General features: G+C 62.8%; 60 protein-coding genes, 1 tRNA gene and 1 pseudogene (1 of these 62 cut by a window edge). 28 read left to right on the forward strand and 34 right to left on the reverse strand.

Annotation, left to right across the window (positions count from 1 at the left end; translation table 11 throughout):
* The first annotated feature begins 294 nt into the window (after positions 1–294).
* Positions 295–1,293, forward strand: a complete 999-nt coding sequence (locus ACFE8X_RS06240) for a Gfo/Idh/MocA family protein (protein ID WP_375450589.1) — start codon at positions 295–297, stop codon at positions 1,291–1,293.
* Between the two features lie 34 nt (positions 1,294–1,327).
* Here the strand turns inward: ACFE8X_RS06240 and ACFE8X_RS06245 are convergent, their stop codons facing one another.
* The gene (locus tag ACFE8X_RS06245; RefSeq protein ID WP_375450590.1) at positions 1,328–1,891 is read right to left on the reverse strand and encodes a TetR/AcrR family transcriptional regulator; all 564 of its coding nucleotides are present in this window, start codon (positions 1,889–1,891) and stop codon (positions 1,328–1,330) included.
* 67 nt (positions 1,892–1,958) lie between these two features.
* Here ACFE8X_RS06245 and ACFE8X_RS06250 point away from each other — a divergent pair, with 67 nt between their 5' ends.
* The 6 genes from ACFE8X_RS06250 to ACFE8X_RS06275 all read left to right on the forward strand — a co-directional run bounded on the left by ACFE8X_RS06250 (position 1,959) and on the right by ACFE8X_RS06275 (position 6,135).
* Positions 1,959–2,972, forward strand: coding sequence for an SDR family oxidoreductase (locus ACFE8X_RS06250; protein ID WP_375450591.1), 1,014 nt, complete (start codon positions 1,959–1,961; stop codon positions 2,970–2,972).
* A gap of 76 nt (positions 2,973–3,048) precedes the next feature.
* Positions 3,049–3,124: transfer RNA gene (locus ACFE8X_RS06255), tRNA-Ala, on the forward strand.
* Between the two features lie 94 nt (positions 3,125–3,218).
* The gene (locus tag ACFE8X_RS06260; RefSeq protein WP_375450592.1) at positions 3,219–3,560 is read left to right on the forward strand and encodes a hypothetical protein; all 342 of its coding nucleotides are present in this window, start codon (positions 3,219–3,221) and stop codon (positions 3,558–3,560) included.
* Positions 3,561–3,713: 153 nt separating this feature from the next.
* Complete coding sequence (locus ACFE8X_RS06265; protein ID WP_375450593.1) at positions 3,714–4,286, forward strand: DUF6932 family protein; 573 nt, start codon at positions 3,714–3,716, stop codon at positions 4,284–4,286.
* Entirely contained in the window at positions 4,283–5,251 is a 969-nt protein-coding gene (locus tag ACFE8X_RS06270) for a hypothetical protein (RefSeq protein WP_375450594.1), read from the forward strand. The genes ACFE8X_RS06265 and ACFE8X_RS06270 overlap by 4 nt, the downstream gene beginning before the upstream one ends.
* A gap of 158 nt (positions 5,252–5,409) precedes the next feature.
* A complete protein-coding gene (locus ACFE8X_RS06275) occupies positions 5,410–6,135 on the forward strand; it encodes a hypothetical protein (protein ID WP_375450595.1) in 726 nt (241 codons plus the stop codon).
* 103 nt (positions 6,136–6,238) lie between these two features.
* Here ACFE8X_RS06275 and ACFE8X_RS06280 read toward each other — a convergent pair whose 3' ends face one another.
* The 6 genes from ACFE8X_RS06280 to ACFE8X_RS06305 are packed head-to-tail and all read right to left on the reverse strand — an operon-like array spanning position 6,239 to position 8,519.
* Positions 6,239–6,484: a GcrA family cell cycle regulator gene (locus ACFE8X_RS06280; protein ID WP_375450596.1), complete on the reverse strand. Its 246-nt coding sequence runs from the start codon at positions 6,482–6,484 to the stop codon at positions 6,239–6,241.
* 44 nt (positions 6,485–6,528) lie between these two features.
* The gene (locus tag ACFE8X_RS06285) at positions 6,529–6,867 is read right to left on the reverse strand and encodes a hypothetical protein (protein WP_375450597.1); all 339 of its coding nucleotides are present in this window, start codon (positions 6,865–6,867) and stop codon (positions 6,529–6,531) included.
* On the reverse strand, positions 6,864–7,310 hold the full coding sequence (locus ACFE8X_RS06290; protein ID WP_375450598.1) for a hypothetical protein: 447 nt from the start codon (positions 7,308–7,310) through the stop codon (positions 6,864–6,866). The genes ACFE8X_RS06285 and ACFE8X_RS06290 overlap by 4 nt, the downstream gene beginning before the upstream one ends.
* 41 nt (positions 7,311–7,351) lie before the next feature.
* Positions 7,352–7,993: a hypothetical protein gene (locus tag ACFE8X_RS06295; protein WP_375450599.1), complete on the reverse strand. Its 642-nt coding sequence runs from the start codon at positions 7,991–7,993 to the stop codon at positions 7,352–7,354.
* Between the two features lie 11 nt (positions 7,994–8,004).
* Positions 8,005–8,316, reverse strand: a complete 312-nt coding sequence (locus ACFE8X_RS06300) for a hypothetical protein (RefSeq protein WP_375450600.1) — start codon at positions 8,314–8,316, stop codon at positions 8,005–8,007.
* 11 nt (positions 8,317–8,327) lie between these two features.
* A complete protein-coding gene (locus ACFE8X_RS06305) occupies positions 8,328–8,519 on the reverse strand; it encodes a hypothetical protein (protein WP_375450601.1) in 192 nt (63 codons plus the stop codon).
* A gap of 276 nt (positions 8,520–8,795) precedes the next feature.
* On the opposite strand from ACFE8X_RS06305, the gene ACFE8X_RS06310 reads away from it, so the two are divergent.
* Together ACFE8X_RS06310 and ACFE8X_RS06315 are read left to right on the forward strand one after the other, a co-directional pair.
* Positions 8,796–9,041 carry a transcriptional regulator gene (locus tag ACFE8X_RS06310; RefSeq protein ID WP_375450602.1) on the forward strand — a complete coding sequence of 82 codons (246 nt, stop codon included), beginning with the start codon at positions 8,796–8,798 and terminating at the stop codon, positions 9,039–9,041.
* A gap of 314 nt (positions 9,042–9,355) precedes the next feature.
* Complete coding sequence (locus tag ACFE8X_RS06315; RefSeq protein ID WP_375450603.1) at positions 9,356–9,682, forward strand: hypothetical protein; 327 nt, start codon at positions 9,356–9,358, stop codon at positions 9,680–9,682.
* 20 nt (positions 9,683–9,702) lie between these two features.
* Here the strand turns inward: ACFE8X_RS06315 and ACFE8X_RS06320 are convergent, their stop codons facing one another.
* Both ACFE8X_RS06320 and ACFE8X_RS06325 read right to left on the reverse strand, forming a co-directional pair.
* Positions 9,703–10,077 (reverse strand): hypothetical protein, encoded by a 375-nt coding sequence (locus ACFE8X_RS06320; RefSeq protein ID WP_375450604.1) that lies wholly within the window; start codon positions 10,075–10,077, stop codon positions 9,703–9,705.
* Entirely contained in the window at positions 10,077–10,268 is a 192-nt protein-coding gene (locus ACFE8X_RS06325) for a helix-turn-helix domain-containing protein (RefSeq protein ID WP_375450605.1), read from the reverse strand. The genes ACFE8X_RS06320 and ACFE8X_RS06325 overlap by 1 nt, the downstream gene beginning before the upstream one ends.
* A gap of 233 nt (positions 10,269–10,501) precedes the next feature.
* Here ACFE8X_RS06325 and ACFE8X_RS06330 point away from each other — a divergent pair, with 233 nt between their 5' ends.
* From ACFE8X_RS06330 to ACFE8X_RS06345, 4 genes are all read left to right on the forward strand, one after another.
* Positions 10,502–10,852 carry a hypothetical protein gene (locus tag ACFE8X_RS06330; protein WP_375450606.1) on the forward strand — a complete coding sequence of 117 codons (351 nt, stop codon included), beginning with the start codon at positions 10,502–10,504 and terminating at the stop codon, positions 10,850–10,852.
* Positions 10,853–10,971: 119 nt separating this feature from the next.
* Positions 10,972–11,565 (forward strand): Panacea domain-containing protein, encoded by a 594-nt coding sequence (locus ACFE8X_RS06335; RefSeq protein ID WP_375450607.1) that lies wholly within the window; start codon positions 10,972–10,974, stop codon positions 11,563–11,565.
* A 6-nt stretch (positions 11,566–11,571) separates the two neighbouring features.
* Positions 11,572–11,940 carry a hypothetical protein gene (locus tag ACFE8X_RS06340; protein WP_375450608.1) on the forward strand — a complete coding sequence of 123 codons (369 nt, stop codon included), beginning with the start codon at positions 11,572–11,574 and terminating at the stop codon, positions 11,938–11,940.
* Positions 11,941–11,944: 4 nt separating this feature from the next.
* On the forward strand, positions 11,945–12,469 hold the full coding sequence (locus ACFE8X_RS06345; protein ID WP_375450609.1) for a hypothetical protein: 525 nt from the start codon (positions 11,945–11,947) through the stop codon (positions 12,467–12,469).
* Positions 12,470–12,499: 30 nt separating this feature from the next.
* Here ACFE8X_RS06345 and ACFE8X_RS06350 read toward each other — a convergent pair whose 3' ends face one another.
* The 21 genes from ACFE8X_RS06350 to ACFE8X_RS06450 form a co-directional block, all read right to left on the reverse strand.
* Entirely contained in the window at positions 12,500–12,997 is a 498-nt protein-coding gene (locus tag ACFE8X_RS06350) for a hypothetical protein (RefSeq protein ID WP_375450610.1), read from the reverse strand.
* 209 nt (positions 12,998–13,206) lie between these two features.
* Complete coding sequence (locus ACFE8X_RS06355) at positions 13,207–13,602, reverse strand: HGGxSTG domain-containing protein (RefSeq protein WP_375450847.1); 396 nt, start codon at positions 13,600–13,602, stop codon at positions 13,207–13,209.
* 104 nt (positions 13,603–13,706) lie between these two features.
* On the reverse strand, positions 13,707–14,036 hold the full coding sequence (locus tag ACFE8X_RS06360) for a hypothetical protein (protein ID WP_375450611.1): 330 nt from the start codon (positions 14,034–14,036) through the stop codon (positions 13,707–13,709).
* Between the two features lie 241 nt (positions 14,037–14,277).
* On the reverse strand, positions 14,278–17,805 hold the full coding sequence (locus ACFE8X_RS06365) for a hypothetical protein (protein ID WP_375450612.1): 3,528 nt from the start codon (positions 17,803–17,805) through the stop codon (positions 14,278–14,280).
* Positions 17,805–18,923 carry a hypothetical protein gene (locus ACFE8X_RS06370; protein WP_375450613.1) on the reverse strand — a complete coding sequence of 373 codons (1,119 nt, stop codon included), beginning with the start codon at positions 18,921–18,923 and terminating at the stop codon, positions 17,805–17,807. Before ACFE8X_RS06370 ends, ACFE8X_RS06365 begins: the two co-directional genes overlap by 1 nt.
* Before the next feature lie 9 nt (positions 18,924–18,932).
* Complete coding sequence (locus ACFE8X_RS06375) at positions 18,933–19,604, reverse strand: hypothetical protein (RefSeq protein ID WP_375450614.1); 672 nt, start codon at positions 19,602–19,604, stop codon at positions 18,933–18,935.
* Between the two features lie 56 nt (positions 19,605–19,660).
* On the reverse strand, positions 19,661–20,434 hold the full coding sequence (locus ACFE8X_RS06380) for a hypothetical protein (protein WP_375450615.1): 774 nt from the start codon (positions 20,432–20,434) through the stop codon (positions 19,661–19,663).
* On the reverse strand, positions 20,431–20,643 hold the full coding sequence (locus tag ACFE8X_RS06385; RefSeq protein WP_375450616.1) for a hypothetical protein: 213 nt from the start codon (positions 20,641–20,643) through the stop codon (positions 20,431–20,433). The genes ACFE8X_RS06380 and ACFE8X_RS06385 overlap by 4 nt, the downstream gene beginning before the upstream one ends.
* 2 nt (positions 20,644–20,645) lie before the next feature.
* Positions 20,646–20,819 (reverse strand): hypothetical protein, encoded by a 174-nt coding sequence (locus ACFE8X_RS06390; protein ID WP_375450617.1) that lies wholly within the window; start codon positions 20,817–20,819, stop codon positions 20,646–20,648.
* A 102-nt stretch (positions 20,820–20,921) separates the two neighbouring features.
* Positions 20,922–21,842, reverse strand: coding sequence for a DUF1376 domain-containing protein (locus tag ACFE8X_RS06395; protein WP_375450618.1), 921 nt, complete (start codon positions 21,840–21,842; stop codon positions 20,922–20,924).
* A 2-nt stretch (positions 21,843–21,844) separates the two neighbouring features.
* The gene (locus ACFE8X_RS06400; RefSeq protein WP_375450619.1) at positions 21,845–23,263 is read right to left on the reverse strand and encodes a replicative DNA helicase; all 1,419 of its coding nucleotides are present in this window, start codon (positions 23,261–23,263) and stop codon (positions 21,845–21,847) included.
* Complete coding sequence (locus ACFE8X_RS06405; RefSeq protein WP_375450620.1) at positions 23,260–23,568, reverse strand: hypothetical protein; 309 nt, start codon at positions 23,566–23,568, stop codon at positions 23,260–23,262. The genes ACFE8X_RS06400 and ACFE8X_RS06405 overlap by 4 nt, the downstream gene beginning before the upstream one ends.
* A complete protein-coding gene (locus ACFE8X_RS06410; protein WP_375450621.1) occupies positions 23,565–23,927 on the reverse strand; it encodes a hypothetical protein in 363 nt (120 codons plus the stop codon). The genes ACFE8X_RS06405 and ACFE8X_RS06410 overlap by 4 nt, the downstream gene beginning before the upstream one ends.
* A gap of 242 nt (positions 23,928–24,169) precedes the next feature.
* The gene (locus tag ACFE8X_RS06415) at positions 24,170–24,364 is read right to left on the reverse strand and encodes a helix-turn-helix domain-containing protein (protein ID WP_375450622.1); all 195 of its coding nucleotides are present in this window, start codon (positions 24,362–24,364) and stop codon (positions 24,170–24,172) included.
* 123 nt (positions 24,365–24,487) lie between these two features.
* Complete coding sequence (locus ACFE8X_RS06420; RefSeq protein ID WP_375450623.1) at positions 24,488–25,141, reverse strand: hypothetical protein; 654 nt, start codon at positions 25,139–25,141, stop codon at positions 24,488–24,490.
* Positions 25,142–25,143: 2 nt separating this feature from the next.
* Positions 25,144–26,406, reverse strand: a complete 1,263-nt coding sequence (locus ACFE8X_RS06425) for a tyrosine-type recombinase/integrase (RefSeq protein WP_375450624.1) — start codon at positions 26,404–26,406, stop codon at positions 25,144–25,146.
* A gap of 205 nt (positions 26,407–26,611) precedes the next feature.
* Entirely contained in the window at positions 26,612–28,732 is a 2,121-nt protein-coding gene (scpA, locus tag ACFE8X_RS06430) for a methylmalonyl-CoA mutase (protein ID WP_375450625.1), read from the reverse strand.
* A complete protein-coding gene (locus tag ACFE8X_RS06435) occupies positions 28,732–30,807 on the reverse strand; it encodes a biotin carboxylase N-terminal domain-containing protein (protein WP_375450626.1) in 2,076 nt (691 codons plus the stop codon). Before ACFE8X_RS06435 ends, scpA begins: the two co-directional genes overlap by 1 nt.
* Complete coding sequence (locus ACFE8X_RS06440; RefSeq protein ID WP_375450627.1) at positions 30,808–31,086, reverse strand: DUF2442 domain-containing protein; 279 nt, start codon at positions 31,084–31,086, stop codon at positions 30,808–30,810.
* 102 nt (positions 31,087–31,188) lie between these two features.
* The gene (locus ACFE8X_RS06445) at positions 31,189–31,302 is read right to left on the reverse strand and encodes a DUF4160 domain-containing protein (protein WP_375450628.1); all 114 of its coding nucleotides are present in this window, start codon (positions 31,300–31,302) and stop codon (positions 31,189–31,191) included.
* A gap of 9 nt (positions 31,303–31,311) precedes the next feature.
* On the reverse strand, positions 31,312–32,844 hold the full coding sequence (locus tag ACFE8X_RS06450; RefSeq protein WP_375450629.1) for an acyl-CoA carboxylase subunit beta: 1,533 nt from the start codon (positions 32,842–32,844) through the stop codon (positions 31,312–31,314).
* Positions 32,845–33,065: 221 nt separating this feature from the next.
* Between ACFE8X_RS06450 and ACFE8X_RS06455 the strand changes: the two genes are divergently transcribed.
* The 11 genes from ACFE8X_RS06455 to ACFE8X_RS06505 all read left to right on the forward strand — a co-directional run bounded on the left by ACFE8X_RS06455 (position 33,066) and on the right by ACFE8X_RS06505 (position 45,764).
* The gene (locus ACFE8X_RS06455) at positions 33,066–34,115 is read left to right on the forward strand and encodes an HD domain-containing phosphohydrolase (protein ID WP_375450630.1); all 1,050 of its coding nucleotides are present in this window, start codon (positions 33,066–33,068) and stop codon (positions 34,113–34,115) included.
* Positions 34,116–34,630: 515 nt separating this feature from the next.
* Positions 34,631–34,972, forward strand: coding sequence for an STAS domain-containing protein (locus tag ACFE8X_RS06460; protein WP_375450631.1), 342 nt, complete (start codon positions 34,631–34,633; stop codon positions 34,970–34,972).
* Positions 34,969–35,337 carry a response regulator gene (locus ACFE8X_RS06465; protein ID WP_375450632.1) on the forward strand — a complete coding sequence of 123 codons (369 nt, stop codon included), beginning with the start codon at positions 34,969–34,971 and terminating at the stop codon, positions 35,335–35,337. Before ACFE8X_RS06460 ends, ACFE8X_RS06465 begins: the two co-directional genes overlap by 4 nt.
* Entirely contained in the window at positions 35,334–37,382 is a 2,049-nt protein-coding gene (locus ACFE8X_RS06470; RefSeq protein ID WP_375450633.1) for a chemotaxis protein CheA, read from the forward strand. Before ACFE8X_RS06465 ends, ACFE8X_RS06470 begins: the two co-directional genes overlap by 4 nt.
* Positions 37,379–37,876, forward strand: a complete 498-nt coding sequence (locus ACFE8X_RS06475; protein WP_375450634.1) for a chemotaxis protein CheW — start codon at positions 37,379–37,381, stop codon at positions 37,874–37,876. Before ACFE8X_RS06470 ends, ACFE8X_RS06475 begins: the two co-directional genes overlap by 4 nt.
* A complete protein-coding gene (locus ACFE8X_RS06480) occupies positions 37,873–39,960 on the forward strand; it encodes a methyl-accepting chemotaxis protein (protein WP_375450635.1) in 2,088 nt (695 codons plus the stop codon). The genes ACFE8X_RS06475 and ACFE8X_RS06480 overlap by 4 nt, the downstream gene beginning before the upstream one ends.
* Before the next feature lie 12 nt (positions 39,961–39,972).
* Complete coding sequence (locus ACFE8X_RS06485; protein WP_375450636.1) at positions 39,973–40,437, forward strand: chemotaxis protein CheW; 465 nt, start codon at positions 39,973–39,975, stop codon at positions 40,435–40,437.
* 61 nt (positions 40,438–40,498) lie between these two features.
* On the forward strand, positions 40,499–41,380 hold the full coding sequence (locus tag ACFE8X_RS06490) for a CheR family methyltransferase (protein ID WP_375450637.1): 882 nt from the start codon (positions 40,499–40,501) through the stop codon (positions 41,378–41,380).
* Positions 41,381–41,388: 8 nt separating this feature from the next.
* Positions 41,389–42,516 carry a chemotaxis response regulator protein-glutamate methylesterase gene (locus tag ACFE8X_RS06495; RefSeq protein WP_375450638.1) on the forward strand — a complete coding sequence of 376 codons (1,128 nt, stop codon included), beginning with the start codon at positions 41,389–41,391 and terminating at the stop codon, positions 42,514–42,516.
* The gene (locus tag ACFE8X_RS06500; protein WP_375450639.1) at positions 42,513–44,270 is read left to right on the forward strand and encodes a hypothetical protein; all 1,758 of its coding nucleotides are present in this window, start codon (positions 42,513–42,515) and stop codon (positions 44,268–44,270) included. Before ACFE8X_RS06495 ends, ACFE8X_RS06500 begins: the two co-directional genes overlap by 4 nt.
* 99 nt (positions 44,271–44,369) lie before the next feature.
* The gene (locus tag ACFE8X_RS06505) at positions 44,370–45,764 is read left to right on the forward strand and encodes a M20/M25/M40 family metallo-hydrolase (protein ID WP_375450640.1); all 1,395 of its coding nucleotides are present in this window, start codon (positions 44,370–44,372) and stop codon (positions 45,762–45,764) included.
* 10 nt (positions 45,765–45,774) lie between these two features.
* Here the strand turns inward: ACFE8X_RS06505 and ACFE8X_RS06510 are convergent, their stop codons facing one another.
* Positions 45,775–46,659, reverse strand: a complete 885-nt coding sequence (locus tag ACFE8X_RS06510) for a carbohydrate kinase family protein (RefSeq protein WP_375450641.1) — start codon at positions 46,657–46,659, stop codon at positions 45,775–45,777.
* On the reverse strand, positions 46,656–47,603 hold the full coding sequence (locus ACFE8X_RS06515) for a pseudouridine-5'-phosphate glycosidase (protein WP_375450642.1): 948 nt from the start codon (positions 47,601–47,603) through the stop codon (positions 46,656–46,658). Before ACFE8X_RS06515 ends, ACFE8X_RS06510 begins: the two co-directional genes overlap by 4 nt.
* 396 nt (positions 47,604–47,999) lie before the next feature.
* Here ACFE8X_RS06515 and ACFE8X_RS06520 point away from each other — a divergent pair, with 396 nt between their 5' ends.
* The 4 genes from ACFE8X_RS06520 to ACFE8X_RS06535 all read left to right on the forward strand — a co-directional run bounded on the left by ACFE8X_RS06520 (position 48,000) and on the right by ACFE8X_RS06535 (position 52,193).
* Positions 48,000–49,091 (forward strand): polyamine ABC transporter substrate-binding protein, encoded by a 1,092-nt coding sequence (locus ACFE8X_RS06520; RefSeq protein ID WP_375450643.1) that lies wholly within the window; start codon positions 48,000–48,002, stop codon positions 49,089–49,091.
* Positions 49,092–49,195: 104 nt separating this feature from the next.
* Positions 49,196–50,338, forward strand: coding sequence for an ABC transporter ATP-binding protein (locus ACFE8X_RS06525; RefSeq protein WP_375450644.1), 1,143 nt, complete (start codon positions 49,196–49,198; stop codon positions 50,336–50,338).
* A gap of 82 nt (positions 50,339–50,420) precedes the next feature.
* Positions 50,421–51,383 (forward strand): ABC transporter permease subunit, encoded by a 963-nt coding sequence (locus ACFE8X_RS06530; protein ID WP_375450645.1) that lies wholly within the window; start codon positions 50,421–50,423, stop codon positions 51,381–51,383.
* The gene (locus ACFE8X_RS06535; RefSeq protein WP_375450646.1) at positions 51,384–52,193 is read left to right on the forward strand and encodes an ABC transporter permease subunit; all 810 of its coding nucleotides are present in this window, start codon (positions 51,384–51,386) and stop codon (positions 52,191–52,193) included. It abuts the gene before it with no gap.
* Between the two features lie 318 nt (positions 52,194–52,511).
* Here the strand turns inward: ACFE8X_RS06535 and ACFE8X_RS06540 are convergent, their stop codons facing one another.
* Positions 52,512–52,940 carry an RrF2 family transcriptional regulator gene (locus ACFE8X_RS06540; protein WP_375450647.1) on the reverse strand — a complete coding sequence of 143 codons (429 nt, stop codon included), beginning with the start codon at positions 52,938–52,940 and terminating at the stop codon, positions 52,512–52,514.
* Positions 52,941–53,550: 610 nt separating this feature from the next.
* Positions 53,551–54,820, reverse strand: a pseudogene (locus ACFE8X_RS06545) (cation:proton antiporter) (its annotated part continues 488 nt past the right edge of the window); the annotation flags it as partial.

Raw genomic sequence — 54,820 nt, forward strand, 5'->3', positions numbered from 1 at the left:
ACAACCAGCCGGATGACGGCTCGACCTGCATCGGACGCACTGTCCCAGGCAGGCGAGACGGAGCAATCCAACCCGAAAGGGCGGCTGCTCGATGCGCACGTGTAAAATCCCGTCGCATGCGGCGAGACGCTGTCTCGCACTCTAAACCAAACCCATGAGGCACGTCTCGCCGCATGCCGTTTGACTGCCATCCAACCGCCCGGCACAACCGCGCGGCGCGTCGGCACGTCCACGCTCCCGTCTAGCCAATCACCGCCCCACCCGCTAAATCTGCTCGCCAACAACGAGGCACCGATGACCAAGATCCGCTGGGGCATTCTATCCACCGCCAATATCGGCATGGCCAAGGTCACGCCCGCAATCATGAAATCGCCCCATTCCGAGGTCGTCGCCATCGCCTCGCGCGATCTGGACCGGGCGCGCGCCGCCGCCACCCAGCTCGGCATCCCCAAGGCCTATGGCTCCTATGAGGACCTGTTCGCCGATCCCGAGATCGATGCCATCTACAATCCCCTGCCCAACCACCTGCATGTGCCGATGACGCTGGCCGCCGCCCGCGCCGGCAAGCACGTCCTGTGCGAAAAGCCGATCGCGCTCACTGCCGCCGATGCCGAAGCGCTGCGCCAGGTTCCCGCGGGCATCATCGTGCTCGAAGCCTTCATGGTGCGCTTCCATCCCCAATGGCTGCGCGCCCGCGACATCATCGTTTCGGGCGAACTGGGCGACGTGCGCGCCATCAATGCGGTCTTCTGCTACTTCAACAATGACCCCGCCAATGTGCGCAACCAGGCCGATATCGGGGGCGGCGGCATCATGGATATCGGCTGCTACCCCATCACTGCCGCCCGCTTCCTCTTCGGTGCCGAACCCCGCCGCGTCGTGTCCCTCGTCGAGCGTGATCCCGATTTTGGCACCGATCGCCTCGCCAGCGTCCTCGCCGATTTCGGCGCCGGCCGCCAGCTCAGCTTCATCTGCTCCACCCAGGCCGCGCCGCACCAGCGCGTCCAGGTGCTCGGCACCAGGGCCAAGCTCGAGATCATCATTCCCTTCAACGCTCCCGCCGACGAGCCCACGGCCATCACCATCGATGCCGGCGGCTCCATGGACGGCTCGTTGTCGCGCCGCGAAATCCTGCCTGCCTGCGATCAATATACCGAACAGGCCGAAGCCTTCGCCCTGGCCATCCTGGGCGAACGCCCATTGCCCTGGGGTATCGATGACGCCATCGCCAGCATGCGCGTGCTCGACGCCGTGGTGGCCAGCGAACGCTCGGGCGGCTGGGCGACTGTCTGAATGCCGGCACAGTCATGGGAGGCCAGCCTGAAACTCAGGGCAACTCCGGACCGATCAGCCGTCTGCACACCAGCTTGATCGCCGCGCCGATCTCGGCCTCGCTGCCCAGCTTGGACGCAACCCCATAGCTCGCCGCCAGCACCAGCCGCGCCAGGCCGGGCCCGTCCGCCGCCCCCGCCGCGCTCAGCGCTGCCGCCACCTCGGTTTGCACCTTGTGGTCGATCGCCCGGAACCGCCCCGCCGCCCGGTTGTGTTCGGCATAAAGCTCGGCGGCATGGGGCGAACCATCCAGCAAGCGCGCGATCGTCCCGTATTTGCCAACCAGCGCCACGCCGACCCGCTCCACGATATCCCCCGGCCCGGCCATGCCGCTATCGTAGGCCGCCAGCATGTCGCCGATCATCTCGTCGACAATGCCGGTATAGATCGCGTCCTTGTCGGCGAATTGCGCATAAAGCGTCGCCTTGGCGATCCGCGCCTCGCGCGCCACCGCCTCCATGGTGGTGCCGCGAAAGCCCTGGCGCAACACCAGGAACAGCGCCGCATCCAGGATACGCCGCCGCCTCTCCGCCACCTTGTCCAGCCCAGTCTCGGTCACTATCAATCCTGTTATTGAACTTTTTGAACGAATATCATATCTATCGTTCAGTTAACGGAGAAGCACCATGTCCGATCTCGTCCTGCTCACCGGCATTTCCGGCTTTCTCGGCGGCCATGTCGCCCTGCAACTGCTTAACGCTGGCTACACCGTTCGCGGCAGTGTGCGCAATCTCGACAAGGCCGACAAGGTGCGCGCCACGCTGGCCCGCGCCGGCGCCGACACCGATCGCCTGCACTTCGTCGCCCTCGACCTGCTGGATGATGCCGGCTGGGCGCAGGCCATGGACGGCATCCGGTTCCTCCAGCATACCGCCTCGCCCTTCTTCATCCGCACCCCCAAAAATCCCGACGACCTCATCCGCCCCGCCGTCGAGGGCACGCGCCGCGCCGTGACCGCCGCCCTGTCCGCCGGCGTCGAGCGCATCGTCCTGACCTCCTCCATCGCCGCTATCCAATATGGCCATACCAGCTATCCCCGTCCGCTGACCGAGACCGACTGGACCGATATCGACAGTCCCCACACCGCCGCCTATCCCCGCTCCAAGACCCTGGCCGAACGCGAGGCCTGGCGCCTGGTCGATGCCGCCGGCCGCCACGATGCCCTGGCCGTCGTCAATCCCGCCGCCATCCTCGGGCCGCTGCTCGACGATGACGAGGGCACCTCCTCGATCCTGGTCAAGCGCCTGCTCGATGGCAAGTTGCCCGCCGCGCCGCGCCTGTCCTTCGCCATTGTCGATGTGCGCGATGTCGCCGCGCTTCACCTCGATGCCATGACCAATCCCGCCGCCGCCGGCGAGCGCTGCATTGCCGCAGTGGAAACCCTTTACATGAGCGAACTCGGCCGGCGCCTCCGGCCCGCCTTTCCCGACCGGCGCATTCCCAAACGGGATATTCCCGATTGGGTCGTGCGTCTCGTTTCGCTGTTCGATCGCGATATCCGCGACAATCTGATCGAGCTGGGCAAGCCCAAATACGTGGACGGCAGCCGCGGCCCCCAGCGTCTCGGCCGCCCCCTGATCGGCGTCACCGAAGCCGCCATCGCCACCGGCAAGAGCCTGATCGCGCACAAGCTGGTGTGACGCCCTCGGGTGCGCCGGGGCCGTTATCCCCCTTGCCCTTGCAGCTTTTATTGTTCATACCACGCCCTGTCGGAACGGGGCTGTAGCTCAGTTGGGAGAGCGCGTCGTTCGCAATGACGAGGTCAGCGGTTCGATCCCGCTCAGCTCCACCATTCCGATCCACTAAGCTCTTGGTATGCTTTGATAAAAATCTTGGGTTTTTGACCGTCCCCACTTCCATCCCCACTTTGATCGAGGGCTAGGGGCTTGGACAGCGCCAATTCGGCCGATGGCCTCCCCCTTCCAGAACACTTTTCGCCCGCTCAGGTGGCGCAGCATTTCGGCGTGTCGGAGCGTCGGGTTCGATCAGATGCGCGGCGCCACGGATGTTGCCGCATTGTCGGCAATCGCATCTTTCTGACGCGCGAGGATCTGGATGCCCTGCTCGAAATCTGGCGGGCGACCCCAGCGCCGTCAGTCAAGCCAAATACGCCCAGGCTGCCGGTGGGATCGTACGACGACCTCGTGAAGCTGCGCGGTGTCACCTCTGAAGATGCGTTGAGGCATCTTGAGAAAGCGATGGACCGTGGCCGCAAAGCCAAACGGTAATCGCCTTCGGCCTGGGCGCCTGCATCTTGCGCAGGAGCGGTTTCGCTCGGTAGAGGGTGGGCGGCAATAGAGCCGAGACCACGTTGCCGGGCGGCCCTAATGGAAATTTTACATCTCTGACGCGATGCTGTGGGCGCATCTTGTGGGGGATCGATGCCTTTACCTAGTTTTAGCGGGAACGGCTTGCTGCCGCCGGTCGCTGGCGCCAGCCCCACGGATCAAGACCGGTCCCCGTACGTTATATCCATGCAGGAACTGGTTCAGGGCTTCGGCACAACACCACGAAGGAAGTCACTGCTTCGGAATCTCATTGCCTATCGCACCATTCTTGCCGGCGGCGGCTACCAATCGGGCCTACAGTTCATAGACGGCAGCTTCGTTGAAGATGTTGAGGCCAGAGGCAAAGAACCGGGGGACATCGACGTTTTCTCCCTGCTTAATGTGCCGTCGCAATACGTCCAAAATCCCCCCTTATGGCAACAGGGTGGCTTTCAATTCTGGGCGGAGGAAGTGCAGAATCAGCCCAAAAACAAGGCCCGCTTCGAACTCGACACATACGCTATACTTGTGGAGGATTTTCCGCTTCTGGGCCTGCTTAAAAACGTGATGTACTGGCACAGCCTATTTTCCCACCAGCGAGACACGTTCGCGTGGAAGGGGTTCGTAGCGTTGGTGCTCGACCCGGTGCAGGATGCCGCAGCTCTCACTATGTTGGGAGAGGGATGATGCCGAACTTGTTGTCCATCGAGGCCCTCGAAGCTGACAAGGCTTTCGCTCAGCGCCAGCTAGAGAGCCTGCCGGATAGCCCATGGGGCACGGCACGCCTCATGTGGGAGCAGCGATTGAACGAGATCAGTCAGCAGATTACCGACCTTCGGGTCAGCAGCGCCACCAGCGCCAGCGTTGCGGTAATCTTCGACGGTCTGCCTGTGATTGGCCAAGGCGATATCAGGCTCGATTTCTCCACTGATGCACTGGGCACGTACCAGAAGATTGTTGCGGCTTCACTTGCCACGCTGGCTGACGAGGCCGTGGCCGCGAAAGGCAAAATCAAGGGCGCCAAGCGCTCGAAGCTGTACATCCGCGACATCGTGCGCGGCTCGATGGGCTTTATCTTGGAAGAGATATCGCCTCCCCAGTCCGACCTGTTCAACACGCCTCTCAAGATAGCCGTGGAGAACGCCACCGCGTTCCTGGCATCGCTCAACACGCCTTCCCTCGATGAGTTCAATTCGGCCATCGACGCCGCGCCGCCTCGCCTGGTGAGTGCAGTTCAGAAGTTTGCCAAGGTTCTCAAAGATGCCGGCGCCACGGCCAAGATAGTTGGTGACGACCAGAAGCTGGCTTTGGGTTTGGAGGACGTGGCTCGACTATCGGAGAGGTTCACCACAGTGGATGTGCAGGAGGAAAGCGTAACGCTGAACGGCACTCTCCTTGGAGTACTTCCCGATTCCCACGAGTTCGAGCTGGAGGTGGAGGGCCAGGACGAAATCGTCAAGGGTGCGGCAACGGACGACTTGGTTTCGAAGTATGTGGCTGACAACGCCTTCAAGGAGCAGCTTCTGCTCAAGCCAGTGAAGGCGTTCCTCCGCTATACTCGGACCTACCGAGGTGGAAGGCTGCTGCGCGAGCAAGTGATGCTAGAAAATCTCGAGCCTCAAGCGCGGACCGACTACCCGGCAAGGTTTTAGGCTTTAGGCTTTAGCTGGATTGGTCGCGAGCGACTTTGAACAGGCGCCGGTGGGTGGGACTGGGCTGTGCCGGCATCAGCAAGAGCCACCAACAATGCCCGCGGCCCAAACTGGCAATGCACCCTGACATCGTAGGCGCCCGGAGAAGGACGTGACCCATGCGGCATGATGACGATCAGTGGGAGAAGTTCTTGGTGCGCCGCGACGTGGTGGAGTCGATGCTTTCACCTTCAGATCAGCCGTCAAGCAGACGGCCGGCGCGCATTGTGCACATAGCCGGGTACGATTTTCATAGTTATCGCGAGCGGTACTTTGACGCGTCCGAAGGCGAGGAGATGAAACTCCGCCATCTTACCATTTCGATCACATATGAAGGCGCCTTGATCGGAACAGCAAAGCTGCGGGAGTGGTCGCTGCCGGGATTTTGTTCCCCCGAGGCATTCTGGGAAACCGCGGACGGCCTGAGCCAAGAAGACACCGATGCAGCGGAGCTGCTGGGAGCATTTTGGGAGTGGCACCAATGGCCCCCGCAGTACGGCAATGTCGTCATTTTCAGCAGGCTGGCCATAGACAGCCGCCGCGATACCGGACGAAAGGGCCTTCGTCGCTTGGGGGACTATCTGGAAGTCGAGTTCGGGCGCCGGGCTTCTGTCTTGTTACTAAAGGCATTCCCTCTTGAATTCGAACACGCGGTGGGGTCGGACCTGGTAGACCGACAAGTTCTATTTGATCGCCGATCGCACGCCATGTTGCGGCTATATCGTGAAACCCTGAGGGTGGAGCCCCTATCCGATCACGGTAGGCTGACAAATTGGATGTGGCGCCCATTGCGCTACTGTCCGGCGCCGGCTCGCGCACCGAACGTCAACTGGCACGAGGAATAGGTGTCAGCCAGCCCCGGCGGCCATTGGCGTGATGTCATCTGATGAGGTAACGGGAGTGTTCGAGGGGGTGGTGGGGTGATGACATCACGGTGGGCTGGGCGGTTTAAGTGGCGGCTTTAGGCGTCGCGGACGAAGCGCCGAGGCCGGACTCGCGATACGCCAACGCCCCATGCTTCCGGCAATAGACTCCGTGCGTCACATCGTGGCCGCAGTACAGCCATGGACCGGCATCACTCCATGGGTTTTCGCGAACAGGCCATCTGCAGGTTTTCTGATTCAGCGCCATGATGTCGATAGGGGCGGCGCCGGTCAGCGGCATGTCGGGGTGACTTTCAAGGGAAACGGTCATCGGTTTACTCGATACTGGTTGATGAGGATTTCGGATGGAGCGGGCTAACCCACTCGCTGGTCCAGCAGCCCGGCGACAATCTGGGCGCCCAAGCTGGTCCAGAAATCGTCGGGCTTTTCGATGGTCCGGTTATGCCAATCCATCGCCATGGCCTTCACCCGAAGGTCGGTAAGGCTCACGGCCGGGATAGCGGCAATCTGGTCGGTGAGGTCGGAGATGGCGTCATAGGCCGCTTGGCAGGCGTCATCTTCGGGAGAGTTCGCCATTGCCTTGCCGGCTTCGTAGAGCGGGAGCCAGCGAGCATGGGCGGCATTCTCGACGGCGATGGCCTTGCCTAGCTCGATACCGAGCTCGGCCAGGGTAGGCACCAGAATGGGGCTCATGAGTATCGGCCTCCGGGAAAGCTGAGAATTGTTGGTGGCGGGAGCATGGCGCGGGCCTGGGCGATAAGGCGTTCGCTTTCCTCCAAAGCGGCATCCTTTTGATCGTCGGACATGCCGCCACGGTCGGGCATTTCGTCGGCTAAACAATAGTCCCCGTTGCCTTCGTCCATGTAATCGTGCGGCTCGTCTTGCACGTCGCCGCCGTGTTCGTTCTCTTCCTCGACATCGGCGTCGGAGCCCTCTGCCCAATACAGTTGGCTACCTTCTTCGGTGCGTTCGGCGCCCCAGAAGCCACGACCGGTTTGCGCCTCGGGAGCCCCAAGGCATGGCTCAAGGTCAGCATCGCCCTCCATAACGTCGAGGGCTTCGATCAGGGCGGAGAGGACAGCGGCTTGACGCTCAATGCGCTCGGAAAGGGCCTGGCGCCATTCGCGGGGATCCACGCCTAGAGGGCATCCCGCAGGGCGAAGAAACGGAGCGTTCATCACGCCACCGCCAGCGACTGGATAAGCTCATCGATCCAGCCTTCAACAACGCCCGAATCGCGGGCATTCATGTCAGCCAGATAGCCGGCCTTGATCCTGACATCGGCCAACGTCGTGGGGATTGCGGTCATGAAGGCTTTCAGAGCGTCGAATTCCGCGTCCTCCGCCGCCGACAGGCGTTCATAGAGGGCGTCCAGCCCGCAAGCCTGGGCTATGCGGTCCCGCTCGTCTCGGATGACAGCGAGTTCGGCCTTCTTCTTTGCAGACCACGCATTGAGGCGCTCGGCTACCTTGTCGTTGGGGAACGCCCAGCCGCGCCGAAGCTCAGCCTCCTGATCGACCTGAGCTTCGGTGTGCACCCACCGACAGGGCTCCTTTGTGTAATGGTCAACCCCAGTCACGACCTCAACCTTGGGCCTCGGGTTAAGCTCGCTGAGCGCCTCATACTCGGCGGCGAGCAGGCTCATCGCGTCATAGGCAGAGCGGTGCGCCGTCACGAGGTCGGTCATCACGGTAGCCTGAGCTTCCAGCGCCATCGTTGGAAGCACAGAGACTGCCGCTGCCGACAGGGCTGCGCTCGACACCGTGGCGCCCGCGCCGGCCAGCAACGCGCGGCGGGTAATGTTGTGCTTGTTGGTCATGGTCATTCCTTTCAGGCGTGTGCCCGCTCGGGGTGAAATCGTGCAATGGACTGGAGAAGGGCCGGCGCGTATTCCGGGTCGAAATACAGATCGCCCAGGGCTATGCGGGAGAGCAGGTAGCGAGCTTTGAAGTTGAGTTCGTAGGTCGTGGCCGGCACATGATCGAGCAGCGCCTGCAGCGCGGCCCGCATCGCCTCTGCGGCATGGTCGTAGGCGCTCTGCTCGGTGGCCGTCGCGTCCCGCTCCGCGATGACGCTGGCGATGAGGGAGAAGCGGAGCGCGGCTTGGGCATGAGCTGCGGCGAGGTCTTCGGCAAACGTCATGGTGAAGCTCCTTATGCGGCCAGGGAGGCGAGTTCGGCATGCAGAGCGCCGTGGCGTCGCCAGTCGATGAAATCGCCCATTTCAAGGTCGAGAATGGCGCCGCGGATTTCTTCGACGCGGACGGCAGCGGTGGGGGCTAGCGCCTTGATGGGGGCCACGGCTGGCTTGGGCATCGCGGACTTGGCGGCTAGCTCCTTGGCCACGGCCCACGCCATGCGGAGGCAGAAGGCGAAGTGTTTAGGATTGAAAGGTTCGCCGCGCCGGACGCCCCACCCCCTGAATTCATCGCGCCGATAGTCGGTCCAAGCCGTGCGGAGTATTTTGGAGCGATTGTACATTTGGGCTATTCCCGGCTCGTTTTGTTTCGTCTATAACCCTTTATGGCTTACACAACCCACCACGTCAACCTTTTTGTGTCATCCAAAGCCCATAAAGTTTCACAGCGCTGCCGCTTGGGTTCATAGCCGGAGAAAAGTCGAATGATTGACGCCGCACAAATTCGTGCTGCCAGGGCGCTCGTTGAATGGTCGCAGGGAGACTTGGTGGCTCGCTCTGGCCTATCGCTGACCACCGTGAAGCGGATGGAAAATGCTGCCATCGGTCCCGGCAAAAGCTCGGCAGAAAATGTTGCGGCCGTTCAGCGGTCCCTTGAGGCAGCCGGCATCCAGTTCATTCCAGAAAATGGCGGCGGTGCTGGCGTCAGACTGGCGAAGCCAAAGCCATGAGCCGAGATGACTTTAGCCGGCCAACAGCTGACAGGCTCGCCAAACGGGTCGGCATGCGATGCTCATGCCCTGACTGCCGACGCCCGACCTCTGGCCCTGATGCGGAAGATGGGGTGACCAACGTGGGGGTCGCGGCTCACATTTCAGCGGCTTCGCCCGGCGGCGCCAGATACGATGCTAGCCTAACCTCTGAGGTCCGTAGCGATATCCAGAACGGGATATGGCTTTGCCAGACCCACGCAAAACTAATCGATGACGACGAACTTCGCTTTCCCGTTTCGGTGCTTCGGGAATGGAAGGAGACAGCGGAGCATATGGCCGCGCTCGAAGCTCGCGGTTACGCGGTACGTCGGGCAGCACCCTTCCCGGACCTGGAATTCAAGGCGCCGAAATTAATCGCCGAGATGCGCAACGACCTGACCCGAGAACCGCTGGTGCGTCAGTTCATCCTCCTGTCCAGGCGAGTGACATACAATCCTGGCGCCACACCGTTCTTCAAGTACTTCCACGAGGACCACGACTACCTTCTCTCGGTAATGACCATCATGGAGCACGCCGGAGCCATCCATGACATCGCCTTCAACGATGTGCCCCGGTACAACTTCACGGCAGATTTCGTGTCCTTCCTGATCGAAGGGTGATCCATGGCACCTTCGACTGCTTACTCATCGTCCTCAATGTCGGAAGTGCGCCAGGTCGGGCGAATGCGAAACTTCGATACGCCCTTACGGACAATGCGAGCGCGGATCTGCCTAGCGACGGCCTCGGGATTGTACCGATCGGTAGCGTTGGTTTTTCGGGTAAGCACTTCCCCAGCGTAACCGAGCACCTTTTCCACCGAGACAGTGGCCAAGCCGATTTTCACGCCTTTTGCCCGCTCGGCGTCCAGATAGTAGAACAGGCCCTCGGCAATAGCGCGGTTGAGCACATGCGTGGTGGGGGTGCCGTTTTCCTTAAGGCGGTCGCGGCGCTTCTGCTGGCGGCCGGTGTCCTTCTTCATCGCCCGGGCGCGGCGGCTGGAGTGATGCTCGGACATTACTTGCCGTCCCGGCCGCCGATGGTCGGCAGGCTTTCGAGAAAGGTGCTCAGATCGCGCGCCAGGATAATGGTGCGGTTGCCGATCTTACGGACCTTGATTTCGCCGGTCCCGACCAGCTCGTAGAACTTGGTACGGCTGATGCCGATCAGTTTGAGAACGTCAGACACGGAATATGCCACGGGGTCCATGATTGGGCTCCGCCGGCTTCGCGGCCGGTGCGCGCGCCCTGGTTCATCGAGCGCACACCCCATTATTCACACATCGTAGCAAGGGACACGCGGGAACTTTTGATTTCCGTTCGGCGTGCAGAAGGTCGGTCTGGGGTGGCCCGGCAGTCAATGCCGCCCCTGGCCATCGAAATGGTTCTCTTGTGAAGCGGCCCGTCTGACGCTAGCTTGAATTTATGCGTCTAGTGATTGTCGTGAGCCTCGCCTTTGCTCTGCTTGGATGCACGGCATCCCAGGCAACGAGGCCATATGTCGGCAAGACCGCCACAGATTTGATGATCGACTGGGGCCGGCCTGTAAACCAGTTCGACGCACCTGATGGCCGGCGCATTTCCCAGTACTATTGGGGCGGGGGAACCATCGTGCTACCCGCAACAGGTTCAGCGACCAGCACGGTTATTGGTAATTCGGTCTTCACGAATGCCACAATGTCCCCTGGCGCAGTTGTCGAAAATGAAGGCTGCCTCGTCAGCTTCATCCAAGAAAAGCGCGGAAGTGAATGGTTCGTAATAGAGGCGCGCTACCCCGACCGGGCCTTCTGCTAGGTTCTTGCTGCATGGTATACCTAGATGTGGATCGGCATGGACGAGCCGCCAACGGGGAGTGCGCCGCCCGCAACAGGTCGTGAAATCCCAGGCTATTGCTTTCGAGACTCGACGGGGCCATGTTGCAGGCGTTTAGCCTGTTTACTATTCCACAGGCCCGATACGGTAAAATCAACGACGTGACCCCCGTACGCTTCCGCTTTTCAGCTTCAAAAGCCCTTGTCGCACTGCACTATATGGTGCGGGAGTGCGATGGCATTGACCTGCATGCAGGCTTGAAAGCTTGCTACTTTGCGGACAAGGAGCACCTCAATCGCTACGGCCGTCCAATATTCGGCGCCACGTATAAGGCAATGAAATTCGGTCCGGTGCCTCTTGAAATCTATGAGATGGCAAAGGGCGAAGCGCTATGGCTTGCCGAATTGCAGATGGATCGTTTCCCCTGGCGGTTGGAGGGCTATCGCCTTCGCTTGGCCGACAACGGCCATCTGGACGAGGATGAACTTTCACCATCAGATTGGGTTTGTTTTCATGAAGGGTTGGCAAAGTCACGCGGGCTCGATTTCAACTCGCGTACGGCCGCTACGCACGGTGCCGACTGGCAGGCGGCGAACCTCGGCATAATGAAGTACGAAGACATGCTTGAGGACACCGAGGACAAGGCCGACAGGATAGTGGAACTGCAAGAAACAGCGCCATTCGTTCGAATGTGACTCGCTGTGCCCATCCGCCCGCTCGACGTCACTGTCATATTCGACGCCACGCTGCGGAAGCCTGCACCAAAAATGGTGGTGTGCATCCACCCAGCGAACGGATGGTTCTACCGGATCAATTCCAAGGGCCATTGGCGCCCTCGCGTCGCGGTCGCATTGGCCGAACACGGCTTTCTGGACCACGATAGCTTCGTTGAGTGCGGCGACCCCCTGGAGCTCGATGACTATGTCGTGCATGAGGCCCTAGAGCGGCACGGCATTGTTGGGACCATATCGGCCAGCGCCTGCCCAGGCATCATTGCGGCCTTGGACGAATGCATCACGATCCGGCGGCGAGACCGAGAAGAAATCATCGCACTGCTAACGGGGATATGAAGATATGACCATGTCCGACTGGCCCAACGTTGACTTCCAAAATCCCAAGTCCGTGGCGGCCTTTGAGAAATTTGCCGAGCAGCGCCAGAGCATGATGCTGGAGATCAACGCAGCCAGCTATGAGCGACGCGCAGCTTACACAAACCTGATCGTTCTCGCCGGCTATGCAGGTGCGTTCTCACTGTGGGCGTTCGTTCGGGAAGACATAACCACACAAGGCAACGCCGCCATTGCCATCTGCCTTTCAGTCTCCCTGATGTTGTTCGTCGGCTTCGAGATTTTCAAGATGAGCCGAATGGCGCTTTGGTCGGTGAAGGTGGGGAAGGCCTTTCGGTCTGATATGACCGCGCTAGAGGTAATGGGGGCCGTAAAAGAGCTCCGACTTTCTCAGCAGCGCGAGAGCCTTTCGCGCCTTACCAAGATTTGGCTCGTCATGCTCGTCCTGACGCTATTATCGGCCAGCGGCGCGGTGGCGCTGTTATTTTACAACATGTTTGCCCAGCTGCTCGGCTGGACGCCATGGCCCTGACAACACTTAGGGAGGCTGCCCAAGGGCTATCTAAGTGGCCTCGAAACTGAACAGGGGCGTGGCCCCAATGGCCATGCGGTCTTCCTCCGACTTCCAAAGCCGCCATTTCTTAATTACGAGCGCTTCGCCAGGCCGACCGAAACTCCAGTCGACAAAACTGAGTGCTCCGGCGCCATTGTACGCTGGACCCTGATCAGGCATCAGATACAGCGACAACCCGGAATTGGCGTAGGGCAAGATCAGCGCGCCATTGACCATTTCCATGTAGCGGTCAGGCGTCGCATCCTCGCCAATTGTCGGGTCTACCACCCAGTCTGACCCAAAGCTTAGGCACTTGGTTTTCTCATGCCAGAAGCTCCAAGCGGGTCTGCCAATACGGGACTCAAGGATTGCGATGACGAGATTGTCGCCGTCGCGCTTTCCCGAGACAATGCAAAGGGCCGCTTTATCGGCATAGCTCAGGTGCACGAGTTCGCCGGGGGCACACTCGGAAAGGAGCTTGAATGTCGGTACCGCTGTGATTTTCATTCATCGCTCCGTGCCCTGTCGCGGCAGTCGGATCCAATGCCGCAACCGATGTCAATACTCCCTCGCGTCAGAGAAAATCCTTCGTGCGTGGCGCTTCTAAAAACTACGGCCTCGCGCGCGTGCGCGTATTGGTCCGATTTTGCCCCCAAATGCAGAACCCCATGAGGCACAGACCAATCGTGTGCACGATGTCAGGTTTTGTCAGGTTCTCACCCGCGCGTGGTGACACCGGTTAAATCATCCGCAGATAGTACCCCATGCCACCGGGCCCGCATGGCTGCCCGGATGCGTTCCAGGCCCGCGGCGGTTTTGGGTCCGGTGGACATGCCCCCATGGTACTTACAGCGCCGCTTGCCCGCCATGGGTTTGCACTGACAGGCGCTGCCGTGACGGTTCCTGGCGCCGCACGTAGACGGCATGCGTGGTGGGGCCGGCAGTGTGACGGCAGGTTCACCCGGCCGGGGAACGACAATGCCTGTGGTCTCCAAGGCTGTGCGCATCTTCACCGGGCCCACACCATCCAGCCGTCTGCCGCTCTGGCCTTCCCAGTATTTCACCGTATCGAGGTGAAGCCCTGTCATGCCGGATAGGTCGCGCTGGGACATGCCGGCCAACTTACGCAACCGGCGCAGGTCATCAGGGCTGTTGAAACCATGGTGCCAGGGGGAGAACTCGGCGCCGCCTCTCGGCACGTCAGCCGTGCTGCTGGTCAATTCACCGCCTCCCCGGTCGGATGGAACGATATGCCCAACGCCTCCAACTCCTTGGTGAGCATCCGAAGGGCTGCCAGCAGGTCGTCGTCGGTCATGTCGCCGTATGGATCGACGTTGAGATTGATATCCTTCGGTACGATCAAAGCGATGACCTTGAGATACTGGTCCGGCTTTTCCTGACGCACTCGGGCTATCACGGCCTTGCCGTGCTCCATGAAGTCAGCGAGCAGAGCGGCGATGAAATCTTCGCCCAGCTTGTGTTTTGAGCTTATTGGCCGGCCATGCGGATTGCCGGAAACACCTTTCGGAAATGGGCGGCTAACCATCACTGTTTCCCTGCTGTTGTTACAGCGCGCTCGGACATGGGAATGAGCTCGCATTTTACGCGATACGTGCCGTCCGGAGCGGGTGGAACAATAGGTTCAGCCGCCACCACTACGGCGAACGGACCTTGCGTCGCCAAAGGGTCGTGCTGAGGCCGAGCCGGACCATCCGCGCCATGACACAGCCGCGTGCCAGCCTCAACCTTCACACCCGCGGCGATCAGAACGGTGCAACGGACCGGCATCAGAGGGCCCCCTGTACCACTTGCCCTGTCGGCTGCATCGGGATCCGGCCAATCCACGCCGGCACGGGTTTACCGAGGGCGTTTCCGGCGGGGCGACCATGCAGCGAACCCAACGCACGGGGCTGTTGCCCCTCAAAAGACAGGCTGTTTCCCTGCGGCAGACGCTGGCTACCAAGCGCAGCGCCGCTGATGGGGTTGCGGGCACCGAGAGCGTTCAGCCGCGGTGGTGGCGCTGGCTTTTCCTGAGCCTGGGGCCGTTCACCCATCACCGCGCCATAGGTCACTGTGGCGGCCTGGCGGTACATCTGGGCAAGGTCGATTGCCCGTTCCTTGGCCTCCTTCGGTGCGGCCTTGATCATCAGTGCCCGTGCTCGGGCCGGGTTGAGCAGGGCGTCGCGAACAAGACCGTCAATATTCTCGATACCGTTGCGGCGCAGGGCCGTAGTCAGCTGAGTGCCGACCCAGACCGGAACACCGACCCAAGGCCCGAACAGGATGCCAGCCGCCACACCCGTGCCGTGGGTCTTGGACTGGCCGACAACCGCGCGCACCAGCATGGATAGCTTGCCGCTCGTGTCCTGCGCCGTGTTGGACCCGCCTGGCAATTTGACTGCCGACACGGACCGGTTGGACCGCTGCAAATCGGCCGCGATATCGTCCATGAGCCCGAGCTCGGCTTCGGTGAAGCCGGCAACCTCCAGAGCCTTGCGCTGCTGCTTGACGAAGTCCTGGAACTGGGCGCCCTTGATGGTGCCAACGCCGCTGGTTGCCGATTCCGTGACGCCGACGAACTTCTTGACGATGTGGTCGGCGATGGCTTTGCGCAGCCCTTCCTTGGCGCTGGCATTGTCGCCGATGGTATTCACCAGCAGCCGCATTCCTTTGACGGCATCCTGGCGCCCGAAGATCGAGCCGATGGTGCGCGTTATGTCTTCGGGGTCGCTCAAGCCCATCAGCCGGCCAAGGACACCGGCCTGGGCCTCGTCTACTTGCTGCTTGGCGGCTTTGACGGTGCTGGCGATACGGCGCTCTGCTTCGGTTTCGGCGGCTTTTATGGCTTCCCGCTGGGCCATGGCAACGGCTCCGGTTTCTTCGGAATCGCGCACGGCCTGACGAACGGCAGTCTCAAGCTCGGGGAAAGCTCGCATTGCCTCCTGATGCTGGCGCAGCCAGGTCATGGCCTTGTTCGGATCCAGCATGCCATCGTCGGTCAGGGCAGCCTTACGCAAGCGATCAACCGCATAGTCCCGCAACACCGGCAGGGCCTGCTCGTCGCCAACGGCGGCGCGGAAGCGCTGAATGGCTTCGGGGGCCTTCGGGCCGGGGACGAAGATGCGGCTCGGCACGGTGGCGGCAGGGTCGGAATATGGTGCGTTGGTCGCCGGCCGCTTCCGGATCGGCGCCAAGGTCGGATTGTCGAAGGTATCGACGCGCCGCCTAGTTGCCGATCGTGCTGCGTTCAGGCGCTCGACGGCGGCTCGGTCAACTGGCGCTCCTGCACCATCTTGCGGTAGTCGCGGACTGCCCTGAGCATTTCCAGGTCGCCCGCCGCTCGGTACTGCTGTTCCAGGAGAGCCAGAAATGCCGGTCGGTCGGCCTCCGGCAATTTGGCCAGCCCCAGTTCCACCGATTTGCCCGACCTGGGCTTCTCGTTTTGCAAGGAACGCCTCTACCTGTCGCGCCACATTGGCCGCGATCGAATCCATCTCATCCATCGTGCCGGCGGCAACTGCCTGAGCATCTTGCTGGACCTTGGCGATGACTGCCGCCTCGATGTCCTGCTGGATGGCGCCGTTCAGCATCGAGAGGCGACGATAGGCAGGGCTTTCGCCGTTGGCAATGCGTTCGGCGCGAAGTTCGGCCTTGAGCCGAGACTGCAGCGCTGTCAGCTCGGAGAACGGCACGTTGTCACCGTACTGACCGAGCACGTCGAAAATCGCCTGCTCTTCCCCGGACATGGGTTTGGCCGAAGTCGGCATTTCGTTGCGGATCTGGGTGGCGCCGGCCTTGGTGTTCTGTGCCGACAATGACAGGTTGCCATCGGGATCGACGGCTTGCCACAAGGCCCGCTCCTGGGCTTTTGCCTGTGCCCTGGCCGTCTCCAGCATTTCGCGCATGCGGCCGCCGGCAACTTCTGGTGCAGCGCCCATACCGAGGGCGTTCGCCGACCCTCGGGCATTGCCGAGCGCGAACGCATTGGCTGCATTCCCTTCGGCACCGAGAGCGGCGAGGGAGCCTTCGTTCTGCTTGGCGACGTCCGCGACAGCCTGTTCGGCCTGGCGCTCGATATCGTCCATGAATGTGCGGATCGACGTCACCACCTCTTCCGGTGCGCCAGTGGGCTGGACGCCCTCGACGGCGGCAACGCGGGCAGCATTCTGATCGGCGGCACGCTGGGTGAACACTTCCGGGCTCTTGGTCGCTACGCTGCGCTCAAGGGCACCGAGACCCATATCGCCGGTCTGTTGGAAAGTTGTTGGCTGCGAATCCGTGACGAATTGGCCCGGTGCCGTCTCGATCGCGTCGATGACGTTGCCGGGACTGGTCGCACTATCGCGAAGGATCGTGCCAGCGGCCCGCTCCTGACCTTTCGCCGAAAGGGGCGCCAGATATTCACCGAGCGCCTGAACGGCCTTGGCGATGCCTTCTGGCAACCTGGTGAGCCCGTACGCTGCTGTTGCGGCGGTAAGGCCGCCAGCCAAGCCTGTGAAGGGCTTCAACTCGTCTGGCGAGACCTCCATGGCCGCCTGGGCACCACCACCAGCGGCGGCGTTAATCGACATGTTGCGGGCGAAGGCGCCGGCATTGTTCGACCGACCGAACAATGCCTCGATCGTATCGATGCCAACCTGCACTGCACGGGGCGCCTGCTGGATAACCTGACCCGCCTTGATGGCCAAAGTTTCGGGAATGGCGGCCATGGTTGTTGCCTCGGCCGCGGCACGGGCGACGGCCTGGCCACTGTCACCGGGGATGACTTTGCTGGGTGGCGTGAACCCTAGGCTTTCCTGCGTCCGTTCCCAGCCCTGCGAGCTGCCGGGCAGATCGTTCGGAATGTTCGGGATCGGGCGCCCGTTGCCGGTCATCTCGATGCCTGAGTTCGCAGCGTTGACCAAGCTGTTGCCGACCCAAACTGGCAGATCGACGGGAGCGCCGAGAACCTTGTTCGCGCCGCTATCGATGCCAGCGCCGATATTCTCAAGCATGCCGGTCTGCACGACATTCTGGCTGGGGCCGTTCACACCAGGACGAGGGACCGGCAGGCCATCGGTCGGCTGCGCATATACCTGGGGCTGGTAATCATCGAACACTTGGCTACGGGCCGATCCGGCCGCCAAGGCGTCGTTGAATTCGGGCGTCATGGTGGAGACGTTGCCGGGAGCGACAAGGCCTATGCGGGCATTGAATTCCTCCCGAGGAACCGTCGAATAAAACTTGCGATGCAGGGCCCCGGCCAGCTCTTCGTCGGACTTGCCTTGGTACTGCGGATACTTCTGCCGAAATTCGGTGAGGGACAGTTGGGCCATCAGAACATCCCCAACGGGTCATCGCCCATGGGCTGTTGCCCGGCGGGGGAGACCGTACCGCTAGAGAATCCCGTGTTACCGGACTGGTCGGCCAGCTTGGCGATACCGGCATCAAGCGCCGCCTGGAAATCGTTTAGACCGGCAATGAATTCGTCCTTGCTCTGGGCCGTCGAAAGGCGGGCGAAGGCGGCTTCGGCCTTATTGCTTTCCATTTCGGTGATGGCGCCGCCGCCCTTGAGCAGCTGGCGTCCGTTGAGGAACGCGTTGCCGGTCATCTGATCAATACGAGCCATGGCGTTGGCCTTGTTGGATCCCGGCATCGTCGGCCCCCACTGATTGGGGATGACACCTAGGGTCTTTCCGAAAATCTCTTCCAGACCGGGATGCGACTTAAGGTCGGAAATCTGGATGGCGATGCGCTGCGCTTCTGCCTGGGCCGAGGGCAGGTCGATTGCCGCCTGACCGGCACCCTTGCCGATGACGTTACCGGCGGCGCGCTCGGCATTCAATGCGCCGGGGTCGAATGACACGCCGGGGGGAAGCTGGGATTGAACCATGCCGCCGGAACTGCCCGCCTGCAGTGGCACCACGTTGCCCTCAGCATCGCGACCCGTAAGAACCGTTGTGCCATAGGTCGGAGCGCTGGAGCTGCCTTCGCTCATCCAGTCGGCCAGCGTGCCGTCGTAGCCCTGCTCCTGTGCCGCGCCGTACTCGATCATGTTCGAGGTCGGCTTCGGCCCGGCCGCTGCCTGTGTCATGTCGAAGGCCAGACGCTGGCGGGACATGTCGAGCTGCTGCTGGTTGAAATTGTTCGATAGCTCCTGCTCGGCCGTCAGGGCAGATCGGGCGAGGATCGGAGCGAGGTCCGCACGGCCTCGGAAACGGGCCAGCTGGTCGGGCGACCAACCTGAGGCTTCCATGGCGTCCAGCCCCGCATCCCAAGCTGCCGGGTCACCTTGGGCGTCATGCGCCATCTGAGCCAGATAGCCGAAGTTCTGCTTGGCGTGTTCGAGCTGCTGGGTCTTCTGATCCATGGCGTGCTGCTGACCCTGCGCGAAGGCGCCGAGGGCGTTGCCTTTGAAGTCGTTCAGGCCCAAGGCCATCAGCTGCTGCGCCATGGTGGTCTCCTAGAGATTGTAGCCGAGGGTGAGCGGCCTGTTCCCTGCCGCATTGGGATTCCTGTACCCCAGGGCGTTCGGGCTCTGCCAAGGGAAGCCAGCGCCGAAGTTATTGGACATCATGCCGAGTGCGAATCCGCCGGTGTTGCTGATATTGCCGAGGGCTCCAGTCCAAGCGTTCGCGCCGCCGACATAGCCCGAGGCCGTGGCCGCCGCCTTGTCCGTCCCCAGCGACCCCGCGTTGTTGGCGTAGGTTTGGCCCATGTCATTGACGTTCTGCGTGACGGCCTGGCCTTGGCCCGCGACGCCGGCCACGCGGTTCATGTAGTCGCCATAGGTCTGGTCGGCCAAACCCTGGCGGAACCGCGTCAGGGCCTTCAGACTGGCGCCGCTGTTTTTCATGCCGAGCGCGGCCATGTTGTGCGTGACGCCTTTTTCGCCCTCGGCTACCTGAAAGGCATAACCTGGCGTTTCACGGAAGCCGGACTGGAACGTGCCGTTTCGTGCGGCATCGCTCAGCCCCAGTTCGCCCATGAAGGCGTCGTTCGCCCGCATGCCAGATTCGAGCCAAGGCTGCTGCCTCGCAACGCCCTCATCGTACTGGCGAGTTTGAAGAGCCAGCGCATTGTCTGCCGCCGCTGCCTGGGTGCTGGCGGCCTTCTCCGCGGCGCTCGCTTGCATGGCCCCGCCGGCCAGGGCAGCGCCACCACCAATGACGGCGGCTCCAATGGTTGCACCTATCGGCATAGCAGCACCTCGAAGTCATTGGGCAGGACCGCCAGCACGGCGTCCTGGATATCGATTGTGAGAGGATTGGCGGCGATCTGCTGGATCAGGGCATAGCCAGCGAAACGGGCCCAGCGGTTGTAGAACCACAAGGCCTTGTCGCTCTGGCCGTTCAGCATCATCTCGACCGTGGCGCCGACATAGCGGTCATGGGCATCGTCATCGTCATGGACGGGGCTTTCGGCGCCGGCAGCGACCTTGGCCGCCTCTAGCTTCTCGTGGAACCAGTGACCGGCCTCCATCGTCTCGTCGCAAGTGCCGGCCCAATCGCTGATGGTCAGGCAATAGAAGCCGACGCCAACCATGCCTGTCGGCGCGGGCCAGACATTCGCCCGATGAAATTGCTTGGTACCGTGAATGGCGCGCACCAGACCCAGAGCACCCTTGTTGCCGTCCGGAACCTTGGTCTGGAGCTCCACGCAATCGGTGCGAGTGAACATCCAGTGCAGGGCGCTCTTGACCGCCTCGATGGCAGCTTCGCCCCGACCATCGGGCTCGAACAGGGTATGGACCTCGTACACACCAGGGCCGACGCGTTCGAAGAGACAACCGCCATGAGTGTTGAGCAGCACGACATTGGCGGTATTGGCCACGACCGGCGCCAGATCCAGCGGTTGAGTACCGCCTGCCACCCACGGCCTGACGTCCGGATGATTGGCGATCCGGTTAAGCCGGTCGGCATCGAAATGCCGGGCGATCGGCCATGGAAAAGTTGGAGCGGTCAAGGCTGGTCCTTCCCCGAACGTTCGGACCGGCGCCGCTGGAAAGTGGAATACGGAACCACCTTGGCCTCGGCCATATAGCGATGAAGGGCCGCCCGGCCCACGGTGAGGATTTCCCGCTGGGTCGGCGTCATGTTCGCTTCATTCCATTCGGCCAGAGCCCAGGTAAGGCGTGGGTCCGTCAGCATGGCGACGGTGATGCACATCGTCACGCTCACACCATCGGCTGCACGAATTGGGAGAGCGCCTGCCTCACCAGCACCGAAGCAGACAGACCGCGCTCGACGGCGGTTTCAAACAGCTTGGCTTTCACGTGGGCAGGCACGGCGACGACGATGCGCTCGTCCATATTGGGGGCGGAAGCGAAGCGATTGGATTTCATGGCCATGGACCTCTCCATCAGTGTCGCCAAGTTACCGAATAACGTCTGATTTGCCAATGATTTCATATACTTACCGCCGCCGTTCGGCCGTGGCCGCTGCTGTTCGTTCTATGCTGCGCGCGTAACTTGCCAGCCCTCGCCATCCCCAGGTTTCAGCAGGTCACCCGGTACTCGGCAGCCATCGGCGCCGGGCGCCGGGCCCCATTTCGCCGGAAACCACTCGCGCCGGGCCCGGGCGTGACCGAGGCGCTTCTGCCATTGCATCGGCGTTTCAAGCTCGGTGATGGCGGCACTGCCCAGGGTCTCGAACATGCGACCACTGAGGAAGCCTTGGACGTGCTTGACCTTCCGGCCTTCCTCGCGCTTCAGCAGCGCGGCATATGCTGGAAGCGAGGTCATGGCCTGGGCCTGATGGTCAGCGGAAAGCTGCTGCCATGCCTTGAAGCCGTTCAGCTTGGATTGGCCTTCGGTCGAGGGATAGGCCCGCCAGAACACTTCGTATTCAGGGGTATAGCCGTTCCCCTTCCGCTTGCCCGCCTTCGTTCGCCCGAGGTCCGCAACCGCAGGTTCGGACAAAGTAGATACGTTAGTATCTTCTCTTACTGTGGGTGTGGGTGTGGGGGCATCGTCCGGGCATGCTTCCGGCATAGGTTCCGGCATACCTTCCGGCATTGCCGCGGCATCATCTTTTTTGTCGCGTTTCCAACGGCTTGCAGCTTTGTCCCTCTGCGAACGGCTTTTCTGGGCCACATAAGAGCGCTCGTCAGTGAGCCTTGATTGCGTCCATTCTTTTTTGCGGCCATCGAGTTTCCAGAATGCCATCACGATGTCCCGATTGAACGCCCAGCGCTCGGTATTCATGCAGGCTAGCCGTGCCAGCATCTCATCGTCGTCAGGCAGGGAACAGGACGGACGGCGCCATGCTTCCATCAGCAATAGGAGGTAAGCGCCATGCTGTTCAGCGGAAAGGTGGCGGGTGTCCGCCAAGTACGCGTCGGTCCAGAGCGGAAGAGCGGGAAATTGAGCCATGGCTAGAAACTCCTGGCCGCGTTGCGGACGGCGGAACAGGCGATGTCGATGTGGAGATCAATGGTGACGCAGGGGCCGTTTCGCTGCTTGCCGATGGCCAGCTCACCACGGTTCCGGCAGGCGTCCAGTTTGGACTGCCATTCGATCCGTTCGTCTGGATCTGCAGGTTCAGCGCGCTCCAGATAGTAGGCCTGCCGATGCAGGAACAGCACCGCGTCGGCGTCCTGCTCGATGTTGCCGGAGTCGCGCAGGTCCGACAGGACCGGGCGTTTATCGTCCCGGCTCTCAACCTGGCGCGAGAGCTGCGAGAGCAACAGCACCGACAGGTCAAATTCACGGGCCAGGGCCTTTAGCCCGTCAGTGACTTCGCCCACTTCATTGTTGCGGTTGCCGGCATAGCGGGCGGATGGCTTCACCTTGCCTAGATGGTCGAGAATGAGCAAACCCAACGGCACACCACGGTCATGCGCATCTTCCAGCATGGTCTCGGTCTTGGCTCGGATTTCGGCAATGGTGAGATTGCTGGCATCGTCCAACAGGATCGGCAGGCTGGCATACTTTTCCAGCGCTGCCGCGGCGGCATCCTCCTGGTCGTCGGTGAGGCGGCCGGCGATGAAATCTTGGTATGGAATGCGCTTGCCATCCGAATGGGCAAGATCCGATACCATTCGCGCCGCGAGCTTGGCGCTATCCATTTCGAGCGAGAACACACCGACGCCGACGCCACTGGCGGCAGCGAACCGAGCAATGGACGTGCCGAGCGTGGTCTTGCCCATCGACGGCCTGGCGCCGAGCAGGATCAGGTCACGGCGTTGCAGTCCGCCGGTTGCCCGGTCGAGGTCGAGCAGGCCGGTAGTGATGCCGGTGAGGCCCTGCCGCACCTTGGCCTCAAGCGAGGCGGTAAGGGCGTCCTGGGCGGCCTCGGCAAAGGTCTGGCGCGTATTGGTGCGCCCGCTGGTCCGCAGATGGCTGGCAATCTCATCGGCACGGGAGACGATGACACGCGCCAGCTCGGCCGGATTGGTCGATGGGTCTGACGCGGCCAGCGCCAGGGCCTCGGCTTCGGTCTTGAGCCCGATCCGAGCCCACTGGCTGAGGACGGCGCGGGCGCCGCCTTTGATGTTTCGCACGTCGAACGGCGTGGTCGTGACCATGCCGGCAAGGTACGGCCCAAGCGGAGTGCCGCTGCGATCCGCAAAACCCTGCACGAACTCTTGCGACGCCATCTTGATCACGGTCGGCAAGGTCGTGGTCCCGTACTGATCCTGGGCGGCGCAGCAGAGCCGATAGATTTCGGCGTGGGCAGGCTCGAGGAAGTGCTCAGGCGTGAGCCGAGCTAGCGTCGGACGATGGTCGCCACCACTCAGGATGGCGCCCAACAGGTTCTGCTCGATTTCGGCGACGAAGGCTGTGCTGGTCAATTTGCCTTCCTCCCGTTGCGTTCGATGATGGCCTCATTGACCGTGTCGAAGCGGTGCTGGAACGCGTCGAGCGCACACTCCAGGACGAGATCGGCGGTCAAGGGGTCGAAGCCCAACCGGCGACACATTTCCGGGATGTGCTGATTTATGGTTCCCCAGGCGGCCTCCCAATGGGCCGCCCACACCTCTTCAGGCGCCTCCTCGGGGAGGTTCGCCACGGCCTGGAAGTAGTCATCGGCGCAGCCAGCGGCAGTTTTCCCAACGTCCATGAGGAATTGCATTTCGGGCGTAATGGGCTCGCTCATGCCGCGGCCCTCCCGAAAAACTCATGGCGGGGGAATTCACGGCGACCTTCGTCGCTGGCCAACCATTCGGCCAGGTTGCCGCCGGATACGACGACATTAGAGTGCAGGCGATACCGAGCGTGGTGCCCGGAGAAGCTGCCGGCGTGGTCCTCGTTGATCGTCTCGATCACAAAGCCATTGCCGCGGAGGCGGTGAACATATCCAGACCACCGTGGGCCGGGATTGTCGATCGGCGTACAGCCCTTGGCGCCGGCATTGATGAGGTGGAGCAGGGCCCAGGCGCGGCGGCCCTTTTCGGTGACGATGATGTCGCCGGTGGGCTGGCTGATGACAGCGGATAGCGTGAGCTTAGCCGGCATGGCGCACCTCCTGTCCGATACCGGCAAGAACGGCGACGGCATTGCAAAGGCTTGCGGACCAGTTTGGGCGCCGACGCTTGATGATCGAGCCGCCCTTGGTCAGTTCGGGCTCGCGGCAGGAAGAGTTAGACGGAATGCGGATGTTGCGGGAAGCGCCCGCTCGGTGGTAAACAGACATTCTCAAATCTTTCCGGGGGCGGCCTGCCAGGGCTTAGCCCCCAATCTTTTGGGGGGTTGCTGGATCAGGCGGCCTTGGGCGAAAGCTCGGGAAGGCTGTTCAGCCAGGCTTCGGCGTCCTCGGCGAGGATGATGGTGCGGACGCCGGATTTGCGGGCCTTGAGACGGCCGGCGTTGATCTCCTCGTAAGCCTTCGTGCGGCCAATGCCGGCGATCTGGCAGAACTGAGGAAGTGGGTAGGCCTTGATACTCGGGGTCATGGGTCGCATCCCGCTGGCGATCTGGCCAGGCAGGCACCGCCGGTAAATGGCGGGGCGACTTCCTCATTAAGCACACGAACGCGGGCGGTCAGCCGACAACTCTGGACCTGTCCGCAACTGTCGCTAGTTGTCGCCTCGCGACTTGCTGCGTTGACGGAAATATCGCCGGAACGTGACCGGATCAATTTCGGTCTTGGTCGTGGTGCCCTGGCGTTTCATTTCTTCGAAGAGGGCGTCGTCCCGCTCTTTCACGGGAAGGGCATCCGGCAGGCCTTCCGGCCACAACGCCGACATGGCCGCCTCAATCCCGGCGGCATAGCCCCGTTTGGGGACGCTCGGCTTCTCGATCTGCTCGTCCAGGGCGTTGAAGGCGGAAACGAGGTCCGCCGGCGCGCCCTCAAAAACCGCGACCATTTCGCCCGTTGAAACCTCCAGGTGCGTCCAGAGAGGGCTCCTGGCGCCGGCAGGCGTGACATAGCTGCCGAGGGGGGCGCTTGGATCTGCTTCAAGAAAGACAAGGTTGGGTTTCGCAATGCGCAGGTCGCCACACGTCGCGGTGCGCCAGCAGCCGGTCACATTCTCAACGATCGAACTACCGGCACGAATTCCTGTGACAGCGACGACGCCATCATCGAACAGGCGGAACAGCGGGTCGATCGTCGCGGTGTCAAAATCCTCCATCAGCGGCCCGCTATGGCCGCGGCGCACAAAGAACAGAGCAGCCTCAAACAAGCTCATTCGTGGGCGCGAGAGGTCGAACGTAACGGTCGGGAGCATGATCAAGCCGCCGACCCGCCCTTGATCGAGACCACGTTCGAGCCTTGCGGTGGATAGCAGTAGTCCGACCATGCTTGCATGAGCACGCGACGCTTCATCAGCGCAGTCATGCGCCGGTAAGAAGCCTCGACACTGTCGCCGACCTGGTGGGCCAGTGCGTGTTCCACAATCTCGCGAGGAAACGGCGTTTCATCACCAGCCCAGTCACGCGCCGAAGATCTGAAGCCGTGCATGGTGATGCCGTACCCCATTCGGCGAATAAGCATCAGCATGGCCATGTTCGAAAGCGGGCGCTCTTCGCCATCGGACTTGCGAGGCTGGCCAGGGAAGACGAAACGGTGGTTTGTGCCGGCGGCCTTGAGCTCTTCCATGATTTCGACAGCCCGTTCAGAAAGCGGCACGGTATGTTCCTTGCCCATTTTCATCCGTTCTTTCGGAATCGTCCAAAACTTGCCGACCAGGTCGAACTCTGGCCATTCGGCGCCCAGCACCTCGTTGGACCGCAGCATGTTCAAGATGGTGAATTCCGCAGCCCGCGCCGGCAGACCATTCTGGGCGCGCAGCCTCTTCATGAAGGTGGGGACCTCTTGATAGGGCATCGCTGGCTGGTGCCCGCGGATCAACGTAGCGGGCTTGGGCAGCAGGTGGGCCAGATGACCTCTCCAGCGCGCAGGGTTTTCGCCAGTGCGCCACCCCTTAGTCCGGCAGTAGTCGAGAATGCGCTCGATGCGGTTGCGCACCCGGGTTGCGGTTTCCGGCATCAGCAACCAGAATTCACCGCTCTTCTCGACCCCCCGGTACTTCGTCTTCACCGGCTGCCGCAGGACTTTCAGCACATGGTCGGCGCCGATGGCGGAAACCCGCAAGCCCCGGATCGAGGCGCAGCGCACCTTGACGGTGTGCTTCCACTGCTCGCCATGCTTGTCGTTCGTCCACTCGGACTTGATTGACTCCATGAACTGGTCGGCGGCCTCGCCGAAGGTGGGCTCGGGCGTCTGGTCACGCTCGGCGATCGGGTCGCGGCCTTCGGCGATGTCTACGCGGTGGTTGATGGCGAGCGCCCTGGCCTTGGCCAATGTGACGGTGGGATAGGCGCCAAGACCCATCTCGCGGCGCTTGCCGCCTGCTGGCGTCCACATGAACACCCACGATTTTCCGCCGCTGGTAGAGACGTTGAGATAGAGGCCGCCGCCATCGCTATGACGGCCAGGCTTCTTTGCCGCGCGGACGCCAACTTCGGACAGCTTGTTCAGCGAGCGCGCCATGCCTTCCCCACTTTCATCCCCACTTTACAACGCGGATGATAGCGAACATCGGCGAACGCTACAAGAACACCTGTTCACGGTGTCCAGGCTAAACCCCTAGGAAACATGGACGTCTGCAAACACCCACGAACATCCGTTCGGTGGAGCTCAGCTCCACCATTCCGGCCTGCACGGTTTCCTGTGGCCTGCAGGCGGCGTCGCGCCGTTACCGGTTGCTCAGTTTTCCTTCGATTTGGCGCAGCACCGCATAGGCCGCCGACAGCACATTGGTGCCTGGGCCAAAGATTGCCGCCACGCCGGCGTCGAACAGAAAATCGTAGTCCCGCTCCGGTATGACCCCGCCGACGATGACCGTGATCTCGCCCAGCCCCCGGTCGCCGAGCGCCCCGATCAATTCGGGCACCAGCGTCTTGTGTCCCGCCGCCAGCGACGACACCCCAACCGCATCGACTCCCAATTGCTCGACCCGCGCCGCCACTTCCGGCGCCGTCTCGAACAATTGCCCCAGCTGCACGGCGAATCCCAGGTCGGCAAACGCCGATGCGATCACCTTGGCGCCCCGGTCATGGCCATCCTGCCCCATCTTGGCGATCAGGATCGATGGCGCCCGCCCCCGCGCCGCCTTGAAGCCGGCGATATGGGCCGCAATGGCATCATATTCGGCGTCCCCGGCATAACCCTCGGCGTAGACCCCGGTTACCATCTGCATTTCCGCGACATGGCGCCCGAACACGTCTTCCAGCGCCGCGCTGATCTCGCCCAGGCTGGCCCGCGCCCGCGCCGCCTCGATCGCCGCCTCCAGCAGATTACCCTCGTCCTTGGCCGCAAATTCCCGCAATGCCGACAGTAGCGACTGGCATTTGGCCTCCTCGCGCCCCCGCCGTACCGCCGCCAGCCGCGCGATCTGCTCCTCGCGCACCCTGGCATTGTCGATGTCGCGCACCGCGATCGTCTCCTCGACATCGAGCCGATAGCGGTTGACGCCCACGATCACGTCCTCGCGGCGATCCACCCGCGCCTGCCGCTGTGCCGCCGCCGTTTCGATCCGCAGCTTCGGCCCTCCGGCCTGCACCGCCCGCGTCATCCCACCCTGCGCTTCGGTCTCCCCGATCAGCCGCTTGGCACCCGCCACCAGCTCCGCCGTCAGCGCCTCGATGTAGTAGGACCCGCCCAGCGGATCGACCACGTCCGTCACCCGCGATTCATGCTGCAAAATCAATTGCGTATTGCGCGCGATCCGGCTGGAAAACTCGGTCGGCAACGCGATCGCCTCGTCGAACGAATTGGTATGCAGGCTCTGCGTGCCCCCCAGCACCGCCGCCAGCGCCTCGATCGTTGTGCGCACGATGTTGTTGTGCGGGTCCTGCTCGGTGAGCGACACGCCCGACGTCTGGCAATGGGTACGCAACATCTTTGATCGGGGGTCCCTGGCCCCCAGCCCCGTCATGATCTCGCTCCACAGCTGCCGCGCCGCCCGCAACTTGGCCACCTCGAGAAAGAAATTCATGCCGATGCCGAAAAAAAAGCTCAGCCGCCCGGCAAACTGGTCGATATTTAATCCCCGCGCCTGCGCCGCCCGCACATACTCCATCCCGTCGGCCAGCGTATAGGCCAGCTCCTGCACCGCGGTCGCCCCGGCCTCGTGCATGTGGTAGCCCGAAATGGAGATCGAATTGAATTTGGGCATCTGCCGCGCCGTATGGGCGATGACGTCGCCGACGATGCGCATCGAGGGCTCGGGCGGATAGATATAGGTGTTGCGGACCATGAACTCCTTGAGGATGTCGTTCTGGATCGTGCCTTCGAGCTGGGCCTGGCCCACCCCCTGCTCCTCGGCCGCGACGATGAACATTGCCAGAACCGGTATAACCGCCCCGTTCATGGTCATGGAAACGCTCATCTGATCGAGCGGAATGCCATCGAACAGCGTTTTCATGTCCTCGACAGTATCGATGGCGACCCCGGCCTTGCCGACATCCCCGATTACCCGCGGATGGTCGCTGTCATAGCCGCGATGCGTCGCCAGGTCGAACGCCACCGACAGCCCCTTCTGCCCGCGTTCCAGCGCCTGCCGATAAAACGCATTGCTCTCCCGTGCCGTTGAAAATCCCGCATATTGCCGAATGGTCCAAGGCCGGTTCGCATACATCGTCGCGCGGACCCCCCGCGTGAACGGCTCGACCCCCGGCACTTCGGCATCCTCGCCGAAATAGACGGGCTTGACCGGAATGTCGCCATAGTCGCGGTCAAGCGAGGCGACCGGCGCGTCGCGCAATTCCGTTTGCGCCAGGGCAGCCCAATGGGCAAAGTTGGGCTTGTCGCGCATCACACCGCCTCGAACTCCACCATCACCTGATCCACCGCCAGCGCCGCCCCTGCCGCCACGTGCACCTTGCTGACCCGCGCCCGCTTCTCGGCTTTCAGCACGTTCTCCATTTTCATCGCCTCGACCACCGCCAGAACCTGTCCGTCCTCAACGATATCGCCCTCCACCACATCGATCCGCACCACCTGCCCTGGCATCGGGCACAACAGGAACCGGCTCATGTCGGGCGCCACCTTGACCGGCATCAGCGGCAACAGCGCCGCAATATGCGGGCGTACCACCATGACCTTCAAATCGGCACCGCGATAGCGGATGCGGCAGCCGGACGTGGTAGGATTGACCTTGAGGATGCTGAGCTGCTGCGTATGCCATTCGATCCGCGCAAGCCTGTCGCCCGGCGCCCAGATAAACCGGTCAACCAAAGGCGCACTGTCGAGGTAGCCCAGCTCCCAATAGCCATCCGGATCGACACGGCGAGCCGAAGTCTGGATTTGGCGACCTCCAACAACGACGACCCATTCGCCAAAACTCTCGTTGTGGCTGCCGCCAAGCGGTGTCCGGACAATCTGACCATGGCGTTCCGCTTCGACCAGCGCCATCATGACGGCGCAGCCGACCACCTCGAACAAATGCCCATCTGCCAGCGTCGGCCCTTGAAACCCCTCAGGAAATTCGTCGGCGATATAGCCGGTGGTGAGGCGCCCCTCGCGGAAGCGGTCTTGGTCCATTATTGCCGACAGAAATGGCAGATTGTTGCGAACGCCCTCGACCTCGAATGCGTGGAGCGCCGCCGCCATTGTATCGATGGCCTCCAGCCGTGTCGGGGCCCAAGTGCAAAGCTTGGCAATCATGGGATCGTAAAACGTGGAGATTTCGCCCCCTTCGAATACGCCGGTGTCGTTGCGCACTCGCGGCTTTTGTTGTTCAGCTTCCCAGTCTTCCATCAGCATCATGTTCAGACCATCGGTTCCGAACACTGGGCTGACTTCCGGCGGCGGCCGATACCGTGTCAGCCGGCCGGTGGAGGGCAAAAAGTTGCGATACGGGTCCTCGGCATAGAGCCGGCTCTCCATCGCCCAGCCATTGAGCTGAACCTGATCCTGGCTCAGTGGCAGTGCCTCTCCACTCGCGACGCGCAGCATCAATTCCACCAGATCGAGCCCGGTAATCAATTCGGTCACCGGATGTTCCACCTGCAACCGCGTATTCATCTCGAGAAAATAGAACTTGCGCTCCCCATCGACGATGAATTCCACTGTGCCCGCGCTGGTATAGCCCACCGCCTTGGCCAGCGCGACCGCCTGCTCGCCCATCGCCCTGCGCGTCGCTTCGTCAAGGAAAGGCGACGGCGCCTCCTCGATCACCTTCTGGTTGCGGCGCTGGATAGAGCATTCGCGCTCGTTGAGATAGAGCACGTTGCCATGCTGGTCCCCGATGAGCTGGATCTCGATATGCCGCGGCTGGGTAACGAATTTCTCGATGAAGATACGATCATCGCCAAACGAACTCGCCGCCTCCGACTTGCTCCGCTCGAATCCTTCGCGCGCCTCGGCATCATCGAAAGCGATGCGCATGCCCTTGCCGCCACCACCGGCAGAAGCCTTGATCATCACCGGATAGCCAACCTGCCGCGCGATCGTCACCGCCTCGTCCGCATCGGCGATCAGCCCCATGTGCCCCGGCACGGTCGACACCCCCGCCGCTGCCGCCAGCTTCTTGGCGGTGATCTTGTCCCCCATCGCCTCGATCGCCTTGACCGGCGGTCCCACGAACGTGATCCCCGCCACCTCCAACGCCTCGGCAAATTTCGGGTTTTCGCTCAAAAACCCATAGCCCGGATGCACCGCCTCGGCGCCGGTCTCCCGGCAGGCCGCAATGATCTTGTCGATCGAGAGGTAGGAGTCCTGGGCCGCCGACGCCCCGATATGCACCGCCTCATCGGCCATGCGCACATGCAACGCCTCGCGATCGGCATCGGAATAGACCGCCACCGTGGCGATCCCCATCCGCTTGGCCGTCTTGATCACTCTGCAAGCAATCTCGCCCCGGTTGGCGATGAGCAGTTTTGAGAACATTTACTCGGCCGCAATACGGGGACGACGCGCTGCGGGCGATTTCCATCCTCGCAACATGCCGGCGATGCTGAGGTCCTCATCAAGGTCGGGCCAGTGAATGCCACTAAACATGAGTTCCATCGCGTTGCGCTGCTGATGGCTCGCCGCCCATAAGACGGGATACCACCACAGCGGAGTCGCAATCTCGCGGCCATCCGCAAGTTTCACATGCAGACTGACATCGTCGCACCAGGCCGATACCGGAGCCTGCCCATCGATTTCACCGTCCAAAATTGTCATGCCAAACCTCCAAAAGATGGGCGCGGTTTTCCTCGACAACGGCCACAAGGCTTCTTAGCTCAATCGGCGCATGACCGCGATTAAAGGCTATTTCGACGTTCATCAGCCAGATTTGCATTCCATGCCATCTTTCCAGATGTGAACATGCGGCGGTTCCGCGCCATCAGCTTGATACCAGAAAAAACGATAGCCTTTCCAACGAAACACCGTCGGCATTATTCCCCCTCACAACGGAATATTCCCATGCTTCTTCTTCGGCATGCTCTGCTGCTTGTTCCGCAACGTCGAAAACGCCCTGATCACCCGCCGCCTTGTTCCATGCGGCATGATCACGTCGTCGATGAATCCCCGCTCGGCCGCCACGAACGGGTTGGCGAACCGTGCCTCGTACTCCGCCGTGCGCTGGGCGATCCGCTCCTTGTCACCGAGTTCGGAGCGATAGAGGATTTCCGTCGCCCCCTTGGCCCCCATCACCGCAATCTCCGCGGATGGCCAGGCGTAGTTCACATCCGCTTTGATATGCTTGCTCGCCATCACGTCATAAGCCCCGCCATAGGCTTTGCGCGTAATCACCGTCACCAGCGGCACGCTCGCCTCGGCATAGGCGAACAACAGCTTGGCCCCGTGCTTGATGATCCCGCCATATTCCTGCGCCACGCCCGGCAAAAACCCCGGCACGTCGACAAGCGTTAGAATCGGTATTTCGAAGCTGTCGCAAAACCGGATGAACCGGGCTGCCTTCCTTGCCGCATTGATATCGAGGCAGCCTGCCAGCACCAGCGGCTGGTTGGCCACCACGCCCACGCTTTCCCCATCCATTCGGATGAACCCAACCAGGATATTGCCGGCATGCTCCTTTTGCAGTTCGAGGAACTCCCCCTCGTCGGCGATCTTGAGGATCACCTCGGCCATGTCATAGGGCTTGTTGGCGCTGTCGGGGATGATGCTGTCAAGCGACGCATCGTTGCGATCGACCAGGTCATGGCCGGCCATACGCGGCGCCTTTTGCCCCGCCGCCTGCGGCAGGAAGCCGAACAGCCGCCGCACTTCGAGCAGCGTCTCGATGTCGTTGTCGAACGCCGCATCCGCCACCGCCGACACCTTGGTATGCGTCCCCGCCCCGCCAAGTTCCTCCGCCGTCACCACCTCATTGGTCACCGTCTTGACCACGTCCGGACCGGTCACGAACATGTAGCTGGTGTCCCGGACCATGTAGATGAAGTCGGTCATCGCCGGGGAATAGACTGCGCCACCGGCACACGGCCCCATGATGACCGAGATCTGTGGCACGGCGCCCGAGGCCTGCACATTGCGCCAGAACACGTCGGCATAGCCGCCAAGCGAGGCCACGCCCTCCTGAATACGCGCGCCACCACTATCGTTGAGCCCGATCACCGGCGCGCCATTTTGCATGGCCAGGTCCATGATCTTGCAAATCTTCTTGGCATGAGTCTCGCTGAGCGAGCCCCCGAACACGGTAAAATCCTGGGAGAACACATAAACCATGCGCCCATCGATCGTGCCCCAGCCCGTAACTACCCCGTCGCCGGGGATGATCGTGTCGGCCATGCCGAAATCGGTTGCCCGATGGGTCACGAACATGTCGTATTCCTCAAAGCTCCCCGGATCGAGCAGCACGTCGAGCCGCTCGCGCGCCGTCAACTTGCCCTTGGCATGTTGACCATCGATCCGTTTTTGCCCGCCACCCAAGCGCGCCTGCGCCCGTTTTTCCTCCAGTTGCGCGATGATCTTGTGCATGAACGCCCCGATTTGCTTTTCGCAAGTCTAGAGCATTGCACACCAAAGTGCGACAGCATGACCAGCACGCGCTGTGCGGTAACAGGGCTCGCCACACGCTCCGTAACCGCTTGGAAACGCTGTTTCGCCTTGCCCGTTATCGCCGGCGGCAGTCACGGTTGAATTAGGATTCAAATAATGGGTTGATCCTATTGTTTTCCCAACAGGTACAAGGGCCACACATGCGCGTGCTTATCGTTGACGATAGCCGGTCTAGCCTGGCGATGATCAGCACGATCGTCGGCCAAGGCGTCGACGCCCGGATCGACACCTGCCAGCATCCGCTCGAAGCCCTGCAGCGCACGCAAACCGTGCAATACGATCTGCTGCTGGTCGATCACATCATGCCCGGAATGGACGGTGTCGAGTTCACCGCCGCCCTGCGCGCCAGCGACCATTATCGCCTGGTGCCCATCGTCATGGTTACCTCCGATATCGACAAGACCATCAGGCTGGAGGCCTTCCGCGCCGGCGCCACCGATTTCATCAACAAGCCGTTCGATCCCACCGAACTGCAGGCGCGCGTGGTCAACCTGCTGGCTTTGCGCCAGGCCCAGGTGGAACTGGCCGACCGCGCCAATTGGCTGTCGCGCGAGGTCGAGCGCGCCACCCGGCATCTGCTCGAACGTGAAGAAGATGTCATCTGGCGGCTGGCCCGCGCCATTGAATATCGCGATGGCGACACCGGCGAGCACGTCTCGCGCGTCGCCCTGATCAGCCAGCTCATCGCAACCGGCATTGGCCTCAGCCCGCAGCGCTGCCGCACCATTTACCTGGCTGCCCCGTTGCACGATATCGGCAAGATCGCCATACCCGATGCCATCCTGTCCAAGCCTGGCCGGCTGACGCCCGAGGAAATGGCGATCATGCGCGAGCATGTGACGATCGGTGCCCGCATCCTGGAAAACGGCTCGTCCGACCTGATCCACACCGCCGAACTGATCGCCCAAAGCCACCACGAACGCTGGGATGGCACCGGCTATCCCGACAGGCTCTCGGGTGACGATATCCCGATCGAGGCGCGCGTCGTCGCCATCGCCGACGTCTTTGACGCCCTCTGCTCCGAGCGACCCTACAAACCGGCCTGGCCCATCGACAAGGCCTATGCCGAAATCATCGGCTGCAGCGGCACCCATTTCGATCCCGATTGCGTCGCCGCCTTCCGCAACCAGTGGGCCGAAATCCAGCTTGTCATGCACGGCCAACCCTGTCCCCAGGCCGTCAGCGCCTAGGCCTGCCGGCCCGGCAATACAATGGCCGCAAACTCGTTCGCATTCCTCGCGCTATCGTGGCATTTTCATGGCACCATCCTTGACTGCTGCAATACTCGACTTCGCCACGTCAATGCAAAAACAAATCTCACCAGTTTACTTACAGTATATCTCGTCGTATTTACGCGAGGTGACTCCCAATCTTGAATCGATGACTCCCCTGCCGGTCGAGCGGATTCTCCAGGCGCGGCATGAAACAAAGCAAGACTCAAAACAATACAAACAATATTTCCTGAAGAATTACTATTCTGGCTGTACCAAACGATCGTACATTGGTAACGCGCAATTAATCAACTTACTATAACTTAAGTCATGTGACCGATGGGAATGGGCCACAACAGCTAAAACTTAGTGCAGCGAATGGAAAGAATTTTAAGAGTCTAGAAACAATTGGAAAAAACGCGTCCGCTTCCCAACATCTATTGCGGTAGAAAGTACAATGCCAGTTTCATCAGTCTTGCCATCCGGTTATTGCCATGACCGGTAATAGCACCCACATACTTACGCTCAGCGGCGATACCGGCCTGCGCAATGTGCAGGATATCGCCGGCCTGCTGCGCCAGGCCTTGGTTGAGCACTCGACGATTACTGTCGTGACCGACACGCTGACCAGTATCGATACCAGCATCATTCAGCTTCTTGTCTCCGCCCGCAAGAGCGCACTGGCATCGGGCAAGACCCTGCTGCTGCGTGCGCCGCCGGACGGCGCACTGCGCCGGCTTCTGCTCCAGGCCGGCTTTGTCGGTGCCGACGGCACGGCGCGCACCCCCGAAGGCGAGTTTTGGACGGGCACCCCAGCGACGGAACAGCCAGCATGACCAAGACCATCCTCACCATCGATGACAGCGCCTCCATCCGGCAGATGGTGGTGATGACCCTCAGCTCGGCTGGCCACGACGTCATCGAGGCTATCAACGGCGCCGACGGCTATGCCAAGGCCATCGGCAGCACGGTTCACGCCGTGATCACCGATTTGAACATGCCGGTGATGAACGGCATCGAATTCATCCGCAAATACCGCCAGCACCCCTCCAGCAAGGGCGTGCCGATCATCCTTTTGACCACCGAGTCCGATGAGGAGCTCAAGCGCCAGGCCAAGGAAGCCGGCGCCACGGGATGGATCGTCAAGCCCTTCAAGCAGGACCAGCTATTGGCCGTCATCAAGAAGGTTACCGGCGCATGAGCTTCCCCGATCCCACCGAAACCTTCCGCCAGGAAGCCCGCGAACTGCTCGAACAGCTTGAGCAGGGCCTGCTCGATCTCGAACAGAACCCCGCCAACAGCGATCTGATCAATTCTACCTTTCGCGCCCTGCACACCATCAAGGGCTCGGGCGCCATGTTCGGCTTCACCGCCGTCGCCACCTTCGTGCATGAGTTCGAGACGGCGTTCGACCAGGTGCGCAAGGGCCAGACCGTGGCGACGCCTGCCTTGATCGAAGTGGCGCTCGATGCCAAGGATCACATCCACAAGCTGATCGAGCAGCCCGACAGCAAGCTGGCCGGCGGCGAGGCGATCCTGGATGCCCTGCGCGCCGTCATCGATGGTACAGACGCTCCGGCACCCGAAGGCGCCGTCATCGCGCTCGACCTGGACCTGCCCGCGCCCCCGGCGCCAGCCAGTACCAACCTCCCCGCCACTTGGCGCATCCGGTTCCGCCTGCCCGGCGATGCTCTGGTCTATGGCACCAACCCGCTGCTGCTGCTCGAGGAAATTGCCGCTATCGGTCCTTGCACCATCCTCGCGCTGACCGACACAGTGCCCACGCTCGACGTCATCGATCCCGAAACATGCTATCTGGGCTGGCAGGTCGATCTGACCACCCCCGAGGACCCCAGGGCCGCCATCGACGATGTGTTCATGTTCCTGCGCGATGGCATGGAACTCAGCATCGAAAAGCTGGAAGGCAGCGAGCCTGAAGCCGCCACGCCCGCCCCGGTTGCTGCCAAACCTGCTGCGTCCAAGCCTGCCAAGGGCAACACGGCGCCGGCGCCGGCCGTGGCTGAGGCTCCAGCTGCTACTGCTGTTGCTGAAAAGGAAAAAACCGCGTCCTCCTCCATGCGCGTCGATGCCGAACGGCTCGACGAACTGATGGACCGCGTCGGCGAACTCGTGATCGCCCAGGCCCGCCTGACCCAGATCGCCGCCATGAGCCAGGACGGCAATCTCAAGACCATCGCCGAAGAGCTCGAACGGCTGTCCTCGGGCCTGCGCGATACCACCATGGGCATCCGCATGGTGCCCATCGGCACCCTATTCTCCCGCTTCCGCCGGCTCGTGCACGATCTGAGCCGCGACCTCGACAAGGATATCGAGTTCATCACCACCGGCGAGGATACCGAACTCGACAAGACCATGATCGAGCGCCTGGCCGATCCCCTGGTTCACCTGATCCGCAACGCCGTCGACCACGGCCTCGAAAATCCCGAAAAACGTCTCGCCGCCGGCAAGCCCGCCAAGGGCACCGTCCGGCTGTCGGCTGTTTATGCCGGCGCCGAGGTGGCCATTTCGGTGTCCGACGACGGCGCCGGCCTCAATGCCGAGCGCATTCGTGCCAAGGCCGAGGAAAACGGCCTGATCACGCCCGAAACCAAGCTGACCGAGCAGGAACTCAACCAGCTGATCTTCGCGCCGGGATTTTCCACCGCCAGAGAGGTCACCTCGCTCTCCGGCCGCGGCGTCGGCATGGACGTGGTCAAGCGCACCATCGATGGGCTGCGCGGCAGCATCGATGTCACCACCAAGCCCGGCGCCGGCTCCGCCATGACCCTGCGCCTGCCCCTGACCCTGGCCATCATCGATGGCATGCTGGTGCGGGTCGGCACCGGGCGCTACACCATTCCCTTGTCCGCGGTCGAGGAATGCGTCGAACTGCCCGACGGGGTCGAAGCCAACGCGCGTGGCCGCAATTTCCTCGATATCCGCGGCAGCCTCGTGCCCTTCCTGCGCCTGCGTGAAGTGTTCGACACCACGGCGCCCCCCGAGCCACACCAGAAAGTGGTGATCGTCTCCTCGGGCGATGGCCGCGTCGGCCTCGTGGTCGATCAGATCATCGGCAACAACCAGACCGTGATCAAGCAGCTCTCCAAGCTCCATTCGCCCATCAAGTCCTTTTCGGGCGCCACCATCCTGGGCGATGGCACCGTCGCGCTCATCTTGGACACCGCCCATCTGGTCGGGTTCGGGCAGACCTATGTCGATCGCAAAGCCGAAGGGAAAGCCGCATGAAAGCGTTCAAGAGCGGGCCCATGAAAGCCCTGACGCTGCGCCTGCAGGACGAGCTTTTCGCCATCGAGGCCGAAAGCGTGCGCGAAATCCTTGATCTGGTGCCGATCACCGAAGTGCCCCATGCGCCCTTGTTTGTCGCCGGGCTGATCAATGTGCGCGGCCGCGTCGTGCCGCTGGCGGATCTGCGCGTGATGTTCGGCATGGACCGGCCCGAGCCGGACCAGGATACGCGCATCGTCGTCATGGAGGTCGAGATCGACGGCGAACCCACCATTGCCGGCGTGCTGGCCGACAAGGTCCATGACGTTACCGACATCGAGGCTGCCTCCATCGAGGAAGCACCCCGCGTCGGCATGCGCTGGCGCGCCGATTTCGTGCGCGGCATCGGCAAGCGCAATGGCGGCTTCATCATCATCCCCGATCTCGGACGAATTTTCGAAACCCAGGGCGCCAGAACGGCGTCTCAGACATCAGAAGAAAGGTCTATGCAATGAGACTTACCATTAAAGCCAAGCTGGCAACGGTCTTTACCGTCGTCGTGGCCTTGTCGGCGGGCAGCATGTATATCGCCCTGCAAAATCTCGGGCAACTCAATGGCATGATGACGACCGTCGTCGGCACGCGCGTCCCAAACGTGGTGACGGTTAACACCATGCAGACGAACCTGCAGGGGGTCGGAGCCTCCGTGCGCGAATTGTTCTTGAGCGACGAGCCCGAGCAGATGCAGACGCGCGCTCAGCAAGTCAACACCCGCTTGCAGCAGCTCGATGAGCTCTATGCCCAGCTCGATCAACGAGTCACCAACCCGGACGTAAGGGCCAAACTGCCAAGCCTCGCCGACCTGTTGACCCGATATAAGGGGCGCATCGAGGCAGCCACCAAATTAAGTCTCGAGAACGGCAACTTCCGCGCCTATTCGATCAGCTCGACCGAAGGCGCCGCTGCCATTGAGGCCTATGAGGCGGCCACGCAAGACCTCGCCAGAGCCCTGAAGGGCAGGATGCTGAGCGGTGATACCGCCGCGGCGGCAGCCTATGCCGCCCTGTTCGAAACCAGCGAGGCCGTGCTTAACACGTTCCGCCAGCACAGCAACGTTGCCCTGGCGGGAAACGACGCCGCCCGGCAAGACGAGTGGTTTGCCGACTACGAGGACGGACTGGCCGGTTTGCAGCAGACTGTAGACAATCTTGGTCTGGTCATTCCTGCCACCCAAGCCGCTGCCTTTGATTCGGTCCAGACCGCGTTCGGCAACCTGTTGGTCGTGATGAACGATGCAGTTTCGGTCGCTATGCTCCGCACCGACGCAAGTGCCCTGGCTAGTCTACTCGAGGCTGGCGCACTGCGCACGGAAATCGCCGCTTTGCTCGATGATATCAGTACCCTGCAGACCGCAACGCTGGCATCTGATGCAGCCAAATCGGCCGAGCTCTATAGCTTCGCGACAACCCTGCTGATTTCCCTGCTCGTGGGCTCTGCACTGATCGCCATCGCCGCTGCGACCTGGCTCGTGCTGTCGATCTCGCGAGCCATGTCGAGCGCCGTCAAGCTGGCAACCGACGTTGCCGGCGGCGATCTCAACGCCACCGCCGTGGTCAAGGGCGACGACGAGGTGGGCGATCTGATCAAGGCGCTCAACGCCATGACCCGCAAGTTGCGCGACGTGGTCACCGAAGTCACCACCGCCACCCGCAATGTCGCCGCCGGCTCGCAGGAAATGTCCTCCACCGCCGAACAGTTGAGCCAGGGCGCGACCGAGCAGGCGTCCTCCACCGAAGAAGCATCCTCCTCCATGGAAGAAATGGCTGCCACTATCAAGCAGTCCGCCGACAACGCCAGCCAGACCGAAAAGATCGCCCGCCAGTCCGCGGCCGATGCCATCGCCTCGGGCGACGCCGTCAACAACGCCGTCAACGCCATGCAGACCATCGCCGAAAAAATCATGGTCGTGCAAGAAATCGCCCGCCAGACCGATCTGCTGGCGCTGAACGCGGCGGTGGAAGCCGCCCGTGCCGGCGAACATGGCCGCGGCTTTGCCGTGGTCGCTTCCGAAGTCCGGAAATTGGCCGAACGCAGCCAGGCCGCCGCTGCCGAAATCTCGACCCTTTCCGGCACCACGGTCAAGGCCGCCCAGTCCGCAGGCGACATGTTGGCCAAACTGGTCCCCGACATCCAACGCACCGCTGAACTGGTCGAGGAAATCTCCGCGGCCAGCCGCGAGCAGAATGCCGGCGCCGCCCAGATCAACACGGCCATCCAGCAGCTCGACAAGGTCACTCAGCAGAACACTTCAGCCGCCGAGCAGATGTCGTCGACCTCCGAGGAACTGGCCAGCCAGGCCGAGCAGCTCCAGAGCGCCATCAGCTACTTCCGGCTGGACGAGCAATCGCCTGACCATGCCATGGCGCCTGCCCGGGGCCGCCCGTCCGAAGCCGCCCTGCGCAAGGCCATCAAGGCCAGCGCACCCCATGTCGCCCTGCGCAAGCCCGCCCACAACGGCGGCACCGGCGGTTTTGATCTCGACCTCGATGACGGCCAAGACGACCTCGACGGCGACTTCGCCCGCCGCAGCGCCGCCTGACCAGAGGACATCATGGCAGAGCACCAGCAATACGTCACACTCGGGGTCGCGGAGGAAATCTTCGCGGCGCCGGTCGAAAAGGTCCAGGAAATCCTGGACATGCGCCCGATCGCCCGCCTGCCCCAGGCGCCGTCCAATCTCCTGGGCATGATCGATGTGCGCGGCCAGGGCGTCCCTGTGCTCGACCTGCGGCTGACCCTGGGGATGGAGTCCCGGTCCGACACCGAGAACACCAGGATCGTCGTGCTTTCGGTCGATGGTGCCGATGGCGAACGCCGGCTTGGCTTGCGTACCGATCGGGTCTTCGAGGTCACCATCCTCGATGAGGCAGAGCTCGATCCGCCACCCGCGATCAGCGGCAATTGGCAGGGCCGCTGCATTGCCGGCATCGGCCGGCGCAACGGCCGCTTCGTCACGGTGCTCGATCTCGACACCCTGTTGGGCGCCACCGGCGCCCAGGCCACGCAAGCCGCCTGAAGTCCTCGGCACGCCGCCCCGTTTTTGGGCACCGGCGTGCCAACCACCCTGGGAGTTTGCCGTGTCGCCTGCCGCTCACGCCAGCACGATCCGCATCGATGACGACCAAGATCACCTGACCGCTCTCGACTACAAGCGCATCGCCACCCTGATCGGCGACGAGGTCGGCATCAAGCTGCCGCCCGCCAAGCGCCTGATGGTGGAAGGCCGGCTGCGCAAGCACATCCGCGCGCTGGGCCTGGCCAGCTTCGACGCCTATTGCACCTATCTGTTCAAACAAGACGGCCTGGTCGCCGAGCGGTCTTTCCTGATCGACGCCGTGACCACCAACAAGACCGATTTTTTTCGTGAGCCAGAGCATTTCCAATGTCTTGAGCAGCGCATGGTGCCCGCTCTGCTCGAACAGCGTCGCGGCGAACGCCAGCCGGTGCTTAAAATCTGGAGCGCTGCCAGTTCCACCGGCGCCGAAGCCTTTACGCTGGCCATGGTGCTGGCGGACCTCGCCGCCCAGCGGGGCGATTTCCGCTATGCCATTCTGGGCACCGATATTTCCACCGCCGTGCTCGCCCAAGGGCAGCGCGCCGTCTATCCCGCCGAAATGATCACGCCGGTCCCGCCGGCCAAGCAGGCGCGCTACCTGATGTTCGCCCGTAAGGCCGGCACCCGCTCCGAAGTGCGCATCGTGCCCGAGCTGCGCCGCCTGGTGCGCTTCGCTCGCCTCAACCTGATGGACAAGTCCTACCCCTTCGATACCGATGTCGACGTCATCTTCCTGCGCAACGTGCTGATCTATTTCGATAAAAGCGACCAGGAAGCCGTGATCGCCCGGTTGATCAAACATTTACGTCCAGGGGGTTATCTGGTGCTGGGCCATTCCGAATCCATGATCGGCACCGCCATCACCATGCGCCAGGTCGCCCCTGCCGTGTTTCAAAAACCGTGAGCCAGGCCATGAGCGAAGCCTTTCATCGCAAGATCCGCGTCCTCATCGTCGATGACAGCGCCTCGGTGCGCATGACCCTGAGCGAGATCATCGGCAGCGATCCTGATCTCGATGTCATGGCCACCGCCGCCGACCCCTACGTCGCCGTCGAGCGCATCCGCCAGGAAGTGCCCGATGTGATGTTTCTCGATATCGAGCTGCCCCGCATGGACGGGTTGACCTTCCTGCGCAAGATCATGAGCCAGCGCCCCATTCCCGTGGTGATCTGCTCTTCTCTGGCCGAAGCGGGCTCCGATACGCTGATGCAGGCGCTCGAGGCCGGCGCCGTCGACGTGGTCACCAAGCCGCGCGTCGATACCGCCGACTTCCTCAAGGAATCCCGCATGCGCATCTGCGACGCCGCCAAGGCCGCGGCGCACGCCAAGTTCCGCGGCGGCGTTCACAAGCCCGCCCCCCGCCTCACCGTCGAGGCCAAGCTCAATGCTGATGCCATCGTGCCCCCCCATTCCGAAGCCCGCGCGGCGTCCCAGCGCGCCAGGATGCCGCTGACCGAGCCGGTCATCTGCATCGGCGCGTCCACCGGCGGTACCGAAGCCCTGCGCGAAGTGCTCGAGGCCCTGCCCGCCACCACGCCGGGCATCATCATCGTCCAGCACATGCCCGAAAAGTTCACCAACGCCTTTGCCCGCCGCCTCGACGGCATCTGTGCCATGCAGATCAAGGAGGCCGAGGACGGCGATGTGGTGCAGCCCGGCCACGTGCTGATCGCCCCCGGTAACCAGCACATGCTGCTGCATCGTGCCGGCTCGCGCTACACGGTCAACGTTGTTGATGGCCCCCACGTGTCGCGCCATCGCCCTTCGGTAGACGTCATGTTCCGCTCCGCCTCGCAGACCGCCGGTCGCAATGCCATGGGCATCATCCTGACCGGCATGGGTGACGACGGCGCACGCGGCCTTCTTGAAATGCGCCAGGCCGGCAGTTTCACCCTCGCCCAGGACGAGGACAGCTGCGTGGTCTTCGGCATGCCCAAGGAAGCGATCGGACGCGGCGCCGCCGCCAAGGTGGTTCCGCTCAACCGCGTCGCCGGCGAAATCCTCGCCTATGCCCGCACTGCCATGGTAGCCGCCAAATGAGCGCTCTTGCCCGGGACGACCAGCCCGCATCCCTCGCGGACGAATTGCGCGCGCTGCTGCCCGGCCTGGCCGAACCGCGCGAGCGCATCGAAGCGACGTTCGTCGAGGCCGGCGACCGGCTGACCCGCGGCGCCACCACCCTCAATCGCATCACCCGTATCTTCGAGGCCCTGCCCCAGAGCCTGGAAAGCCCCGAACTGCACGAGGCCTCGGCGCGCCTGGCCGCCATCGGCACCGAGTCCCAGGCCATCGCCGCCGTCTTTGCCGCCGAGCAGGACGATCTTGCCCGTCTCGTCAACGTCGTTGCCGCCGCCGATCATCCCATTTCGGACCTGCGCCGCACCGTCAAGATGATGGGCATCGTCGCCATCAACGCCCGTGTCGTAGCCGCCGGAATTGTCGGTGACAGCGACGATTTCAACGTCTTCACCACCGATATCGCAACCCTGTCCGAAAGTGCGCACCGCACCATCCAGGAATTTTCCACCGCCTACCGCCAACTGACCGACGAAGTACGCCGCGCCGCCGAGCAGCGGGCCCACTTTGAAACCGCCCACGCCGATACGCTGAGCGGCCTGGCCGCCAGCCTGCAGGAAACGCTCGATGCCGTGTCCCGCCAGCGCCAGGCTTCGCTCGATGGAAGCGCCGAGACCGGCCGCGTCTCGCGCCAGATCGGCGGCCGTATCGCCAGCGCCGTCATGGCCCTGCAGGTCGGCGATGCCACCCGCCAGCGCCTCGAGCACGTCGAAGCCGCGCTCGCTCTTTTGGCCGGACTGCTCGACGGCGACACGCTCGACGACCTCGCTTTGCCGCCCGCCGATCAGGCCCCCGCCCTTGCCAGCGTTACTGCCCTGCAAGCAGCCCAGCTCGGAGGCGCAACCGAGGCTTTTGCCGCCGACGTGGCCGATGCCGCATCCGCCCTGCGTGATCTGGCCGCCGATGCGCGCACCATCATGGTGCGCAGCCGCGACGTTTACGGCCAGGGCGATGCCGGCAGCCCATCCCCCCTTGCCGCCCTCAACGCGCAATTGCGCCACGCCGCCGCGGTGTTGCGCGATTGCGAAAGCGAACGCGGCAAGCTCGAAATCGTCGCCGCTGCGGTGCAGGCCACCGTGGCGACCCTGCTCGGCCATGTCGAAGCCGTCCAGGAAATCGAGGCCAATATGCGTCTCGTCAGCCTCAACGCTGCCGTCAAATGCGCCCAGCTCGGCCCGCGCGGCACCGCCCTCAACGTCATCGCCAGCCAATTGCGCGAACTGACCGGGGAAACCGTCGGCGCCGCCGAAACCGCTATGGCCGGCCTGCGCGAGGCCGCCGGCCTCGCCCAATCCTTTGGTGCGGCCGCCTCGGGCGACGCGGCGGGCCAGGTCGGCCAGCTCGAACACGAAGCCATCGCCGCTCTGAAGCTGCTCGAAACCGTCGACCAATGCCTGGCCGAAGCCTTGAGCGTGCTCGATCGCGATGGCCCCAATGTCATCGCCCTGCTGGGGGAAGCGGCCTCCGGCTTTGCCGACCAGACCGCCATTTCCGAAGCCATGGGCGACATGCACATCGCCGTGGTCGAACTCTCGGGTGATATCACCCCCCCGTCCCCGGCCCTTACCGCGCTCCTCGCAACTCTGCGCACCCGCTATACCATGGATGTCGAACGCCGCATCCACGAACAGCTCCTGGGCATCGACCCCGACGCACCGCCGCCTATCCTGGCTAGCGCGACCGAAAGCGAAACCGACCTGGACGATCTGTTTTTCTAGTCCCCAAGGCGGCAGCGAGCCCCTTGGGCCATTTATGCTCTGGACAGCTTTCCATGCCCCACGCCATGGTTCGGGCGTATCAAATCGGAAGCCTTGCCCATGACTGTTTCTCCCGCCACGCTCGATGCCGTCCTGGCCCAGGTGGATGCCGATCTCGACAACAGCCTCGACCGCCTCACGGCCCTTTTAGCCATCCAGTCGATCTCGACCGATTCAGCCTTTGCCGCCGATTGCCGGCGCGCTGCGCAATGGCTGGTCGATGACCTGGTGGCGCAAGGCTTTGCCGCATCCGCCCGAGCCACGCCCGGCCATCCCGTCGTCGTCGCCCATGCCAGCGCCACCCAGGGCCCCCACGTGCTGTTCTATGGCCATTATGACGTGCAGCCCGTCGATCCCCTCGCCCTCTGGCACACCGACCCGTTCGCTGCCGTGATCCAGACCGATGCCCAAGGCCGCCGCACCATCGTCGCCAGGGGTGCCTCGGACGACAAGGGCCAGTTGATGACCTTCATCGAGGCCTGCCGCGCCTGGAAGGCGGTCAACGGCACCTTGCCGGTGCGGGTTTCGCTCCTGCTGGAGGGCGAAGAGGAATCGGGTGGCAAGAACCTGCCCCCCTTCATGGTCGCCAATGCCGACGAGCTGCGCGCCGACATCGCCCTGGTCTGCGATACCGATATGTGGGACCGCACTACCCCCTCCATCACCACCATGCTGCGCGGCCTGGTCGGGGAGGAAATCGAGATCACCTGCGCTGCGCGCGACCTGCATTCGGGCATGTTCGGCAATGCCGCGCGCAATCCCAACCAGGTGCTCGCTGAAATCATCGCCTCCCTGCGCGCCCCCGACGGTAGCGTCACGCTCCCCGGCTTTTACGACGATGTCGCCGAAGTCCCCGATGCCGTCAAGGCGCAGTGGCAAGGCCTTGGCTTTAACGAAACAGCTTTCCTCGCCGAAGCGGGCTTGTCCATTCCAGCCGGCGAAAGCGCCCGGTCCGTGCTCGAGCAAACCTGGTCGCGTCCCACCTGCGAAATCAACGGCATGATCGGCGGCTATACCGGGGACGGCTTCAAGACCGTCATCCCCGCCAAGGCCAGCGCCAAGATTTCCTTCCGCCTGGTCTCGGGCATGAGCCCCGACAAGATCCGCGCCGCCTTCCGCCAGCATGTGCGAAGCCGCATTCCAGCCGACTGCTCGGTGACGTTCAAGGAACATGGCGGCTCTGCCGCCATCACCGTTCCTGCCGATGGCATCTATCTGCAGCAGGCGCTCGCCGCCCTCACCGGCGAATGGAACAAGGACGCCGTCATCACCGGCTCGGGCGGCTCCATACCCGTCGTCGGCGAGTTCAAATCCATCCTGGGCATGGACACCCTGCTTATCGGCTTTGCCCAGGTGGACGACAATATCCACAGCCCCAACGAAAAATACGACCTCGACAGCTTTCACCGCGGCATCCGCTCCTGGGCGCGGGTACTGGCTGCCTTCGCCGGCTAAGCCGACGCCGTCATTCCGGCTGCCCGCCCACCGCGCGCACCGCCCTGCCGCCGGCCTCGATGGCGCGCGACAGGGCGACGTCCATTGTGGCCCCGTCCACCTGCGCCGCCATGAACCCTGCCGCGAACGCATCGCCCGCCCCCGTTGAGTCCACCACGGTGACGACGGGCGCCTCCCGGGTCAGCTTGACGCCATCCTTGCCTCCCAGTGCTGCACCCAAGCGGCCGCGCTTGATCACCACATTGGTGTAATGCGCACCCAGCAGCCGCATCTGCACGTCCAGCTCGGTGGCCCCGCACAGTGCCTCCGCCTCGTCCTGATTGGCAAAAATCCAGTCCGCCCCCGCCGTCCAGCCCAGGAACTGATCCGGCCCCACCTCGCGCAAAAACCCTTCGGAAGCCGGATCGACCACGACCGTCACGCCCCGGCCCCGCGCCTTGGCCATGAAGTCCATGACCGCCACGCGCGGCCCTGCGGCAAACAGGCTATAGCCCGACACCACCACCATGCCGAGCCCATCCAACAGCCGTTCCGGCAAGTCCTCGGCGCCCAGGTTCAGGTTGGCGCCCCGGTCGGTCAAAAAACTGCGCTCGCCGTCGGGGTCGACGATCGTGACCAGCGCGCCCGAGGGCAGCTCCTTGTCCCCCGCCAGGAACGGGACGACTCCCAATCCCCGGAAATAATTCTCGTACATCAGGCGCTCGTCCGCGCCGACCCGCGCCACCAGCCCCACCTCGGCGCCCATCGCCCCCAGCCACACCGCCTGGTTGGCACCCGACCCCCCCGGACGGCTGCGCACCTTGGCGCGCCGGTCGCTGCCCCGCACGATTGGTCCCTCCGGCATGACGATGACATCGGTCATCACATCGCCAATGACCAGGATCTGGCGGCTCATGCCCGCCGGATCGCCGGCTTTGGCTGCGCCCGCGCCGCGAGTGCCACCGCGATCTGCGCCGCCACCTTGGCATTGTTCTCCACCAGCGCGATATTGGCGGCCAGCGACTTTCCCTCGGTCAATTCGAAAATGCGTTTGAGCAAGAACGGCGTCAGCGCCTTGCGCGATACCCCTTCGGCCTCCGCTGCCACGATCGCCTGGGCGATCCGCGCCTCGATGTCCGCCGCGTCCAGCGCATCGGCCTGGGCAATGGGATTGGCGATCAGCACGCCGCCCATGCCCAATTCGATCTGCAGCGCCACCACCCGGGCAATATCGGCAACATCGTCGAACCGGTGATCCACCTTGTGCCCGCTGGCGCGGGTCCAGAATGCGGGAAAATCATCGGTGCCATAACCCAGGACCGGAACCCCATTGGTCTCGAGCACTTCCAGCGTCTTGCCGATATCCAGGATCGACTTGGCACCCGCGCAGATCACCGCCACCGGCGTGCGGCTCAATTCCTCCAGATCCGCCGAAATATCGAAACTCTCCCCGGCCCCGCGATGCACGCCGCCAATGCCCCCGGTGGCAAAGATGGCGATTCCCGCCAGCGCCGCGATCTGCATCGTCGTCGCCACCGTGGTTCCCGCCATCTCGCCCTTGACCAACAGCGATGCCACGTCGCGCCGCGAGGCCTTGGCCGCCGTGCCGCCTTCCAGCGCCAGCCGCTCCAGGTCCTCGCCCGACACGCCCACGGCGAATCGCCCGTCCATGATCGCGATCGTGGCCGGCACCGCGCCATGTCGACGGACAACCGCCTCCACATTGCGCGCCATCTCCAGGTTTTGGGGATAAGGCATGCCATGGGTGATGATGGTGGATTCCAGCGCCACCACGGGCTTGGCTGCGGCCAGCGCCGCCTTGATTTCCGTGCTGACCGAAAGATAGGCTTTGGCGCTCATGTCTAAGCTCCGTTTCGTGTGGCAGGGTCCGCGCGCGGCGGTCTCGTTGCCAGGGTTTTGCGCTTGGCGCGCGACGCCCGTCAACCCCTGCAAAATCTTGCTGCACAACGCCTTGTCCCACCGTGGATTTGGCTCTAGCTTGCGCTGATATTGCTCGTGCCCGGAGTGACTTCGCTGAAGACGATCCTGCTTGATTTCGCCCTTGTGGCGGATCGACCTGCACCCCGCTCGGGGTCTATCGCCAGCGCGTGTTGCGGTGCCTTGCGGCGCCTTTTTGGTGCAACCTGTTTTCCCCTTTCATTGACCACCGGCCCGCAAAGATAATCGCGGCACGCCTCCCATTGCCGCGCCCCCCTTACGCGGCCAGATCAAGCCAATCCAACAGGAACTCCCCCGATGAACCGATCGCTTGCCCTCGCCCTTGGCGCCCTGATGATCGCGACCCCCGCCCTAGCGCAGGAAGAAGCCGTGCTCAACGTCTATAACTGGTCCGATTACATTGCCGAGGACACCATCGCCAATTTTGAGGCGCAGACGGGCATCAAGGTCAACTACGACGTCTACGACAACAACGAAATCGTCGATTCCAAGCTCCTGGCTGGCTCCTCCGGTTACGACATCGTGGTCCCCTCGGGCAATTTCCTCGAGCGCCAGATCCAGGCCGATCTCATCCTGCCGCTCGACAAGTCCAAGCTGCCCAACCTGGTCAATCTTGACCCCGCCGTGATGGCGACGGCGGCCAAGCAGGACCCCGACAACGCCCATGCCGTCCCCTACATGATCAACACCATCGGCTTTGGCTACAATGTCGCCAAGGTCACCGAGGCGCTGGGCGCCGACGTGCCGGTGGACAGCTGGGATCTGATCTTCAAGCCCGAATATGCCGAAAAACTCGCCTCCTGCGGCATCAGCCTGCTCGATAGCCCGTCCGAAGTGACCGGCATCGCCCTCAACTATCTGGGCCTTGATCCCAATTCGGAGAGCGAGGAGGATTTGGCCAAGGTCGAAACGCTGCTGACCGCGATCAAGCCCTATATCCGCTACTTCAACTCCTCCCAGTACATCGACGATCTGGGCAATGGCGAAACCTGCGTGGCCCTGGGCTATTCAGGCGACGTTTTCATCGCTGCCGATGCCGCCAAGGCGGCCAGTGCCGGCGTCGAAGTCAAATACGTCATCCCCAAGGAAGGCGCCGCCACCCTGTTCGATTTCCTGGCCATCCCCGCCGATGCGCCGCACCCCGACAATGCCCACAAGTTCATCAACTACATTCTCGAGCCCAAGGTCGTCGCCGACATCACCAACTACGTCTTTTATGCCAACCCCAACCTCAAGGCGACGGAGTTCGTGGACGACGAGGTCAAGACCAATCCCGGCATCTACCCGCCAGCCGAAACCATCGCCAAGGCTTTCGTGCTGGCTGCCCACAGTCCCGAATTCGAGGAAGTGCTGACCCGCACCTGGACCCGCATCAAGACCGGGCAGTGACACGGACGGGCGGAGCTTCGGCTCCGCCCTCGTCCCTCTCATCAAGCACCGCAAACGCCGAGAATCGCGGCAGATGGCCGCCAGAGCAGAGTTTACATCGCGCCATGGCGAAGAAACCCCAGATCGCTGCCGATACTCGCCCCTGGCGCGACCCGGCCAGCAAACCTTTCGTGCGCATCCGCAACGTCACCAAGAAATTTGGCGACGTCTATGCCGTGTCGGAGGTGTCGCTGGATATCTACAAGGGCGAGCTGTTCTGCCTGCTCGGCGGCTCCGGTTCGGGTAAATCCACCCTCTTGCGCATGCTGGCAGGCTTTGAGGAGCCCACCTCGGGCACCATCGAGATCGATGGCCAGGACATGACCGGCGTCGCGCCCTACCATCGCCCCGTCAACATGATGTTCCAGTCCTACGCCCTGTTCCCGCACATGAACGTAGAACAGAACATCGCCTATGGCCTCAAGCGCGATCATCTGCCCAAGGCCGAAATCGCCGACCGCGTCGCCGAATTGCTGACCCTGGTCAAGCTCCAGGATTACGGCAAGCGCCGCCCCGACCAGCTCTCGGGCGGCCAACGCCAGCGCGTCGCGCTGTCCCGCTCGCTCGCCAAGCGCCCCAAGCTGCTGCTGCTCGATGAACCGCTGGGCGCGCTGGATAAAAAGCTGCGCGAGGAAACCCAGTTCGAACTGGTCAAGATCCAGGAAACCCTTGGCGTCACCTTCATCGTCGTTACCCACGACCAGGAGGAGGCCATGTCCCTGGCCACCCGCATCGGGGTCATGAACTACGGCGAGATCGCCATGATCGGCGAGCCCACCGACATCTACGAATTTCCCAATTCCAAGTTCGTCGCCGGCTTCATCGGCTCGGTCAACATGGTCGAGGGCGTCGTCACCGAGGACGAGGCCGACCATGTGCGCATCCGTTCCGCCGAACTGGGCTGCGACATCTATGTCGGCCACGGCGTCGATTGCGCCCCCGACCAGATCCTGTGGTGGGCCATTCGCCCCGAAAAGATCGCTTTGAGCCGCGACAGACCCACGGGCGATGCCAACATCACGCGGGGTATGGTCGAGGACATCGGCTATCTCGGCGACATGAGCGTCTACCAGATCCTGCTCGACAGCGGCAAACATCTGCGTGTCACCCAGACCAACACCATGCGCGGCAATCCCGACGCCATCACCTGGGACGAACCCGTTTTCTGCTCCTGGAACGACACCGCCGGCTCGGTGCTGACGGTATGAGCGATATCTTGGCCACGCCCTTTCTTCACCTCTCCCCCGAAGTGAGAGGTGAAAGGCGCTTGCGTCCGACTGGAGCCCACCCATGAGCTCGTTCGACATCGACAACCCCGCGCCGCGCCATCGCCGTCCCTGGACCGCTGTCGAACGCGGCTTTGCCGCCGTTGGCATTTCCGGCCGTGCGCTGGTCATCTTTGCCCCCGCCGCCTGGCTCACCCTGTTCTTCCTCGTGCCCCTGGCGGTGGTGTTCGGCATTTCCCTCGCCACCAAGCAGTTCGGCAAGCCGCCCTATTCGGACTTGCTGACCACCGAGGAAGGCACGGTGCAACTGACCTTGCACCTGTCCAACTATGTGCGCCTGTTCACCGACAGCCTCTACGTCGCCGCCTATCTCAATTCGATCAAGATCGCCTTCATCTCCACCATTTTCGCGCTGCTGATCGGCTATCCCATGGCCTATCTGATCGCTCGCTCCCCCGATCGCTGGCGCAATATATTGTTGATGCTGGTGATCCTGCCGTTCTGGACTTCGTTCCTGCTGCGCGTCTACGCGCTGACCGGTTTCATGCGCGGCAATGGCGTCATCAACCAGGTGCTGGGCGTCTTCGGTATTCCGCCACTGGTGATGATGCAAACCGATTTCGCGGTCTATGTCGGCATCGTCTATACCTATCTGCCCTTCATGATCCTGCCCCTGTTCACCAATCTGGTGAAGCTCGATGGCGCCCTGCTCGAAGCCTCCGCCGATCTGGGCGCCCGCCCGGTGCGCACCTTCTTGTCCATCACCCTGCCCCTGTCCATGCCCGGCATCATTGCCGGCTCCATGCTGGTGTTCATTCCCGCGATCGGCGAATTCGTCATTCCCTCGCTGCTGGGCGGCCCCGAAACCCTGATGATCGGCCGCGTGCTTTGGGACGAGTTCTTCGCCAACACCAATTGGCCGCGCGCCGCCGCCGTCGCTATCGCCATGCTGGTGGTTGTCGTCGTCCCCATCATGTTGCTGCAAAAGGCGCAGGATGCCATGCAAGACAAAGCGGGGGCCAACTAGATGCGGCGCGGCTGGTTCCTGCCCACAGCAGCTGCGCTGGGCTTTGTCTTTCTTTACGCGCCCATCATTTCGCTGGTGGTCTTTTCGTTCAACGAAAGTCGACTGGTCACCGTCTGGTCCCGCTTTTCCACCAAATGGTACGGGGAATTATTCGCCGATCCGCAAATGCTGGGCGCCGCCTGGCTGAGCCTGCGCATCGCGGCGGTCAGCGCCACCATCGCGCTGCTGCTGGGCACGCTATGCGCCATTGCCCTGGTGCGGTTCCGCCGCTTTCGCGGACGTACCGCACTGGCCGGCATGGTCTCGGCCCCCCTGGTCATGCCCGACGTGATTACGGGCCTCGCGCTCCTGCTGCTGTTCGTGGGCATGGAAAGCCTGCTGGGCTGGCCTGCCGGTCGCGGCATCCTGACCATCATTATCGCCCACTCCACCTTCTGCATGGCCTATGTCTGCGTCGTGGTGCAGTCCCGCCTCGCCGATTTCGACATGTCGCTGGAGGAAGCCGCCATGGATCTCGGCGCCGCCCCCGCCCGGGTGTTCTTCGACATCACCCTGCCCATCATCGCCCCGGCTCTCGTTTCGGGCTGGCTGCTGGGCTTCACCCTGTCGCTCGACGATCTGGTCATCGCCAGCTTCGTGTCCGGCCCCGGCTCGTCCACCCTGCCTATGGTGATCTTCTCCAAGGTGCGTCTCGGCGTCTCCCCGGACGTCAATGCGCTGGCGACCATCATCATCGGCATTGTAGCTCTGGGCGTGTTCGCCGCCACCCTGATCCAGCTCCGCTCGCGGCCGAAAAAGGCGCGTGTCTGACTGCGCCATTGCCGCCACACCGTCACGGCCGTGCAATCTAATCACGATCGGTTCATTATTCGTACATATTTTGTTCATCGCTGCAGGGATTTACAGCCCGGCAAAACAGGCGCATGCTTTCCTCATGTTCAACCAACAGTGAAGGAGGTGATCCAATGTCTTATGAGATTACGGCGCTCGAAGAGGGTCTTGGATTTGGTGTATTCGTGTCAGAGGTAAGTCTCGGCTAGAACACGCTTCCTTCGGACGAGAAATCGTCAGGCTCTTGAGGCCGAATACTCATGGAAGGGTCGCAGCAATGCGGCCCTTTTCTTTTCCCTAGACCGGCAAGTCTTCCAACCGCAATGAATCTGCCAGCGTTGTACTGTCCAACACGGCCCGGGTCGCCAGCGTTACCCGCTCGAACACATGCCGGATTTCGCAGGCGCTTTCCTCCCGGCAATCCTCGCACTTGCGATAGGCGATCTTGCTGAGGCAGGGCAGCGGCGCTATCGGCCCGTCGATCAGTCGCAGCACCTCACCGAAGCGGATTTCCCCCGGCGCCTTGCGCAGTTCGTAGCCCCCCGTCCGCCCCCGCCGGCTGGCCACCAGCCCCGCCCGTTTGAGCTCCAGCAGGATTTGCTCCAAAAACTTCTTGGGAATGGCCTGTTCGCGCGCGATATCGCCGATCATCATCGTCGCGCCCGGCTGCGCCCGCGCCAGCGACACCAGCGCACGCAGGGCATATTTGGCCTTCTGGGAAATCATCTGCGGCGTGCGGCTTTCACGTTTTGGGTTCAGGCACCACCGGTGGAATGACCCTTCGGACGCTCTCGTCCGCCTCCGGTTCGTCCGCCGCCGCTTCCTCCGGCAACGGCTCGGTCGGCGGCACCGGCATGGCATCCTCGTCGTCGGCAATCGCCGCTGGCTCGCTTGCCGCCACTGCGGCATCGGGTGGCGGCAAGGCGATCACCGTCTCCTCCAGCGACGCCGTCTCGGCAACCGGTTCGGGCGCTTCCGCCACGGCGGGCGTGCTCTCCACTGTTTCCAGCGCCGCAGCTTCCCCGGCATCGCCCGCGGCGGCGATGAGAGCCGTTCCCTCCACCACCGCGATCACGGCCTTGTCCTCGACCACCACCACTGCCGGTGCCGGCAACTCGATCACTGTCCCACCATCATCGGCATCGGCCACGACAGGATCGACCGCAACCTCCGCCTCTGTAGTCGTCTCGATCGGCGTCATCGGATCGGGCACTACCACCACCGCGCTCGCCGCCACTTTTTCCAGGATATTATCCACTGGTGCGAGCTTGGGCTCCACGGGCGGCACCGGCGCACTGTCCACTACATCCTCGACACGTTCGCCGCGCAGCCAGGCCAGCATGCCCAGCCCGATTTCGCGCTCGCCCATGATCACCTGGTCCGCCCCCAAGTGGCGCAGATGCGCCTCCTCGTCTTCCGAGTGCGCCCGCGCCAGAATGCGAATGCCAGGGTTCAGCCTGCGCCCCACCTCCACCACCGTCCCGGCCTCGAAGCCATCGGGAATGGCGATCATCAATACCTTGGCCTGCGCCAGATTGGCGAGCCGGAGCACGTCGGCGCTGGCCGCGTTGCCGCTGATCACCTCGATGCCCCTGGCGCGTGCATTGGCGATGCTGTGGTCGGAATCCTCGATCACGACGACGCTCGCCCCGGCGTCCTTGAGCCCCTGGCCAACCACCCGCCCGACCCGCCCGAACCCCACCAGCACGGTATGATCGTGCTGGTGTGTCGGCTCCACCGCATCGTCATCGACGCCGGCCACCGCAGCCTCGCTCGCTTCGGGCTCGTCCGGCGCTGCCACCACCACGCTGCCCGCCGGCTCGACCCGCATTTCAGGCTCGCCCCGGCGCTGCGCCACACGCGCCTCGAGCCGCGGCCTTACACGATCCGCCGCCCAGAACACGATGGGGTTCAGAATGATGGAAATGATCGCCCCGGCCAAGATCAGATCCTGCGCTTCCTTGGGCAGGATGGCCAGCGCCACCCCCATGCTCGCCAGGATGAACGAGAACTCGCCGATTTGCGCCAGGCTCGCCGAAATGGTCAGCGCCGTGGCCATCGGCCGCTTGAACAGCAGCACGATGGCGAAAGCCGCCACCGACTTGCCGATGACGATGATGAACACCGTTGCGAGCACCTGCAGCGGCTGCGTCAGGATGATCGAAGGTTGAAACAGCATGCCGATCGACACAAAGAACAACACCGCGAAAGCGTCCCGCAGCGGCAGCGTTTCCTGTGCCGCCCGCTGGCTGAGCTCGCTTTCCGAAAGCATCATGCCGGCAAAGAACGCCCCCAGCGCCAGCGACACCCCGAACAGCACCGACGAACCCAGCGCCACGCCCAGCGCGATCGCCAGCACGGCGAGCCGGAACAGTTCGCGCGATCCGGTATGGGCGGTGGCATGCAGCGCCCAGGGAATGGCGCGCCGCCCTACGATCAGCATGAAGCCGACAAAGGCCGCGACCTTGATCAAGGTCAGCGCCAACACGCCCCAGATACCGATATCCATGCCAACCATGCGCTCGACGAACGATACGAACGGATCATGGACGGCGCTTTCGGGATTGCCCGACAGGCTGGCGAAAGCCGGCACCAGCACCAGCGCC

It is taken from the genome of uncultured Devosia sp., assembly GCF_964244875.1.
Lineage (GTDB): Bacteria > Pseudomonadota > Alphaproteobacteria > Rhizobiales > Devosiaceae > Devosia.

Excerpts from the sequence above, each read along its gene's own strand:
- ACFE8X_RS06240 (WP_375450589.1), top strand. The coding sequence starts at position 295 with ATGACCAAGATCCGCTGGGGCATTCTATCCACCGCCAATATCGGCATG.
- ACFE8X_RS06250 (WP_375450591.1), top strand. The coding sequence starts at position 1,959 with ATGTCCGATCTCGTCCTGCTCACCGGCATTTCCGGCTTTCTCGGCGGC.
- ACFE8X_RS06265 (WP_375450593.1), top strand. The coding sequence starts at position 3,714 with ATGCCTTTACCTAGTTTTAGCGGGAACGGCTTGCTGCCGCCGGTCGCT.
- ACFE8X_RS06270 (WP_375450594.1), top strand. The coding sequence starts at position 4,283 with ATGATGCCGAACTTGTTGTCCATCGAGGCCCTCGAAGCTGACAAGGCT.
- ACFE8X_RS06275 (WP_375450595.1), top strand. The coding sequence starts at position 5,410 with ATGCGGCATGATGACGATCAGTGGGAGAAGTTCTTGGTGCGCCGCGAC.
- ACFE8X_RS06280 (WP_375450596.1), bottom strand. The coding sequence starts at position 6,484 with ATGACCGTTTCCCTTGAAAGTCACCCCGACATGCCGCTGACCGGCGCC.
- ACFE8X_RS06285 (WP_375450597.1), bottom strand. The coding sequence starts at position 6,867 with ATGAGCCCCATTCTGGTGCCTACCCTGGCCGAGCTCGGTATCGAGCTA.
- ACFE8X_RS06295 (WP_375450599.1), bottom strand. The coding sequence starts at position 7,993 with ATGACCAACAAGCACAACATTACCCGCCGCGCGTTGCTGGCCGGCGCG.
- ACFE8X_RS06300 (WP_375450600.1), bottom strand. The coding sequence starts at position 8,316 with ATGACGTTTGCCGAAGACCTCGCCGCAGCTCATGCCCAAGCCGCGCTC.
- ACFE8X_RS06310 (WP_375450602.1), top strand. The coding sequence starts at position 8,796 with ATGATTGACGCCGCACAAATTCGTGCTGCCAGGGCGCTCGTTGAATGG.
- ACFE8X_RS06315 (WP_375450603.1), top strand. The coding sequence starts at position 9,356 with ATGGCCGCGCTCGAAGCTCGCGGTTACGCGGTACGTCGGGCAGCACCC.
- ACFE8X_RS06320 (WP_375450604.1), bottom strand. The coding sequence starts at position 10,077 with ATGTCCGAGCATCACTCCAGCCGCCGCGCCCGGGCGATGAAGAAGGAC.
- ACFE8X_RS06325 (WP_375450605.1), bottom strand. The coding sequence starts at position 10,268 with ATGGACCCCGTGGCATATTCCGTGTCTGACGTTCTCAAACTGATCGGC.
- ACFE8X_RS06335 (WP_375450607.1), top strand. The coding sequence starts at position 10,972 with ATGTTGCAGGCGTTTAGCCTGTTTACTATTCCACAGGCCCGATACGGT.
- ACFE8X_RS06345 (WP_375450609.1), top strand. The coding sequence starts at position 11,945 with ATGACCATGTCCGACTGGCCCAACGTTGACTTCCAAAATCCCAAGTCC.
- ACFE8X_RS06350 (WP_375450610.1), bottom strand. The coding sequence starts at position 12,997 with ATGAAAATCACAGCGGTACCGACATTCAAGCTCCTTTCCGAGTGTGCC.
- ACFE8X_RS06355 (WP_375450847.1), bottom strand. The coding sequence starts at position 13,602 with ATGTCCCAGCGCGACCTATCCGGCATGACAGGGCTTCACCTCGATACG.
- ACFE8X_RS06360 (WP_375450611.1), bottom strand. The coding sequence starts at position 14,036 with ATGGTTAGCCGCCCATTTCCGAAAGGTGTTTCCGGCAATCCGCATGGC.
- ACFE8X_RS06365 (WP_375450612.1), bottom strand. The coding sequence starts at position 17,805 with ATGGCCCAACTGTCCCTCACCGAATTTCGGCAGAAGTATCCGCAGTAC.
- ACFE8X_RS06370 (WP_375450613.1), bottom strand. The coding sequence starts at position 18,923 with ATGGCGCAGCAGCTGATGGCCTTGGGCCTGAACGACTTCAAAGGCAAC.
- ACFE8X_RS06375 (WP_375450614.1), bottom strand. The coding sequence starts at position 19,604 with ATGCAAGCGAGCGCCGCGGAGAAGGCCGCCAGCACCCAGGCAGCGGCG.
- ACFE8X_RS06390 (WP_375450617.1), bottom strand. The coding sequence starts at position 20,819 with ATGGCCATGAAATCCAATCGCTTCGCTTCCGCCCCCAATATGGACGAG.
- ACFE8X_RS06395 (WP_375450618.1), bottom strand. The coding sequence starts at position 21,842 with ATGGCTCAATTTCCCGCTCTTCCGCTCTGGACCGACGCGTACTTGGCG.
- ACFE8X_RS06405 (WP_375450620.1), bottom strand. The coding sequence starts at position 23,568 with ATGAGCGAGCCCATTACGCCCGAAATGCAATTCCTCATGGACGTTGGG.
- ACFE8X_RS06410 (WP_375450621.1), bottom strand. The coding sequence starts at position 23,927 with ATGCCGGCTAAGCTCACGCTATCCGCTGTCATCAGCCAGCCCACCGGC.
- ACFE8X_RS06415 (WP_375450622.1), bottom strand. The coding sequence starts at position 24,364 with ATGACCCCGAGTATCAAGGCCTACCCACTTCCTCAGTTCTGCCAGATC.
- ACFE8X_RS06420 (WP_375450623.1), bottom strand. The coding sequence starts at position 25,141 with ATGCTCCCGACCGTTACGTTCGACCTCTCGCGCCCACGAATGAGCTTG.
- ACFE8X_RS06425 (WP_375450624.1), bottom strand. The coding sequence starts at position 26,406 with ATGGCGCGCTCGCTGAACAAGCTGTCCGAAGTTGGCGTCCGCGCGGCA.
- scpA (WP_375450625.1), bottom strand. The coding sequence starts at position 28,732 with ATGCGCGACAAGCCCAACTTTGCCCATTGGGCTGCCCTGGCGCAAACG.
- ACFE8X_RS06435 (WP_375450626.1), bottom strand. The coding sequence starts at position 30,807 with ATGTTCTCAAAACTGCTCATCGCCAACCGGGGCGAGATTGCTTGCAGA.
- ACFE8X_RS06440 (WP_375450627.1), bottom strand. The coding sequence starts at position 31,086 with ATGACAATTTTGGACGGTGAAATCGATGGGCAGGCTCCGGTATCGGCC.
- ACFE8X_RS06445 (WP_375450628.1), bottom strand. The coding sequence starts at position 31,302 with ATGCCGACGGTGTTTCGTTGGAAAGGCTATCGTTTTTTCTGGTATCAA.
- ACFE8X_RS06450 (WP_375450629.1), bottom strand. The coding sequence starts at position 32,844 with ATGCACAAGATCATCGCGCAACTGGAGGAAAAACGGGCGCAGGCGCGC.
- ACFE8X_RS06455 (WP_375450630.1), top strand. The coding sequence starts at position 33,066 with ATGCGCGTGCTTATCGTTGACGATAGCCGGTCTAGCCTGGCGATGATC.
- ACFE8X_RS06460 (WP_375450631.1), top strand. The coding sequence starts at position 34,631 with ATGACCGGTAATAGCACCCACATACTTACGCTCAGCGGCGATACCGGC.
- ACFE8X_RS06465 (WP_375450632.1), top strand. The coding sequence starts at position 34,969 with ATGACCAAGACCATCCTCACCATCGATGACAGCGCCTCCATCCGGCAG.
- ACFE8X_RS06470 (WP_375450633.1), top strand. The coding sequence starts at position 35,334 with ATGAGCTTCCCCGATCCCACCGAAACCTTCCGCCAGGAAGCCCGCGAA.
- ACFE8X_RS06475 (WP_375450634.1), top strand. The coding sequence starts at position 37,379 with ATGAAAGCGTTCAAGAGCGGGCCCATGAAAGCCCTGACGCTGCGCCTG.
- ACFE8X_RS06480 (WP_375450635.1), top strand. The coding sequence starts at position 37,873 with ATGAGACTTACCATTAAAGCCAAGCTGGCAACGGTCTTTACCGTCGTC.
- ACFE8X_RS06485 (WP_375450636.1), top strand. The coding sequence starts at position 39,973 with ATGGCAGAGCACCAGCAATACGTCACACTCGGGGTCGCGGAGGAAATC.
- ACFE8X_RS06495 (WP_375450638.1), top strand. The coding sequence starts at position 41,389 with ATGAGCGAAGCCTTTCATCGCAAGATCCGCGTCCTCATCGTCGATGAC.
- ACFE8X_RS06500 (WP_375450639.1), top strand. The coding sequence starts at position 42,513 with ATGAGCGCTCTTGCCCGGGACGACCAGCCCGCATCCCTCGCGGACGAA.
- ACFE8X_RS06505 (WP_375450640.1), top strand. The coding sequence starts at position 44,370 with ATGACTGTTTCTCCCGCCACGCTCGATGCCGTCCTGGCCCAGGTGGAT.
- ACFE8X_RS06510 (WP_375450641.1), bottom strand. The coding sequence starts at position 46,659 with ATGAGCCGCCAGATCCTGGTCATTGGCGATGTGATGACCGATGTCATC.
- ACFE8X_RS06515 (WP_375450642.1), bottom strand. The coding sequence starts at position 47,603 with ATGAGCGCCAAAGCCTATCTTTCGGTCAGCACGGAAATCAAGGCGGCG.
- ACFE8X_RS06520 (WP_375450643.1), top strand. The coding sequence starts at position 48,000 with ATGAACCGATCGCTTGCCCTCGCCCTTGGCGCCCTGATGATCGCGACC.
- ACFE8X_RS06525 (WP_375450644.1), top strand. The coding sequence starts at position 49,196 with ATGGCGAAGAAACCCCAGATCGCTGCCGATACTCGCCCCTGGCGCGAC.
- ACFE8X_RS06530 (WP_375450645.1), top strand. The coding sequence starts at position 50,421 with ATGAGCTCGTTCGACATCGACAACCCCGCGCCGCGCCATCGCCGTCCC.
- ACFE8X_RS06535 (WP_375450646.1), top strand. The coding sequence starts at position 51,384 with ATGCGGCGCGGCTGGTTCCTGCCCACAGCAGCTGCGCTGGGCTTTGTC.
- ACFE8X_RS06540 (WP_375450647.1), bottom strand. The coding sequence starts at position 52,940 with ATGATTTCCCAGAAGGCCAAATATGCCCTGCGTGCGCTGGTGTCGCTG.